Raw genomic sequence first — 57,671 nt, 5'->3', positions numbered from 1 at the left:
GGGCAATGCGGCCTTTGTGGGCGACACCATCTTTTTGCCCGATGTGGGTTCAGGCCGGTGCGACTTCCCTGGCGGCAGCGCCGAGGATTCGTATGATTCCTCCCGCAAGCTCTTTGCCCTGCCCGACGACCTGCGCATCTATGTGGGGCATGACTACCCGCCTGAGGGTGTGCGGGGCCCGCAGTGCATGGCAACCGTTGGCGAGCAGAAAACCGCCAACGTGCGGCTGAACCTGCAAGTGGGCAAGGCCGAATTTGTGGCAAAACGCAAGGCGGACGATAACGGCAAGGCTGTGCCGCCGCTCATATTGCCCTCCCTTCAGGCCAACATGCGCACAGGAAAATTCGGCAAGGCCGTCAATGGCCTGCAATTTGTAAAACTGCCCCTGAACCGCATGTAAGACCAAGGACAAATATCCAGCATACAGACAAAGCCCCTTCCTCCACCGGCATGCCGCAATGGACGAAGGGGCTTTGAGAACATGTGTGACCAAGGCCGGAGCGTAAAAAAGAGGGAAGCTTGCAACAGAACATGGGCCTTGTAATTTTGGCTACTTTTTGCCGTACACGGCCCTTGCAAGGTCAACCGCAAACGGCCCAGCCATACCCGTAGGCGTGGTATTGGTAAGCGCCACAAAGGATATGCCGTTGGCGCGATCCATGAAAAAATGGCTTCCGTATGCGCCGCTCCAGCTCCAGGTGTTCTGGCCCGCGGGGTATTCCGCCTTTTCAGGGCGCAGCAGCACTGCGCCGCCAAAACCAAATCCCCAGCCCGGTGCAACAACTTCGTTGGTTTTACCTGCGGTTACACTCAGCCTTTGCGACAATATGGGGCAGACCTGATCGGCAGTCATGGCCTTCGCGGTATCCGGTTTGAGGATGGAGCCGCCGTTTTCGCGCACGGCCTCGAGAAATTTCAGGTAGTCTACTGCTGTTCCAACCATCCCTGCCCCGGCGGAGGGAAAGGCCTGTTCGTCCAGCGCCCTCCCCGGCTGAAAGCGCGTGGCGGAAACAGCATTGGGTACAATTTCAGTTTCCGCCATGCGATGGGCCTTGCCATTGGCCCACACATAGGGTGCGGCAAGCAGATCAGGATCATCTGCCATAAAGCCCGTGTGCGTCATGCCCAGCGGCCCGGTTACAAGCTCCTGCACCACGTTGGGCAGCTTGTCCCCGCCAGCCCGCGATACGATTTGGCCAAGCACATCAATGGCAAGGGAGTATTTCCAGTCTGTACCCGGCTCATAATAAAGCGGCACCGTGGCAAGCCGCCAGATGTTTTCTTCCAGCGTGATGGGCGGGTCATCCAGTCCATCGGAAACTTCGGCCAGCGCCATGGGGCCATCGGGCGGCTCCGAAAATCCATAAGAAAGCCCGGCAGTGTGCGTGAGCAGGTGCCGCACGGTAATGACCGGATCCGCCTTGCCCGCGAGCGCAGGGGTAAAGGAGGGGATCCAGCGGGTAACGGGATCGTCCAGAGCGATCATGCCCTTATCCGCCAGGGCAAGGGCTGCGGCGCTCGCAATGGGTTTGCTCATGGAGGCCAGCCGAAAGCGCGTATCCGGACTCATGGAGGTGCCTTTTTCCGCATCGGCCATGCCTACAGCCCGCGCATAGACCACCTGCCCTTGACGGGCAACCATGACCACAGCCCCCACTATGCGCCCCTCGGCCACAGCCTTGTTCAACACGGCATCAAGCCGCTGGGCCAAAGCCGCATCGTCTGGCTTTTCGGCGCTGGCGGCGCTGCCGCCAGCCGGAACCAAGGCGCAAAGGGCAACAATCAGCAGGGCAACAAACCGGGACGCCAGTTTGCCCGCGAGCAACCCCATTATTTTTTTCTGTTTCTGCACGCATCCTCCCCGCAGGCAAAACTGCCCTGCCCTATTTCTGCTGATAGAGCCATTTTTGGGCACATATGTAAATACCGGGCGCGCTTTTCACAAGCATTGGGCGCTTAACAAAGAAAAAGCATTCCGCTAGGATTAAAACCAAGCAGGAGGACACCATGAATCCACTCTTTTCTCCCATCAAACTCAAAGGGCTGACACTGCCCAACCGGATAGTCGTCCCCCCCATGGATCAATACTCGGCAGACGAGGGCCGCCCCGTGCAATGGCATGCCATGCACTACGGCACTCTTGCCGTTTCCGGCGCCGGGCTGCTCATCGTGGAAGCTACGGCAGTGGAAGCGCCAGGGCGCATATCCCCGCAGGATCTCGGCCTGTGGAATGAGGAACAGGAAGCCGCCCACAAGGCCATGCTTGATTCCATCCGCTCCTATTCTTCCACGCCCATCGGCATCCAGCTTGGGCATGCCGGACGCAAGGGCGCTACCGGGCGTCCGTGGGAAGGCGGCAAGCCGCTCATGCCCGCTGATGGCGGGTGGGAAATATGCGCCCCCTCCGCCCTGCCCTATGCGCCGGGCCATCAAAAACCGACAGAACTCACGGCGGCAGACATCGCCCGCCTTACAGAATCCTTTGTTACTGCGGCAAAGCGCGCTGTGCGCGCCGGGTATGACGCCATTGAACTGCACACGGCCCACGGCTACCTGATGCACGAATTTCTGTCGCCGCTCAGCAATGCCCGCACCGATGCCTACGGCGGCAGCCTCGAAAACAGGATGCGCTTTCCGCTGGAAGTGCTGGCAGCAGTGCGCGCCGTTGTTCCTGGCAACTATCCGGTGGGTGTGCGCGTTTCAGGTACCGACTTTGCCGAGGGCGGCTGGAATGTGGAAGAATGCGCTGTCTTTGCCAGGGCAGTTGAAAAGGCAGGTGGCGCATACATACACGTTTCCGGCGGCGGGCTTTCGCCCGACCAGAAGATTACCCTTGCGCCCGGCTATCAGGTGGCGCTGGCTGCGGCGGTCAAGGCCGCAGTGAGCGAGCTTCCTGTTATTGCCGTGGGCCTCATCACAGAGCCGGAACTGGCCTCAAGCATCGTGGTCACAGGGCAGGCCGACATGGTGGCCATTGGCCGCGCCATGCTGTACGACCCGCGCTGGCCCTGGCATGCCGCTGCCGCTCTTGGGCAGACCATTGCCGGGCCGTCGCCCTACCTGCGCAGCAAGCCGCATAACGTAAAGGATCTTTTTGTGTAAGGCTGATTCCACAGCCACACGCTTAAATGCAGAAGGCCCCGCTATCCTTATTTGATGCGGGGCCTTCTGCATTGACCAGCCAGATCAATGCCGCGTGGGGATTGCTCCCGGCGCAGGATCTCGGAACATATCCGACTAGGGAGCGTCCACCTTGTGGGCCTGTGCTTGCGGCTGGGCCTGGAGTTCTGCTCCGGCATTGGCCTCGGTGCTGTTTACGGTCTGGGTTTCCAGCGGGGCCGCCCCGCTGCGCAACTGCCAGCGCGTGATGGTCTTGGTGCTGAACATCCGCAGCGGTATATAAAAAAGAATGAACCAGAAGACCATGCTCGGCTGATTGCCAAAGAGCGGCAAAGAAAAAGGCAGCTCCGGGCTGATTGTGCCAAAGCGCAACTGCATCCAGGCAAGCATGATGGGAACAGGCCACAGCGAAGCCACAAACAGGGCGTTGCTAAGCGAAAAATAATAGCCAAAAGCCTCATGCCCCTGGCGGTTCACGGCCTTGAAGGCTTCCTTGCCGGAGTTCTGCAAGGCAGATTCGCTCAGTTCATGGTAGTGCCGCATGTCATCCTGCAATTTTTTCAGGCGCTTGCGGTGCATGCGCTGGGCCATGCGCAGGGTGGCAATGCCTATGAGGCCCGCCACCAGCGCAAGAACTGCTGTTCCCAAAAAGTAGGCCGCCTCGGGCTGCGGCACCATGCGGTACGGCAGCACAAAAAAAGGATCAAGCCAGACCAGAAGTTGTTCCATATCTCAGAGGCTCCGTATTTCGCGCCGGGGCGATTCTACGCCCTTGCGCACGGGCAGATTACCATTCTGTCGTAAAAAGGAAACACTGCATCCCCGCGGGCAGGCCAGGGGGATGCAGTGTTTTTCATGTTTTCAGCATGTTCCGGACATAGCCGGAAATACTAGCCGAACATCTTGATGTTGAAGAAGCCGCGCAGGATGTAGTCGGTACCAACGTACAGGGCCAGCACGATGAACAGGCGCTTCAACCAGATATCGGAGAAGAAACGCGAGGTGTAGGGGCCAACGATGGAACCAACAGCAATACCGGCCAGTTCAAGACCAACCAGATTCCAGTCCACCAGCGCGCCGTGCAGCATGAGGGTGGTGATGCCGGTGATCATGCTGAGCAGCACGGCCAGAGCGGAGGTACCGGCAGCCAGGTACATGGGGAGCTGGGTCACGCTGGTGATGAAAGGCACCAGCAGGAAGCCGCCGCCCACGCCCAGGAAGGCCGCGATGCTGGCGATAACCACGCCGCCGCAGAAGGGCAGCAGGGGATTGAAAGAGAATTCCACGCCGCAGAAGGTGAACTGGCAGGTGGTGAAGGTGAACTTGATGAGCTTCACGCCCGTGGGGGCAGCAACGCCTTCGCCCTTGGCCTTGGCGGCAGCTTCAAAAGCCTTGGCGGCTTCCTTGGCTTTGGCCTTGGAACGCTGACCGGCGGGGGAGGTTTCCCACATCAGGTACAGGCCCAGCAACAGCACGAAAAGACCAAAATAGCCCTGGTAGGACGAGAAGTTCAGCTTGCCGGCAGTCAGCGAAACAGCACTGAAAGCGCCCACGATGGAGCCGAGGCCAAGGGCGAAGCCCAGGGGCAGCACAAGGCGCTTCATGCGGTAGTAGCTGAACGTGCTGATAACAGCGGAAAGACCGGCGAGCATCTGGTTGGAGGCGCGCACGGAGTCGGTGACGGACTTGTTAAGGGGCGTCTTGCCAAAAGATTTGGCATACGCGCCAAGGCCATGCACGGTCATGTGGCCCACGCCAGCCATAACGCCGCCAAAAGCGCCCACGGTGGAGAAAATCCAGCCCACCCACAGGGCCCAGCCAAAGGCCAGAATCATGTTGACCTTGGGGCCGCCGGGGATGCCGAGATAGCCGGGTTCAGCCTGCATATTGATGGTATTGGGGGCCGTTTCCACCTGTTTGGCGATGGCATTGGCAAGCACACTGCCGTCAGCGGCAAGGGCGACACTGGCGGTCAACACCAGAAGTGAAGCCACCACGCCGAAAAGTACCCACTTGTTTCTCATTCCAACTCCTCCCGATCAACGTCGCTCAAGCGAACGGATAATAAAGCCTGAAAGCAGCCCGTTGAGGCGGCTTCCTAAAAAAACACATGCACCCACGAAAGCAGCGTCTGCGGGAACACGCCCCACAACACCACACCTGTCAGACAGCACAGAAGTACAGCCCTCACGCCCGCACCGCCCAAAGCTGCCTGTATGGGTGCGGGGTGATTTGCCGGGGCCTCCTGCATGTACATGCGTCGTGCCACTCCAAGATAATACCAGGCGGAAATGGTGCTGCTGATCACAGCCACAAGCACCGTTACCGTATACCCTGCCGAAAAGGCTTCTTTAAAGAGCATGAATTTGCCCATAAAGCCCGCAGTCGGCGGAATGCCCGTCAGGGAAAAAAGAAAAACCAGCATGGCTGCAGCAAGGGCCGGATGTCGTGCGGCAAGGCCCGAGTAATCATCCAGGTCTTCACCCGCATCAGCCAGAGGATTATTTCCCTGTTTTTTCCCGTACACGGCAAGGTAGCCCATGATGGCAAAGGCTCCCATGTTCATGCACAGGTAAATGGTCAAATACGCCGCCGTGGCGCGCAGGCCGTCGGCTGTGCACGCGGCAAGCCCCAAGAGGGCATAACCCGCGTGAGCTATGGCCGAGTACGCCAGCATGCGTTTAAGGCTTGTCTGCATTACGGCAGCGATATTGCCCAGAAGCATTGTCAATGCGGCCATCAAGGCCAACGCCCCGCTCCACTGAGCGCCCAGTTGCGGCAAGGCCATGACCAGTACGCGCGCAAGCACGGCGAAACTGGCCGTTTTGGCCGCCACAGACATAAAGGCGGTCACGGTTGTGGGCGCGCCTTCATACACATCAGGCACCCACACGTGGAAGGGCGCGGCAGCTACCTTGAACCCCATGCCTGCCAGCATGAGCGCCAAAGCAACTACCAGGGCGGGCAAGGTCTGCCCGGTTGCGGCAACAGGCAGTGCCGCAGCGATCTGCGCAAGCTCGGTATGCCCGGTAAGCCCGTACAACAGGGACATGCCAAAAAGCAAAAGAGCCGAAGCGAAACTGCCCATCAAAAAATATTTGATGGCCGATTCGCTGCTGCGCGGATCGCCAGTGCGCAGGGCCGCCATCGCGTAAATGGGCAGGGCCATGAGCTCAAGCCCCAGATAGAGCACAATGAGATCACCAGCCGAGGCCATTACGCACATGCCCAGTGTTGAACATACTGCAAGGCAGTAATATTCGCCCTGACGCATTTGGGCATGTGAAAAAAAACTTTCGCTCATTAACGCCGTAAAAGCAAGTGCTACTACGCAAATGGCTTTAAAGAGCGCTCCAAAACCGTCAGCGCGGAACATTCCGTCAAAAGAAACACTCCCGCCGCCTGCAGAAACTGCTACAATTGCTGTAAAAGCTGTTATTGCACCAACGACAGTCAGCCATTGCAGAAAAGCCCGCGCTCTTGGAAAAAACATGTCGGCGCACAGCAGGCCAATGGCCGTGACCAAGAGCGTCAGTTCCGGCAGCAGGGCCGGAAGTTCTTTCAGCAATGGCAGGGCCGAAAGAGGCGCTACGGATATGGCTGTCATGATAGCTCCTATGGTGTTGCCCTTGTGCCGCAAGGCACGTTGACCGCCAGCTGTATGGGCAAAGCGCTGGCCTGTGGCGGGGACGCAAACATTTATTCCTGTGAGCGGGCCGGAACTCTTTCTAGTTTGCGGCAAAAAACGCAAAGGCCTGCTGGGTATCTGCCACCAGATGTTCCACCGTTACGTGCATGTATTCCAGCAGCACGTTGGGGAAGATGCCGATGCCCAGTATAAGCAGGCTCATGGTCAGCAAAATGGCTATCTCGCGCCCATCAAGCTTTTCCCCAACCAGACCGCGCACGGTTTCTGACACCTGACGGAAAAACACGCGCTGATACAGCCAGAGCATGTACCACGCGCCCAGTATCAGGCCGGAAGACGCCACCACCGCGGCCCAGGGCGCGCGTTCAAAACCGCCGAGCAGAATCAGGAATTCACCCACAAAACCGTTGGTGCCGGGCAAACCCACCGCCGCGAGGGTAAAGACCATAAAAAAGCCTGCCAGCACGGGCATGACCGAGGCCAGCCCGCCGTAGACCTTGATCTCGCGCGTATGGGTGCGGTCATAGAGCATGCCCACGCCCAGAAAAAGCGCACCCGTCACTATGCCGTGGTTGATCATCTGCAAAATGGAACCTTCCACGCCCTTTTGGGTCAGCGCAAAAAGCCCCAGAGTCACAAAGCCCATGTGGCTGACGGAACTGTAGGCGATCAGCCGCTTGACGTCCGTCTGCGCGAGGCAAACCAGCGCGCCATAGACAATGGCGATGACGGAAAGCACCAGCATGGGCTTGAGCAGCACCCATGCGGCATAGGGAAACAGCGGCAGCGAGAAGCGCAAAAAGCCGTATGCCCCCATTTTGATCAGCACGCCAGCCAGAATGACCGAGGCCGCCGTGGGCGCTTCGGTATGCGCGTCTGGCAGCCACGTGTGCACGGGCCACATGGGCACCTTGACCGCAAAGGCGGCAAAAAAGGCCCAGAACAGCAGCAGTTGCAGCCGGGGATCAAAGTCGTTGCGCGCCAGCGCCATGATGTCGAAGGTATGCCCGCCCTTGAGGTACAGCAGGATGATGCCCAGCAGCATCAGCAAACTGCCCAGCAGGGTGTACAGAAAGAACTTCACCGTGGCGTAAATGCGGCGAGGCCCGCCCCACACGCCGATGAGCAGGAACATGGGAATGAGCATGGCTTCCCAGAAAATGTAAAACAGCATGAGGTCGGTGGCGCAAAACACGCCCACCATGGCGCTTTCAAGCAGCAGCAGGCTGATGAAAAACTCCTTGGCCTTGACCTTGATACTTTTGTACGACACCGCCACGCCCATCAGGGTTATGAGGGCCGTCAGCGGCAGAAACAGCACGCTTATGCCGTCCACGCCCAGAGCGTAATTGATGTTCAGGCTCTCAATCCACGCGCAGTTTTCCACCAGTTGCATCTGCCACAGGCTTTTATCAAAGCGGCCCAGGGCCACAAAGCTCAGGCACAGCTCAAGCAGGCATACGGCAAGCGCGCCCAGCTTGATGGTTTCTTCGTTGCGGCGCGCAACAGCCAGCAGGGAAAGCCCACCCGCCAGAGGCACAAAGATGAGCAAGGAAAGAACAGGTACAGACATGCGATCTCCCCGCCGTTGTTAGGAAAAAAAGCCCAGTTGCAATACCAGCAAAAGCGCTGCCGCGCCCCCGGCCAGCCATGTCAGATAGTGAGCCACCTGCCCGTCCTGAATCCTTCGCAGGCTTGTGGACAGTCTGCCGATGGCGCGTGGCACGCCGTTGACCACGCCTTCAATACCGCGCGTGTCCACCACGCCCAGCAGCAGGTTATCCGCCAGCCACAGCGTGGGCCGCACAAGACAGGCCACGTAGATTTCGTCCACCCAGTACTTGCGCGAAAACAGTTGGTACAGGCCGGGAAAAGCGCCCGCCACCTTGCCCGGCAGTTCCGGGCTGCGGCAATACATGAGCCAGGCCAGGCCAATGCCCGCAAAGCCAGCAGCTACGGAAACAGCCATCAGCCCAAGCTCCACAGCGCCCGAAACATGCACGTGCGGGTGCCCCGTCACCGGAGCGAGAAACTCCGCCCAGTGGTTGGAGCCGCCCAGAACATGCGGAATGCCCAGCCAACCAGAGGCCACGGCCCCCACGGCCAGCACCAGCAAGGGAACAGTGACCACGCGCGGCGATTCGTGCAGATGCTCGCGTTGATGCTCTGTCCCCCGAAACTGGCCCGTGAACACGCTGAAATACAGGCGGAAGGAGTAAAAAGCCGTCATAAAGGCCACCAGCACGCCCACGCCCCAGGCCAGATAACCCGTGAACGTGCCCGCGTTGAAGGCCATGAGCAGAATTTCATCCTTGCTGAAAAAGCCAGCCAACCCCGGCACGCCAGCAATGGAGAGCGAGGCCAGCAAAAAGGTTGCGCTGGTAATGGGCATGTACTTTCCAAGCCCGCCCATGGAGCGCATGTCCTGCTCGTGGTGCATGCCCAGAATCACCGAACCGCAGCCAAGGAAGAGCAATGCCTTGAAAAAGGCATGCGTAAACAGATGGAACACGCCAGCGCCGTAGGCTCCCACGCCGCAGGCAATGAACATGTAGGCCAGTTGGCTGATGGTCGAATAGGCCACCACCCTCTTGATGTCGGTCTGCGTGAGCGCGATGGTGGCGGCAAAGAGCGTTGTGACCGCGCCTACTACCGTAATGACCGCCAGCGCCGTGGGCGACAGGGCAAACAGGGCATTGCAACGCGCCAGCATAAACACGCCCGCCGTCACCATGGTAGCCGCGTGGATAAGCGCGCTCACCGGGGTGGGGCCTTCCATGGCGTCAGGCAGCCACACATGCAAAGGAAGCTGGGCCGACTTGCCCACCGCGCCGCAGAACAGCAGCAGGCAGACAAGCGTTGGCGCGCTGACCGTATAGCCGCACAGGGTAAAGGTCATGCCCTCAAGCATTCCAGCCTGGGGCAACACATCCGCATAATGCAGGCTGCCAAAAATGGTGAAGATGCAGAACAGCCCGAGCAGGAAGCCAAAGTCGCCAAACCTGTTGACGATAAAGGCCTTTTTGCCCGCGTCCGAAGCGGAATCCTTTTCATAATAAAAGCCGATGAGCAGGTAGGACGAAAGCCCCACAGCCTCCCAGCCAAAAAAGAGCTGTAAAAAGTTGTTGCCCATGACCAGCATGAGCATGGAAAAGGAAAACAGGCCAAGATAGGCGAAAAAGCGGTAATAGCCTTTTTCACCCCGCATGTAGCCCACGGAATAAATGTGAACCAGGGTGCTGACGCTGGTAACCACCACCAGCATGACAGCCGTGAGCTGATCCACCAGAAAGCCAAAGGTCACGCGCAGGTTGCCGGAGGCTATCCAGGTATGCACATCGGCATTGACGATATTTCCAGCCAGCACATCCCGCAGGGCAAGCAAGGCGCAGACAAGTGAGACGCCAATGGCCGCAATGGGCAGCCAGTGGGCACGCTCGCCCCATTGGCGGCCGCAGATCAGGGTGAGCACAAAGGCCAGCAACGGACACAGAGGAATAAGCAGCAAATATATTGGCATGTTTACCCCCGCATCGTTGTTATGTCTTCGTTGCGCACGCTTTTGTGGCTACGGAACAGACAGATGACAATGCCAAGCCCCACTGCGGCCTCGCAGGCGGCAACGGTGATGATAAAGATGGTAAAAGCCTGCCCGCGCAGCGCGTCCATGAAATAGCTCATGGCCACCAGATTGAGGTTGACGCCGTTGAGCATCAGTTCAAGCGAGAGCAGCATCACAATGATGTTGCGGCGCGTCAGAAACCCGGCCACGCCTATGCAAAAAAGCACTGCTGCCAGCGCCATATACCAGGAAAGGGGAATCACGCCGCGCCTCCTTGGTCTTTGTTGCCGATCACGCAGGGGCGGGCCTTGTTTTCGGCCTGCGCCGGGGCGGGTGTGCACACCGGCTGCCTGCGCGCAAGGGTCAGGGCAGCTACCAGAGCCACCAGCAGCAGCACGCCCGCGATTTCCAGCGAAAGAAAATGGTTGGTGAACAGCTCGCGGCTCAAGGCCTTGGTGTGCGTGACCTCGCGCAGGGCTTCCAGGGGCCATTGGCCCTTGCCGCCCGGTACAAAGCCAGCCACGCCCCAGAGCATGCCGCCGCACAGGGCAGCGGCCAGCGCGTAGCCCACAATGGGTTTTGGGGTCAGGGCCGGCAGCCGCAACTCGCGTTGCAGGTTCACCAGAAAGAGCACAAAGAGGTACATGACCAAAATGGCCCCGGCATAGACGATGATCTGTATGGCTGCCAGAAATTCCGCCTGCAAGGTCAGGTAGACCGCCGCCATGTGGAAGAACAGCAGCAGCACCAACAGCACGCAGTGAATGGGATTGCGCAGGCTGATAGCCAGCACGCCGCACACGGTTATGACAAAGGCGCAGTATAGAAAAAATATTTCACCAAACACCGTTCCACCTCCGCAGTGGACTTGCGCTCTGTTCAGGGATGCCTCGGTAAGGAGGCCTGTCATCCACGTTCTCCGCCCATCGTGCCGTGCATGCTTTTTCCGCTGCGGGCAAGGTGGCCTGCAAGGCACGGGCATTGCCGCAGATCAGCACAGATTTTTGACAGATCATTGCGCAGCACCGTCCTGATGCGCCTGACCATGGCCGGGCGCGCTCGGATTCGGCTCTGCGCCTTGCGCATGCGTAGCGCGGTGATTCTTGCCCACCCACTGTTCCGCTCCGCTCCATTCCGCATCCACCGCCACCCGTTTGGCATGCGCAAGCGCGCCTTCTGGCATGTTGCGGGGGCGGCACAGGGGGTTCGCATAGCCTTTCATGTCGCCCTTCTGCGCTGCAAATTCGTCCCAGTTGTCCAGCAGGGCCTGCTTGTCAAACTTGAAGGCCGAACGCCCGTTGGCCGCGTAGGCATAGACTTCCGTCAGCACAATGGCGTTCACCGGGCAGACCTCCGCGCAGTAGCCGCAAAAAATGCAGCGCAGGGCGTCGATGTTGTAGGCATCCACCACGCGGCTGTTATCTGCGGCGCGGCTCCAGCGGATGCGTATGCAGTGCGAGGGGCATACCCGCGCACAGCGCATACAGGCAACGCAACGGCTCTCGCCGGTTGCGGCATCGCGCACCAGGGCGTGCCGCCCGCGAAAACCCGCGGCGACCACTGGTTTTTCTTCCGGGTACTGCCGCGTGATGGGGCGGTTGAACATGCGCCGCAAGGTCAGGGCCATGCCCTGGGCTATTTCCGTCTGCAACAGGGTTTGCAGCCAGTTGCGAGGCGCTTTGTACTGAATCTGCATGTCTGCTCTCCTCATCAAGAGGCTAGGGCCTTGCCCAGGGCGGTAATCACAATATTGAAGAGCGCCAGGGGGATAAGCACCTTCCAGCCAAGGGCCATGAGCTGGTCATAGCGGTAACGCGGCAGCGTGGCCCGCACCCAGAAAAAGAAAAACATGACGCCGTACACCTTGAGCACCAACCAGAACGGCGGGAAAAAGCCCACCTCAACCGGGCCGCGCCACCCCCCCAGAAAACAGACCACGCCCACCGTGGCCATCACAAACATGGACGTGTATTCGGCCATGAAAAACAGGGCGTAGCGCATGCCGCTGTATTCCGTGCAGTATCCAGAAACAAGCTCGCTTTCCGCCTCGGGCAGATCAAAGGGCACGCGGTTGGTTTCCGCCAGCATGGCAACGCAAAAGATAAAAAAGCCAATGCACTGGCGGAAGGCGAACATGCCAAAAAACGAATCGCCCTGCGCGGCCACGATGTCGCCCAGATTGAGCGAACCGGAGAGCAGCATCACGCCCACAAGGCTGAGGCCCATGGCGATTTCATAACTGATCACCTGTGCCGAGGCCCGCAGCCCGCCCAGAAAGCTGAACTTGGAGTTTGAGGCCCAACCCGCCAGCACGACCCCGTAGCCGCCAAGGGAGCTCATGGCGAACACAAAAAGCAGGCCGATATTGATGTTGGACAAAGCCCAGCCCTCGGCCCACGGCAGTATTGCCAGCGAGGCAAAGGCGGGCACCAGACAGATGATGGGAGCAAGCATGAAGATGGGCTTGTCTGCCGCGGATGGGATGATGTCTTCCTTGAAAAAGCTCTTGATGCCGTCCGCGATGGGTTGCAGCAAGCCGAGCCAGCCCACGCGGGTGGGGCCCATGCGCATCTGCATATGGCCGATGACCTTGCGCTCAAAGTATGTGGCGTAGGCCACATGCAGCAGCACGACCACCAGAAGCACGAGAAGTTGCAGCACAATTACCAGAACATTCATGGTTTCCCTGCCAGATTGGTTGTAGCCGTAAACCCGGTTTGCCCTGCTCAGCCCACAGGCCTCGCAGTCTGCCCCCAGGTTTACCGGTCAGATTCTCCCAGCACCACGTCCATGCTGCCGATATTGGCGATGAGGTCGGCAATAAGCCCGCCCGGGGCAATGCTTGCCAGCGCGCCGATATGGATAAACGACGGGCCGCGCACATGCATGCGGTAAGGCCTGCTGCTGCCGTCGCTCACAAAGTAGAAGCCAAGCTCGCCCTTGGGAGCCTCCGTGGCTACGTACACATCGCCGGGCATGTAGATATTGTTGTCGTGCATGACCTGCCGCAGGCTGCCGCCAAAAAGCGCTGTTTCAGCCTCGCTGCGCCACGCCCTGTAGGGCATGAGCAGATCGGGGGCGTCTGCCGCGAGGGTCGCGCCGGGGGGGAGCTGATCCACGCACTGTTGCAGAATGCGCACAGACTGGCGCATTTCTTCCATGCGGCAGCGGTAGCGGGCGTAAATATCGCCATCGCTGCCCAGCGGCACTTCAAAATCCACCAGATCATAGGCATCGTAGGGTTCGTGCTTGCGCACATCGTAATCCACGCCCGAGCCGCGCAGGCAGGCCCCGGTGAGGCCCAGGGCCAGGGCTTCCTTGCCGTTCAGCACGCCAACGCCCACCGTGCGCTGCAACCAGATACGGTTGGTATCAAGCAGGGTTTCGTACTCAAGTATGCGCTTGGGGAAGATATTGAGAAAATCCTGCAAGCCGTCCATGAAGCGCCCTGTCACGTCCTGCCGCACACCGCCAATGCGCGGATACGTCAGGGTGAGGCGCGCGCCGCAGAGGTCTTCAAAAAGATCCAGCAGCATTTCGCGCTCGCGGAAGCAGTACAGAAACACGGTCATGGCCCCGATATCCAGCGCGTGGGTGGCAAGCCAGAGCAGATGCGAGCACAGACGCGACATCTCGCAGGCGATGGTGCGGATGTAACGCGCCCGCAGCGGAGCCTGCACGCCCAGCAGCTTTTCCACCGCAAGGCAGTAACCCGTGTTGTTGGACATGGCGGCGATGTAGTCCAGCCGGTCGGTGAGGGTGAGGGCCTGCGCGTAGGTGAAGGTTTCGGCCATTTTTTCAAAGCCGCGGTGCAGATACCCCACCTGCGGGTCGCAGCTCAAAATGGTTTCACCCTCAAGCTCAAGGTCGAGGCGCAACACGCCGTGCGTGGCAGGGTGCTGCGGCCCGAGGCGCAGGCTGGTACGGTCCTCGTCGCTTTCGTCAAAGCAGTCAAAGTTGTCAGCGTCTTCGGGCAGTTCCCTGCCCAGCAATTCCTGCACGTTCTGACGCCCCACAGGCTGACCGTGACGCACGGGGCATTCAATGCTCTGCTTGCGGATTTCACTCATGCTTTTCTCCCCCCTGCCAGCTCAGGGCGTCCGCCGCCCTGGCGTGTTCGCGCAGTTCGGTCAGACCAGACCACTCAGGCACGCCACGCGAGGGGATGCGCACAGGATAGGCCTTGCGCAGGGGGTGCCCCTGCCAGTCATCCGGCAGCAGAATGCGGCGCAGGTCAGGGTGCCCCTTGAAGTGTATGCCCATGAGGTCAAAGACTTCGCGCTCAAGCCAGTTGGCCACAGGCCACAAGGGCACTGCGGAATCAATGCCCGCATCGGGATCGTCCAGTTGGACGCGCAGACGCAGGGCAATGCGCTGATTCACGGAATACAGGTTGTAGACGACCTCAAACGCGCCAAGGCCCTCCTGCTTGCGGCGGCTGTTGTCCACCCCGCAGAGCGAGCGCAGGTGCATCATGTCAAAATGCTCCCTGGCGTAGACCAGCACATCAAGGATGCGACCGTGACGCAGCAGCACTGCCGCCTGCCCGCGAAACTCCTGTATGTCGAGCACTTCCTGCGGAAAAGCCTCACGCAGCAGACGCGCTATCTCCAGGGACTCCATCGAAATTGCTCCTTGTTAATTTTCTCCTGCAACTTGATAAAGCCGTCAAAAAGCGCTTCCGGCCTGGGAGGGCAACCCGGCACATAGACGTCTACCGGGATAATCTGATCCACGCCCTGCGTTACGGCATACGACTGAAAAAGCCCGCCGCTGCAAGCGCAACTGCCCATGGCGAGCACGTAGCGCGGCTCGGGCATCTGGTCATAAACCCTGCGCAACACCGGGGCCATTTTTTTGCTCAGGGTTCCGGCCACCACCATGCAGTCTGCCTGCCGGGGGCTGGCGCGAAAGATGATGCCAAAGCGGTCAAGATCGTGCGTTGACGCGCCTGTGGCCATCATTTCAATGGCGCAGCAGGCAAGGCCAAAGGTCACCGGCCAGATGGAGCCGCAACGGCCCCAGTTGACCAGAGCGTTGAGCGGCCCGAGCACGGCGTTGGCGCCGGGGAAAAACCGCAGGCCGTCCTTGTGCACCACAAGAGGCTGGCCATCGCGCGCAACGGTATGAGTTTCTACTTCACCCATTCAAAGGCCCCCTTTTTCCAGGCATAGGCGTAGGCCAGCACCAGCAGGGTCATGAAGGTCAGCATTTCCGCCAGCCCAAGGCTGCCCAGACGCACAAACTCCACTGCCCAGGTGTAGAGGAAGATGGCTTCCACATCGATGATGACAAAAAGAATGGCAACGTAATAAAATTTGATGGAAAAACGCGTGCGCGGCTCGGCGGTTGGCTCGTTGCCGGATTCATAGGGCATGAGCTTTTCACGGTAGGGCCGACGCATGCGGAAAAACCGCCCGAAAAACAACGTAAGAACGCCAAAAAGCAGCGCAATAATGAGCAGCAGCAGTATGGCAAGATACTCTTCTCCGGCAACCGTAGGCACCATAAAAAGCCACCTTGTTGAATGTCTTCGTCATATTCCGGGCAGGCAGGGCCGAACAATCGCGCGGCCCTGCTCCGCCACCGACGTCTCCTGCCAGAGCCGCCAATCAATCTGAGAACATTCTGCCGCAGGCCCTGTAAGGCACCGCAGAGAACAAAACACGTTCTAGCGGACAACAGGCCTGTTGCGCTGCATCTGCTCGGCAAATTCCTGCCGCTTCTCCTGACTGGCCGCATCCGGCGTGGAGAATTGCAGGCAGCTCATGGCGCAGGTGGTCACGCAGGCAGGCTTGAGGCCCTGATCAATGCGGTCGCGGCACAGGTCGCACTTATCCACCTTGCCGGTCTGGGCGTTCCACTGGGGCGCGGCCCAGGGGCAGGCGGTGATGCAGGCCTTGCAGCCCACGCAGGCCGAGGTCTCCACATAGACAATGCCATCATCCCTGCGGCGCATGGCCCCTGTAGGGCACGCCTTGACGCACCAGGGATTTTCACAGTGAAAGCACGAGGTGTACACAAAACCCAGGGCGGGCTTGGGTTCGGTCTGCTCCACGGAAAGAACGCGGCAGAAAAAAGCCCCCGGCCCGCCGTTGTGCAGGCTGCGGCACTGAACCTCGCAGGCCTTGCAGCCTATGCAATCCGCCGAATTGTGCATGACAATATATTTGCTCATAACCATCCTCCCACGCGGCTCGGTGGGTTGTTCCCGTAAATTTCCTTGCAGTATCAGGCCATACCTTTGACAATATCCGAGGCAGAGTCCGCCTAGGCAGCGCCGGAACCGGCCACTTTCTCCAGCGTGACAAAATGCTCCTGCATGGACAGACCGCCGCCGCCCATATCCTGCAAATCCAGGCCGCCGCGCAGGCACTTGCTGTCAGAAATGCCCTTGTGGAAGGCCCGGCTTTCGCAAGGCAGGTCGTGACCGAAGCCATGCACCACAAAGATGGCCTCAGGATGGATGGCAGAGGTGATCTTGACCCCGGCCTCGCCCATGGATTTGCCTGCGGCATCCAGCACGCGCACCCGGTCGCCGGGGTTGATGCCAGCGGCCTTGGCCTTCTTGCTGTTGATCCACACGGTATTTTCAGGAACCTGCTCAAGCAGCAGCGGATTATTGATGGTATGCCCCTGGGTATGCACGGCCACCCGCCCAAAGGTAATGCGGTAGGCCCCCTCCGGCGGCGCAACGGGCGGCGTGTAGGGGGGCAGCATGTTTTGGCCGCAGCCCTTGCCGTAACCCTCGCTGGTCAGTTCCACCTTGCCCGAGGCAGTGGGGAAGGAATAATCTGCCAGATCCACGTACAGGGGATCGCTGGTGAGCGAGACAAAGCCTTTTTCGGTAAAGTCCGCGCTGGTGAGGCCTGTTCCTTCAAGCTGAAAGCGCCACACGTCCTCCGCACTTTCAAAAACCAGAGGATCAAGCCCGAGACGCTTTGCCAGACCGCCGATGATTTCCCAGTCGGCCTTGGTGTCGTAGCGCGGCGGGATGACGCGGTTGCGCACAAAGAACTGCGGTTTGAGGCCGTTCTTTGTGGCAATGATGCTCTCGCGTGAAAGGTAGGTGGAAAGCGGCAGCACCACGTCTGAATACCATGCAGTGTCTGACCAGGAGAACGTGACGCTCACAAGCAGGTCAAGGCCGTCAAAGCGTTTGCGCAGCGCATCGGGATCGGGATAGCCCTGCAACGGATCGTGCCGCCAGCACATATAAGCCTTGACCGGAGCTGCCCCCTGCGGAGGATTGCTGATGGCTTCAAAAGCCTTGTGCAGCAGGCCCTTGCCTGGGTCGAAAGCCTTGTTGTCAACGCCAAGGCCATCGGCGCGCAAACCCTTGGGCGCGGGGAAGAGATCCGTAAACTTCTTGAGTCCGGCCTTGCCGCATTCCTTGGGGGTGCGTCCCGGCACTATGCCGCCCTTGACGCCCACGCCGCCCAGCAGGGCCGTAATGACCAGAGCCGTGCGCGCAACCTGAAAAGAATCCCCATAACGCGAGGTCATCCAGCCGGGATGCCAGATCACATGAGGGGCCGCAGCGGCAAGCGATTGCGCAAGGCGCACAATGGCCTGCGCATCGACCTGACACTGCTCAGCCGCCCATTCCGCCGTGTAGGGGGCAACAAATTCGGCCAGTTCGGCAAAACCCGTGGTGTGAGCGTCCACATAATCCTTGTTATAGAGCTTGCGGGTAATAAGCGTGTTGATGATGCCCAGATTGAAGGCATAGTCCGTACCGGGGCGGACAAGCAGAAAATCATTGGCCTTGGAGGCCGAAACATTGTGGCGGATATCAATGACCGTGAGCTTGCAGCCTTTGCGCAAGGCCTGCATGACGGTTCGGGCCTCGCCAAGGTTGATGGCTTCAAAAATGTTGCGCGTTTGCAGTACAATGTGCTTGCAGTTGGCAAAGTCGTTCACGGCCATGCCGCGGCCGAGGCCCATGACAGCCTTGCTGGCGTGGTGGGTGTTGAGGTCGCACGAGGTGCTGTGCGTACAGACGTTGGGCGAACCGATGCCGCGCATAAAGGCGCGGTACAGGTCGGTAAAGGGGCCATCGCGGTCAGACCACAGCACTGCTTCCTTGCCGTGTTGCTGCTGGACTGCGGCGATTTTTTGCGCAACATAGTCAAAGGCTTCTTCCCACGAAACCTTTTTCCACTTGCCCTCGCCCCGCTCGCCCACACGAATAAGCGGGCTCTGCGGGCACTCCGACTCGCGCTCAAGGGCTTTGCCAGCCACGCCGCGCGCGCACAAGGCACCCTTGAGGGGACTGTGCGGGTTGCCGTAAATCATACCCACGGAACCATCTTTTACTTCTACAGAAATTGGACACCTTGCGGTGCACATTCCGCATACACTCTGAACCAACTGCATACTGCCCATAGTGCTTCTCTCGTGCGAGTAAGTGATATTGTCATCTGCCGTGTCACGTCGGGCCAACCCCAAAGTCAGCCTGGAGTGAAAAAAAGGCTCTTCAGATGTGCCGCTGCAAACGTTTCCAAGCCACCGTAACTGTACCAATCTTGTCTGGTAATTTAATTAGGAAGCATTGTCGCTAGCATAGTTTTTTTTTAATTTCCAGCCAGGTTCCTGTTTTCACACACTTTCTTTAAACCCTAATTTAATTGTAGTTTTTATAACTTGAGTGCATACTCAATTTTTTTTATTTATAATTTCAGCATATTGGAAATCACATTTTTTATATGAGAGTGATAAGATATTAATTTCACATTAATGCAGAGCTACCAATCAAATTGAGAACTGACGCAAAAAGAAATTTTGAACAATCCAATCAGTTAGTTGCAAAAACGGCGCGTTTTATCCCTTTACTCCTAAAATTTTGAAGTGTTATATTATTGTAGTGAAAATCAACGCAAATGCCTGCCAAAGGATCCACCAGCATGCCTGCGGAACGGATACCTATAGCAAACCTGAAGCCGGGAATGTATGTGCTCAATCCGGGCATTTCCTGGATCAATGCCCCGCTGCTTTACATGCGCGAGGGTCTTGTGGCCGATCAGGCAGAAATTGACGGGATCATCCAGCAGGGCTTTACCGAAGTAATTCACGATCCGGAGCGCGCCGTTCCCACGTATGAACCGGGCGGCGCGCTGCCGCGCGTGTTTTCACGCCACATTGCCCAGGCGCAAAGAGCGCACGCTGCCGCCTACGCCCATGTAAAAGCCGCCATGACTTCCGGCGTGTGCGACAGCGCCGACATTGCAGGGGCGGAACCCTGCGTTAAGTCCATCATCCTTGCCCTCAAGCGTAATGCCAACGCCATGCTGACCCTTGCCAACCTGAAAGGGCGTGACGAATACACATACAGGCACAGCGTCAACGTGGCCATTTTCGCCGTAGCCTTTGCCCGGCATATGGGCCTCACGGATCAGCAGCAGCAACTAGCCGGTATGGCCGGGCTGTTTCATGATTACGGCAAGGCTCTGGTGCCGAGAGAAATCCTCAACGCGCCGCGCACACTTTCCCCTCCTGAATTTGCCGTCATGCGGTCGCATGTGCTGCTCGGCTATGACGCCTTGCGCAAGATACCCAATATCGCACCAGAAATTCTGGAGGGCACAGCCCAGCATCACGAAATGCACGATGGCCTGGGGTATCCTTACGGCCTCAAAGGCTCAGCCATCGGCCTTTTTGGGCGTATCATCTCTATCTGCGATGTGTATGACGCGCTTTCATCCAGGCGCGTATACAAAGCGGCCCTTTGCCCCAGCCATGCGCTGGCAATCATGTACAAAATGAACGGAACGGCATGGCCGCTCGGTTTTGCGGATTCTTTCATAAGAATGGTGGGGGTCTTCCCGCTAGGAACGGCGGTTAAGCTTTCAGACGGGCGCATGGGCCTCATAAGTAGCTGCGATCCCGATTTTCCAACCCGGCCAACGGTGATCATTGTCAGAAAATCCAGAGGGGTAGCCTATATGGAAGACAGGCTTGACCTGTCGGCGGAAAGCAAGATTTGCGTGAGCCGCGCGCTTTCATTCAATGAGACGGAAGACTGGGATATTCCACGCCTTTTGGGCATAACGGAGTGAGCGGAATGAGAGCGGACGGAAGCAGCCAGCTTGCAGGCTGAGCAGGCAGGAAACGGGGAAAAAGAAGAATGGGGAGAAGAAGGAGGCGGAGAAAGAAAAGAACAGAATCAAACTGTGCGCCTGAGCGCGGTGATTTCTTCAATCTGGCTTTGTGTAAGCTCTTGCAGGGCAAATTCCGGCCTTGCCAGATAAAAGCCCTGCGCAAGATCAAAACCCAGAGCAACCACGCTGGCAAGTTCCTCGCGGGTTTCCACTCCCTCCGCCACGGTGAGAATGCCCTTTGAACGGCAATATACAAGAATATTTGAAAGAAATTCCCTCTTGGATGCGGGGGCCTTGTGGATGGCGCGGATAAAAAAACTGTCGATCTTGAGAATTTCGGGCGAAATATTCAAAAGCCGCAGCGCATTTGAATGGGCGCAGCCAAAATCGTCAATGGCGATAAAGGCCGCCAGCTCCGTGCGCAGCTCGCGCACCTTTTGGGCAAGGCCCTCCTCGCTGCTGGCGGTTTCTATGATTTCAAACACCATGTTGCGGCATATGTCTTCATAGCGCGGGTGCATGGTGCGCAGCTCCCGAGCATCCAGATACTGGGCGGAAATGGCGTTGAAAAATATCTTTCTGGCGCCGAGCGAAGGGAAGTTTTTGCCCATCCAGTCAAAAATCATCCTGAACGTCAGATACTCCAGCTGGGGCAGTTTTGACTGCGCCTCTGCCAGTTGCAGCACATCAAGCGGCGAGGCAAAATGCGGCGTTGTGGAGCGCATGAGCGCCTCATAGCCATAAATGGCGCCATCTTTCAGGCTCACGATGGGCTGAAAGGCAAAGCGGATCAACTGGCCTTCAAGCAATTCGTCCAGGCGTTCCTGCCGGCTCAGGATATTGGCCTTGGCCCGGTAAACTTCAGGATTGAACCGCATGAGCGTGCCGCGATTGAAGTTCTGCACTTCAAACATGGCGTGGCTGGCGTAATTCATGAGCACATCGCCGGTCATGGCATCGCTGGGATACACGGCCACCCCGAGCGAGGCGCGTATACGCACTATCTCGTTGGGCAGTTCAATGGTGGTGTTCAGCAGGGTCTTGCGGTTATCCTGCGCAAAGCGCAAGGCGCTTTCTTCATTATCAAAACCGTGGGCAAACACTGCAAATTCGCTGCCTGCCGTGCGAGCCAGCAACACTGCGTCATTTTCGCACATCTGCAAGGCTTCGACCACCTTGCTTATGTACAGATCGCCCCCATCGTATCCATGCGACTCATTTACGTACTTGAGATTATCCAGACCGCACGAAAGCAGCACGCCAAATTTGCCGGGCTGCATCTGCAAGGCTTCGCGCACGCCGCGAACAAAGGCCCGGCGGTTCATGAGGCCGGTTTCCACATCGTGATTCTGGTCGTGCTCGACCTGCTTTTTGCAGGTCTGCGCCTGATTGATAAGAAAGGTCAGTCCGTCAGAGAGGTCACCCATATCGTCAACCGCAGGCATGGGGTACCCCGCGCTGAATATGAGCAGTTGCCGCGCCAGACGCTTGAGCTTGGCGTGCAGGCTTTCAAGGTGCATGGAAAAGTGACGGCAGGATTTGGGCGGGCGGACAGACAGATCCCCCTCTGCCAGTGCTGCTGCGTAGGCAGAAAGATCAGCGCAGGCCCGCGTGAGCTCGCACAGTTTCTCTGCTGTGGGCTGCTGCCCGCAGCCTTCAAATTCAGCCAGCGCAGCGTCGAATTGCCCGCGCAGCAGATTATCAAGGCCGGTTTCAATATCCATGTGCGCGCCTCAAGTGTGAGCCTCAAGAAAAGTTGAAAAAAACAGATGCGGCATCAGGCCCACGCACGGGCTATGCATCAAGCTCAGCAAAACCGGTTTCCTGTATTCTGACCATACTTTCAAGCACAGCCGCGCTCACGGCATCAAGATCACACCCCTCGGGCAGGTGTTCGCCCGCCTTGCTCCTCAGTATGAGCGCATCGTGGCTGCAATGCGCCAGGGCGTTGGCCGCAGCAAGCAGGCGCGCCTCCATTTTGTACGTTGTGGCAAGCTCGGGCGAGTGGTGCAGGTTTATGGGTTCGGTAAGCACCAGAGGCAGCTTCCACTGGTGCATCACTGCCGCCCCAATAAGCCCGTGGTCCATGCCAAGCTGCGCGGTTTCAGCCTCGGAACTGCCGCAATTTTCGGCCTGTTCCATTTCTGCCGTCTTTTCCCAGAGGTCTGGGCGTGCGGCAGCAAAAAAAATCTTGCCCACATCGTGCAGCAAGCCAGCTATATATGCCTCGTCCGGCACCATAACCAGGCGCTCGCCAGCGCAGGCAGAGGCTCCGCATACGCCGTTATCTCCGCCAAGCACATCCGCCAGGGTTCGGGCAATGGTTGCCACAAAAAGCAGGTGTTTCCAGAATGCAGCAGTATCAAAACTCTTGGGAAGCTGGGCCTCGCGTATAAACGACGACATGCCCACCATGAGCACAAGCAGGCGCACTTCGCGCAGGCCCATGATGCTGATGGCTCTTTGCAGGGTAGAAACCTTGAATTCAAGCCCATATGCAGCCGAATTGGCCACTGTGAGCACACGTGTTGCGAGCCGTGGGCTTTTTTCAATCAGTGCAACGACCGAGCGCACCGAGGCATTGGAGCCTTCCTGGGTAACCGCAAACAGCAGGGGAAGCAGCTTGGGTTCAAACGGAAGCGTCGGCGGATTTTGCAAAAGCTTTTGCAAAAACAGCCTGGACTCTTTTTGAGATTGCATGGCAAAATCCTGAGCTAGGGTTTGCACTGCCCCTGCGCACGGTAACACAACTTGCCCAGGCAGATGCCTGAACTCAAAGCCTCTCATATACGAAAACCCGGAACAAAGACAATAGCCTGTAATCTTTAATAACTAATACCAAATGAACCTTAAAATCGGCGCAGCTTAATATAAAAGTAGATATTTATTTATTGGCAACAAGAAGGTATCAATACGAGACCACACTCCTTAATGCCATATCCTGCAATAATCAGACAAAAGAACTGAATAAAAATAAGAGCCTTGATGCAAAATAAAAGGCAAACCCCACAACACACATAAAACGATTATATGAATACTGTTGTGCAAGAATAAACAATTACAATTACGCACCAATATATACAGACACAACTTCAACGCTGCACATGTACCAGCAAAGCAAGTCCCCGATGCGCACTTAGCAAAAGGGGGGCGAAAAAACACATCAGCACAATTCTGCTTGCCTGACAGGCTGTTGCCTTAACAGACATTTTGAGTTCAAGGGGCAACTTCTGCGCGTGGCCGCACGCCATCCATGCCTGGAGGGCGACAAAATAAAAAAAATACCGGAAAAAAACAGCCTTGCAAGCGTAAGGACGACTGTTTCATTCCGGAACATAAAATTCAAGCAAAAACTTTAGGGGAAAATAAAAAAAAACTTTCGCTGAATCAGAAAAAGCATTTCTTGGCACAAATGACGTGCAAAAGCACTTTGTAAAACGGGCGTCACACTTACTCTAAATAGAAACAACTCTCATTTTTAACCAACAACAGTTTTACAACATTGTTAAGAAATTCTCCAGGACGATATCTAGACTTTTTATAGAAAATATTTCAGGCTATTTTTCACATTCAAGATATTCCAGTATGAGCTGGGCCACATTTGCGGCAAGGCCAGCAGAAAGCATGGTTTCATGGGTGCCTTGCGTCCAGCGCAGCGAGATGTTTTCCTTTTTCAAAAAGCGGCCCCAACCCTGATAGTCGTCATTCATTATTATCTGCGGGTTGCTTGCAAAATCCAGCGCGCGCACCAGCAACAGATTGCAGTCGGAAGGGCTTGGCCGCTCATAGCGTGCAGCCGCCAGGGTATTGCCGCGATAGGTCAGCAGCAGGTTGTCCATCTGCACGGCGCTGAACCCGGCAGGCAACAATCCGCTTTTCTCCCCGCACTCCACAAGATAGCCCAGTTGCTGCTCACGCGGCATGGCGCGCAGCTTTACGGGGTCAAAGGCCATACCTTGCTGCAAAATGAGCTGCAAGAGTTCGATGTCATCCTTGGCCGCCATCTGTTTTGCGCGGGTATTGTCGGCCACGGTATCGAGAATGATGACAGGCTCGCTGCGGTTGCCCATCGCCGCATACCGCCGGGAGCATTCATAGGCCAGCAGGCCGCCGAAACTCCAGCCGCCCCAGATGATATCCCGGCTCTCGACCTTGAGCATTTCGTCCAGATAATACTCCGACAGACTTTCAACCGTGTGCAGCTCTGTGGTAAGCGATGTGCGGCGCTGACTGAATCCCGCCGCCTCAACAGCGTAGACCGTATATTTGCCGCCAAGCAGGCGCGCGAGGTCGCTGTAGCAGAACACGCTGCCGCCAACAGGGTGAAACAGCACAAGGTTCTTGCCGCCCTCGCAGTGTTGCAGTTGGATAACAGGGCTTTCGCGCTTTTCGGTCTTTCCGGCCAGCAGGGCCGCAAGCTGCGCGATGCTTGAATGCGTGACCAGCTCGTTCACAGCCACATGCACGCCCATTTCCTTTTCAATCATGGCAATAAGCCTGATGGAAAGAATGCTGTGACCTCCCAGACTGAAGAAACCAGCATCGGCATCGGTAATATCAACGCCCAGCAGGCGCTTCCATATCTCGGCCAGTTTTTCTTCCACAGGCCCGGCAGGCATGCGCCCACGCTGAATTTCCACCCCGCCCAGGGGTGACGGCAGAGCCTTTTTGTCTATCTTGCGGTTGAGCGAAAACGGCAGTTCCATCATGGGGACAAAATAAGCGGGCACGCAGTACGGCGGCAGGTGTTGCTCAAGATACCCGCGCAGCACGGCCATATCGATAGTGCCCACCACATAGGCCGCAAGGGTCTTTTCCTCCCCGGCGCGAAATGTATCCGCCACCACCGCCACCTGACGCACGCCGGGAAAACCCGCAACGGCTTTTTCCACCTCGCCAAGCTCCACCCGGTTGCCGCGTATCTTCACCTGCTGGTCTTCGCGTCCACGGTAAAAAACAAGGCCATTTTGCACATAACCGTTGTCACCCGTGCGATAGCAGGGCTGGCCGTTTTTTTCCACAAACGCACCGGGGCTGGCGTTGTTCAGGTAGCCGCGCGACACGCCATCGCCAAAAATCCACAGTTCGCCAGTGACGGAATCGGGCAACTCCTGACAATTTTTGTCCATCGCGCAGATGCGCACGCCTTCAAGAGGCCTGCCAATGGGATAGGCGGTAAAATCCTGATGGTTGCCCACATCTATGCGAAAGGCGCTGCTGTCCACCGTGCATTCCGTGGGGCCGTACACATTGAACAGCACCACGCCCTCGTTGCCGGGGATGGCGTAAAATTTGCGGATAACATCGGGCCGCAGCACCTCGCCCGCCAGCAGCAACGCCTTGAGCGGCAACGGCTGGCGCTGCCCGGCAAGCCAGTCTGTAAGCACGTTGAAAAACGCGGGTGTCATGTCGCACAGGTCAAGCCCGCGCTCACGCGCGCAGGCGCAAAAAAGCGAGGGGTTCTTGCGTTCTTCGTCTGACAGCACATGCAGGCTTTTGCCGCTGAAGACAGACACGGCCAACTGCTGCACAGAAGCGTCAAACGACAGGGGCGCAACCAGCCCCACCCTCTCGCAGCCCGCCGCATAGGGCCGCAGGGCGCGCAAAATGTGCATGAGGTTGCGGTGCTCTACCACCACCCCCTTGGGAGTGCCCGTTGAACCGCTGGTATAGACGATATAGGCAGCCTGGGCGGGATCGCATGGGGGCAGGGCTTGCCCGCCCGCAGGCGGCAGATGCTGCGCGCCAAAACGCGAGAGCGAAACCGGAACCTGAGGACGGCTGCCGCCGGGGCGGATGACCACATCATAGCGGAAGGCCTGCACTCCATGCTGGCTTTCGCTCTCCGGGCAGGTCTGCCCCGCGCTCTGGCTAGAGTTTTGCCCCAGACCGCAGGGGGAGAACGTCACTTCCACCGGCACAGGGCAGCGCGCCGCCCACTCCATAAAAAACTGCCGGGGAACAAACAGCTCGGCAGAGGCATCAAGCCGCAGCAGGCCGGTTTGATCGCCGGTGGCAAGGGCATGGGCCTGCAAGGCTGCCCGCAGATCATTGCGGCAATCCAGATCGCGCACAGCACCCACAAAAACCAGACCTTCTGGCGTGAGCATCTGTACGGCGTGATTCAGCACCCTGCGCAGATAATTGTAGCCGGGGAAATTTTCCACCACGCCGTTCATGACCACCACGTCAAAGGTCTGGCCTTCAAGAAAATGTATGTCCGCCGCCTCCATACGATACGGCGTCACCCTGGCGGCAGCGTCAAAACCGGCAAGGCGGCTGAGTTCATTGCGGGCCAGATCCACGGCCGCATATTCCTGCGCGGCCCCGGCAAGCGCCTGCGCCACGCAGCCAGACCCGCTGCCCACATCCAGCACCTTGCGGCCTGCCGCAAATGCCTTTGCACTGTAAGCCTCTGCTTTGCGAGCCAGCCCGCATTTTTCAAGCACGGCAGCGGCCAAGGCAGCAAGCTCGCTTTGCGGGCAGGGGGCGGCGTCAAAATCGCTCTTCCAGCCCATGTCGCTGCCCGCCTGCGCCACCTGCTCCCAGTATTCCGTGCTTACAAGGCCTGTGCCTTTTTCGGCGGCATCGTCATACTCCTGCGCATCAAGGCAGAGTACGTGCCGGATGCCGGGATTTCTGTAATGAAAATACTCGGCCTCGCGCAGGCAGGCGCTGTCGGCAATAATCAGGCTTGCGGGCCGCAGCATGGCCTCTTTGCGGCTTTGCGGCTGCTCGCGCTCCACGGGCAGATACACCGCCCCGGCCCGCATGACGCCAAGGGCCGCAGCCAGATACACCGCGCCGCGCGCACACAGCACGCCCACCACAGCCTCGTGCCCATACCCCTGCGTAAGGATAAAACGGGCAATACGCTCCGAAAGAACGTCCAGTTCCCTGAAGGTCAGCCCCAGGCCGCCCCCGGTCAGGGCTTGGACCTCTGGCCTTGCGTCGGCAATGCTGCGGAACAGGTGCTCAAGGCTGACAAAGTCCTGCTCTGCCTGCGTGGTGCCCGCTGTCTGCGGGCCAGAACCTGAAATACCGGCAGATTCAGGCCTTGCAGAATTTTTTGCAGGAGCGGCAAAGGAAAAATCCGATAGCTTCATCATGCCGCCCCTTCAATTATGCCTTCAAGAAAATTCCCGTAATAGGTCAGCCAGTCCTGAGCTGTTTCCGCGCCAACCTGCTGCGGATCATACGCAAAATAAAGGGCCAGACCTTCCTCCTGTTCCCGAACCGAGCAGAACAGGCCGTAACCCTTGCCCTGCGCAGGTGTGGAGATACTCCCCTCTGCCAAAGCAAAGCCCAAACGCAGGCCGCTTTGCATGGCGGGCATGTCAGTATCGGCAGGGCCAGAATCACCGTGGTCAGCCCCCCCCATACCAGCCTTTTCCGTCAGCCTCTTTTGCGTGAAGGCCAGCAGTTCATCAAACTCCATATTGTCGTCAATGCTGAACCTGATGGCGCACTCTGGCGGCACTTCCACCACAAATTGCTCCTGCTGGGTCACCTTGCCCATCAGTACGGCAAACACCGTCAGCAGCACCGCTTCGGCAGATGCTCCCTTGCCCGCAGCCAAGGCTTCAATGCCCTGTTGCAAGGCTGCCGGGGCCAAGGCTTCGCACTGCTCGAGGCTTACCGCGCCGCCAGCGGCGCACGGCAAATCAGTGGGCATAAAGCGCAGCGGCGCGTCCACAGGCGCGGAGGTCATGAGTTCAAGCATGCGCACATAGTCGCGGGCCATGCGCAGCACATCGGCCTCACTGAACAGATCTGCGTAGTATTCAATGGCAATGCTTATGCTCTCGCCAATATCGCTCACAAAGATGGAAAGATCCGTCTTGCTGGAAAATTTGCTGAACCGCAGGGATTCAAACAGGCCCTGCCCTTCGGCGGCAAATTCAAAGTTCATGTATGAGAGAATGATCTCCGACAGGGGCGATCTGTCCGGCCATGCGGTCTGCCGGAGGTCCGCCAGCAGGCTGTTCAGAATGTAGGCACGGTGGCGCATGCCTTCGTTGCTTACCTGCCGCGTGGCGCGCAGCAGGGCGGAAAGAGGCTTGTCGGGATCTACGCTGAAACGCAGCGGCAGCACTGACGCCAGCATGCCCGCGGTGTTGAGATGTTCGCCCCGCGCGTCCATCGAAACAGCGACCACGATATCCTGCGAGCCGGTGTAGGCCTGCGCCAGCAGGCTCCAGGCGCAGAGCGAAACCTGATAGTTGGTCAGCCCTTCCCTGCGGGCCAGGCTCTTGATGGCCTGTACAAGCTCCGGTGCGAGATCAAATTCATACGTGCCGCCCCTGCCGGTATGAACCCGGGGGCGGGGATGCGATGCGGGCAGGTCCAACCGGGGCAATTCGTCCTTGTAAATATTCTGCCAGTAGGCTGCGGCTTCGGCATCGGGATGCATGACCTGCCGCCAGGCAATATCCTTCATCTGCGCGGTCACAGGCGCAAGCTCCAGCCCGTGATACAGGCGGTACAGCTCCACATTGAGCAGCGACATGGTTCTGCCGTCCCCAAGGGCGTGGTGCAGATCAATGAACAACACCTTTTCACCCGCATCGGTCACAAGCAGGCAGGCGCGAAAGCCCGTTTCGTTCCGCAGGTTAAAGGGCCGGATAATGTCATCCTTGTGCGCAAGATCTGGGATGCGCCTTTCTTCAAGGGTAAATCCCGTAAAGGGATGAATAATCATGGCCGGACGCTCGGCCTCAAAATCGCAGAAGCTCGTGCGCAACGCCTCGTGCCGTTCCACAATCTGGGCAAGGGCCTTTTCAAGCCGCGCCGCGTCCGCATCAGGCGGCATCACAAGGAATGCTGGCAGGTTGAAACCCAGATCACCCTCGCTGACCATGTCGGCATACAGGATGGCAAGCTGCTCGTTGCCCACGGGGTACTTATCCAGAACTGGCGTTGTTTCCTCGGTTTGTTGCAGCGGCTGCGTTGGCTTGCACGAGGCAAGGGCGCAGTCAACAATATCGCCGAGGGTGTCGCTTTCCAGCAGATCCGCCACAGCGAGGGCAAGCCCCGCCTCCTTGTCCAGCCTGTTCACAATGCGCGTTGCGGCAATGGAATCACCGCCCAGATCAAAAAAGTCGTCCTCTCTGGTCAGCGGTCTGTCATATCCAAGGCAATCGCGGATAATCTCAAGCAGGGCCGCCCCATCAAGACTGTCGGCATTAACGCCGGGTTGCGCCTGCGTGGCATTGCCCTTCGCCGCACTGCTGCTGATTGACGCGCTGCCCAACATGCTGCCGGGCAACTCGCTCCCGGGCAGGCCGTTAAGGGCAAAATCCTCTACGCTTTCGCCCGTCATGCCCACAGCCACAAGTTCCTCACCGCTGGCAAGTGCGGCTTCAAGCACGGCAAGGGCCTGCTGCGGCGCAAGCATGTTTGCGGCCTCCGGCCCGTTGCCAAGCCCCTCGCGAACGGCCATGCCCACGCCCGACCATGTGTTCCAGTTAATGGAAAGCGCGGGCAGCCCAAGGCGGCGGCGATACCGGGCAAAAGCGTTCAAAAAGGCATTGGCGGCGGTGTAGTCGCTCTGCCCCGGCGCACCCACAAGGGCCGTGCGCGATGAAGCCAGCACAAAGAAGGCCAGATCATCGCCAAGGGTTGCCTTGTGCAGATTCCAGGTGCCAGCCACCTTGGGGGCCAGTACGGATTCATATCCCTGCCTGTCGCTGGTCAGCAGATAGCCCCTGCCAGCCACGCCAGCCGTATGAATGACGCCCTGCACCGGGCCGACCTCGCGCCGGATTTTTGCAAAAACCTCTTCAACCTGCGCGGCGTCCGCGACATCGCAGCGGAAGGCGACAAAGGGCACGCCCTCCAGCGCATGGGGCGGCAACTGGCTGCTTCTGTGCAGCAAAACCACGTGCGCGCCGTGGCGCTCATAAATCTGGCGCGCCAGCGTCTGGCCCATGCCTCCGAGGCCGCCGGTGATCACCACGCAACCGTTCTTTGTTATAACGGGCATAGTGGTTAGCGCAGGCGCAGATGGCAGCTTGACCAGCTCACGCACACGCACCGTGCCATCGTGTGCCGCCACATACGGCCCGTCAACCAGCCCGAGGCTGGCCGCAAAGGCCGCTACGGAAGCTGCGTTCTGCTCCTCAAGCTCCACATAGGCGCAGGAAATTCTGGGTTCTTCCCACGGCAGGCAGAGAAGCGGCCCCATGTACAACGCACCCTGCGGCAAACATTCCTGATGCGGTTCAGGGGTAGAACCGCCTGCCACAAAGGCCCCCCTGCCCACAACGGTGACGCGCAGGGGGCGGCGCAGACCACCGCTGCAAATCTCTTGCAGCAGGGCGCAGAGCGGCCACGTGTCGTTTTGCCCGCCATGCTGTCCAGCAGACTGTGATGCAGGCAGCCAGAGCAGATGATCTGTGGGGCCAGCAAGGATTTCACGCGCCAGAGCGCGGGCTTCATCCGCCAGCAAGGGCAAGGGACGGTGCGCGTGCGCAAGCGGCTCCAGGGTTTCACCCAAAAGGCTCCCCTGCCCGCCAAGCAAGATGATGTTTTGCGGCCCGGCAACAGAGCCTTCCAGATCGGCCTGCTTCCACCCAATGGCGTACAGTTCCGACTGAGGCTGGTCACTATGCAAAGAATGAATCTGCGGCGTATCCGGGCCGGATTTGCCAACGGCCTGTCCCTTGCGAAGGGCCATAAAGGTCATTCCTTCAAGCTCCGCAACAATCTGGCCCGAGGCGTCCGTCACCGCGCAGTCGGCCACAATCATGCCCTGCTGACGGTCAGTGATACGCACCAGCGCAAAGGCCTGCGCGGTCAGGGGGCTGTGGAGCCGCGCCATGCGGCAACCAGCGGGCACAAACCCGTAAGCGTCGCGCAGGGCAAGGCTTGCGGCAATATCCATCATGGCCGGATGCCAGCGGAAGGTATTGAAATCCGCACGATAGGCCTCGGGCAGGCACAGCTCTGCCAGCAGGGTATTGCCGTCCTCCGCCACCCAGAGCGCCTTGCGGCACTGCCAGCGCCCGCTGACCATGAGCGGCGAATCTTCCGGCGTATCTTGCTGCGCAATTTCGCGCAGACTTTCGCGCACTGTAGCCAGATTCAACGCCGCAGGGCGGGCAGTCCCGCCGCGCACAAGGCCGCTGGCGGCCACGCTCCACGTGCCAGTGGCCTGCCACTTAGTAGAAGTCTCGCCAGCCTTGTGGTCGGCAGGCTCAAAATGGTGCAGTTCCACGGCAAGGGCATCGCCCTGCTCCTGCGCCAGCAGCACCACGCGGCGTCCTGGGCCGCAGGTTACTGGCTTGCGCCAGCGCAGGTCGTGCAGGCTCAGGGGGGCGGCTCCGCCGATCCATCCAAGACAATCCAGCAGGCTCATGCCCACCAGCAAGGGGGTGCCCTCAAGCCTGTGCTCCGCCGCAGGCCAGAAATCCGGCCTGTCCACGGCAAGGGCAAAGGCCTTTCCGGCAGGCGTTATGACGGGTTCGGAAAGAAAGTGCGCTGCAAAACGCGGCCACAACGTAGCGGCGGCGAGGGGGGCTGCGGGCAGATGCACCCTGTAGACGGGCTTTTCTGCGGGCCACGCAATCCTTGCCCCGGCAAGGTAGGCGCTGGCGGCTGCCTGCGCCGCTTCCTGCGAGGCAAAGAATGCGCCGGGGAGCGGATTTTCCATACTGCTCCGGCTGTCATGGCGTGCCGCATTGCCCGCGGCAACGCCCGTGAGTCCGGCCTCAAGCTGCTCAAGTAGCTCCTGCCGGGAACGCGCCACAAGAGCCGCACGCACAGGCAGGGCATCCCGCCCGGTCATGAGGGTGGCGGCAATGGCATGCAGGGGCCAGCCCTCGTTGCGCGCCACAGCCGCCGCGACCGCCTTGGCGTAGTCCTGCAACGAGGTTTCGTCCGGGGCGGAAAACACAACGCACTGCCAGTGCCCGTCGTCCTGCGGCAAAGGCTGCGCCTGATGCTCCGCCACAATCACATGGGTATTTACGCCGCTGAGGCCAAAGGAACTGACGCCGCAACGCCAGGGGCGCTCCTGCGGAGGCAACGGCTCAAGCATCTGCGCCACGCGCACGGGCGCGGCCTCAAAATCGATATGGGGATTGGGCCGCTCAAAATGCGGCTGCGGCGGCACAAGGCCGTTTTCAAGGCAGAGCACGGCCTTGGCAAGGCCGGCAGCGCCAGCGGCGGCATCCAGATGCCCCAGATTACCCTTGACCGAACCGATAAGTGCCTTGTGCTCCCGCCGCGCGCCCTGCCGCGCAAAGGCCCTGCGCAGGCCCTCGATTTCCACCGGGTCGCCCAGAACAGTAGCCGTGCCGTGGGCCTCAAAAAACTGGATGTCCGCCAGTGAGACGCCCGCGTTCCGTGCAGCGCGGTCAATGACCTCGGCCTGCGCCTCGGGATTGGGCGCGGCCATGCTGGAGGACTTGCCGTCCTGATTGACGGCGCTGCCGGGGATCACCGCATGTATGGCATCATGATCGCGCAGTGCGGCATCCAGCGGCTTGAGCAGAAATACCGCCGCCCCTTCGCCCGCGCCAACGCCTTCGGCCTCGGCGTCAAAGGTTCTTGTACGGCCAGAGACAGACTCGATGGCAAAGGCCGCATCGGCCTTTACAGGCAGATCAATAACATGCGCGCCGCCCACAAGGGCCACGGCGCACTCGCCCTCGTGCAGGCTGCGGCAGGCCTGATGCAGGGCCGCCAGCACAGACGAACAGGCCGTATCGACGCTGGCCGCAGGGCCGTGCCAGTTTTTCATGTAGCTCAGACGGGCCAGCACGTTGGAAGGCACATTGAGCAGGTAGGTCTGCTCCGCCAGATCGGGAAAGGCCCGCGTCACGGCAGTCTGGAACAGGCGCACCGGGCTTGCGCCCACAAAAACGCCCACATCGGCGTTTTCCAGGGCGCTGCCGCCGTAGCCCGCATCGTCCAGGGCACGCAGGGCTGTTTCAAGAAACACGCGCTGGGCCGGGTCAAGCAGGCTGGCATCGTTGGGCGAAAGACCGAACCGCCGGTAATCAAAGGAGGAAATGTCCGAAAGATAGGCGGCCTCGCGCAGGCGGGCCTTGTCAAAGGCAAGGCCCACGGCATCAAATATCTGCCGCGTTTCGCCGCGCCTTTTTTCGGGCATGGGAATATTCTTGTCCGCGCCTCTGGCAAGATCGCGCCAGAAGCTCTGCACATCGGCATAATCGCCAAGGCGCACGGCCATACCGATAATGGCTATGGGCGCTGTGGTTGCATGGCGGGTTGCAACCGTGCTGCCAACCTGCTGCACACGCGCAATAAAGGTGGCCTGCGCGCGGATGGTGCTTTCTGAAAAAAGCCCGGCCAGCGTGAATACTCCCGGCCACTGCTTGTCCAGCAGGGTGTGCAGCCGCACCAGCAGGAGCGAATTGCCCCCCGCGTCAAAAAATCCCAAATCAGAACCCGCTTCCACTTCTGGCATAACCTGCCGCCACACTTCGCGCACGGCTTCGATCAATGTGGGGGAGAGGCCGGATTCCAGACCAGACTGAGGGCCAGACTGCAATGCATCCGGGGCATGCTCAGGGACGGCGCTCCTTTCTCCACCCGCCAGCAGGGGCTGGCCCTGCAAGCGCTTGCGGTCTGCCTTGCCCGAGGGACTCAGCGGGATGTCTTGCACCACAAAAAAGCGGGACGGACACATGTAGTTGGGCAGCAGGGCCGCAAGCTCCGCGCGGATGCCTGCCAGATCAAGCCGCGCGCCGCCCTGCGGCAGCAAAAAGGCCTCAAGCGCCGCGTATTCGCCAATGCGCCCCATCCTCACCACCGCCTGCGAGACGCCCCGGCAGCGCCCAAGCGCCGCCTCGACCTCGCCAAGCTCAATGCGGTAGCCGCGAATTTTCACCTGATCATCGTTGCGCCCGAGGTATTCAATGCTGCCATCAGTCAGCCATCGCCCCAGATCGCCCGTGCGGTACATACGGCTGCCGTGGGCAAAAGGATCATCCATAAAACGCTGGGCCGTGAGGTCGGGCCTATTCAGATAACCTCTGGCAACCTGTATGCCCGAGATATAAATCTCACCCGTTACGCCCAGCGGCACAGGGTTCTTGCAGGCATCCAGCACGTATAGCCGGGTATTGCTGACCGGGCGGCCAATGGGTACCGCATGGGGCGGCGTGTTCAGGCAGGGCTGCCAAGAGACGTCCACGGTAGCCTCGGTGGGGCCGTAGAGATTGTGCAGTTCCACCTGCAACTGATCCGCATGCGTCAGGGCGTTCCACCGCGCCACAAGCTCGCGGGGCAAGGCCTCGCCGCTGGTGAACACATAGCGTAATGACCGCAGTCTGCGCACATCGCCGGGATGCGCCTCAAGATGATCCAGAAAGGCCCGCAGCATGGACGGCACAAAATGCAGCACCGTGACCCGGCGGCTCTCTATGGCCTGCACAATAAGGGCAGGATTTTTCTCCGCATTCGGTTCCAGCAGGGCAATGCCAGCGCCCTGCCACGACCACCAGAACAGCTCCCATACCGACACGTCAAAGGTGATGGTGGTTTTTTGCAGCACCACGTCGCCCTGCCCGATGGGAAAGCGCGACTGCATCCACAACAGACGGTTGGCAACGCTGGCGTGTCCGATAGGCACGCCCTTGGGCCGCCCGGTGGAACCGGAAGTAAAGATCACGTAGGCCGGGGAATCCGGCGGCAAGGGGTCCGCTTCATAATGAGGAACAGCGCCCGGCACCTGCGCGCCAGCGACCAGCGCCTCAAAATCAGGCGAGAGCACGCGCTGGCCGTACTGCCCATTCTGCCCGTCCTGCAAATTTTTGCGGAAGGCCTCCGCAAAGCGCGCTTCGCACAGCACCACGCACTGCCCGAGGTCTTCAAACACAGACCGCATGCGCTCGGCGGGCAAAGTGGCGGCAAGCGGCACATAGACTGCCCCAAGCCGCAAAACTGCAAAAATGCAGGCCAGCATAGCGGGCGAGCGTTCAAAACACATGCACACATACTGCCCGCGCTCCACGCCCTGCCCTTGCAGCCATGCGCACACGGCATCCACCTGCGCGTTGAACTGCGTATAGGAAACAGCCGTGCCTGCGGCGTCCAGCACTGCCGGAGCATGGGGAGTGCGGGCAGCCTGAGCGCGAAAACGGCTGTCCATGTCGGCGGCGACATCCAGCGGTTCCGCCGTATCATTAAAGCTGGCAAGTTCTGCGCGCTCCCGCGCTGGCAGAATATCCAGTTCGGCCAAGGGTTTTGCATCATCAGCCAGCACGGCGTCCGCAAGGGTCAGCAGGCGCTCCGCCATGCGGCGGACTGTCTGCGGGCTGAACAGCTCGGTGCAGTATTCCACATCCACCGTATAGCCGCCGTCCGCCCGCTCCTTGAAGTAAAAACTCAGGTCAAACTTGCTGCTCTGGTGCGGCAGGGGCAGAGGCTCCATGCACAGGGGCGCACGGCCAAAATTGTTCCAGCTTGCGTCTTCCAGCGCGGCAAACACGTCAAATACGGGATTGCGCGCGGCATTTCTCTCCACCCCCACGGCTTCGATAACTTTTTCAAAGGGGCAGCTTTGCACGGCCAAAGATTTTCTGAATGCGGCATCCACCGTGCCTGCCAACTCGGCAAAGCCGCCCTGCGCGTTCATGCGCGCCCGCACTGCGAGGGTGTTGACAAAGAGGCCCACAACGCCCTGAACCTGCTCATGCTCCCTGTTTGCCGCAGGGCAACCCACAATAATGTCGTCCTGCCCGGTATGGCGGAGCAAAAAGGCATCCACCAGCGCAAGCAGCACGGGAAATACCGTTACCCCGGCCCGCTGGGCCCAGTCCTTGAGGGCGTGGCTGCGCTCAAGCCCCAGATCAAAACTCTGCACGGCCCCTTCAAAACGCTGTACCGCCGGGCGGGGGTAATCCAGCGGCAGGCGCAAACGCTCCGGCAGGGGCGCGAGGTCGCTGCATATCTGCTCAAGCCCTTCCGCCTCCCGCTGCGATTCCCACAGGGCGTAGCTTGCAAAATCCAGATCCAGAGGCCGCCACTGCGGCACACGGCCTTGCAACACCGCGCCGTAGGCTTCGTTGAGTTCGCGGGTGATAACTTCCGCCGACCAGCCGTCAAATATGATGTGATGGAAGCAGAACACCAGCGCATGGCTGCCGTCCTCCTGCCGGAACAGGGCCACGCGCACCAAGGGCCTTTCCGGCCCCAGAGGCAGGCTCATGCCTAGGTAGGCTGCATCAGTCAGGGGCGTATCGTAGCTTTCAAGCCGCAGACCGCCAGCAGGGGCAAGGCTTTGCTCCGGTGCATCCAGCGCCACGCGCAGGCGCAGGGCATCGTGCCTTTCCTCAAGCAATGTCAGGGCCTTTTGCAGGGCCACTGCATCCACGGGGCCGCGCAACCGGGCCGCAAAGGGAATCACATAAACCTGACCGCCCTCATGCAGCTTTTGCAGAAACCAGATGCGCTGCTGGGCTGGCGACAGGGGGTAGGCTGCAAGCTCTTCCACTCGCGGAATAACAGCATCCGGCTTTGCCAGACTGCCAATGCGGGCGGCAAGGGCGCGCGGGCTGGGGTAGCCCATCACATCCTCTATGCCCACTGCCACGGAGAGGCTTTTGCTCAACTGCGAGAGCAGACTCATGGCTATCAGGCTGTGCCCTCCAAGCTGGAAAAAATCCGCATCCACAGAATCCACAGGGCAACCAAGCACGGCGGCATAGGCAGCGCGCACGGTTTCCGCCAGAGCCGCCACATCCGGCCCCTGCGGGACCTGGGCTTGCCCGGTTGCGGCGGCAGCGTCACCGGGCGCATTTTCTGCCCCGCCCAGTTCTGCGCCGCCATGTTCTCCTGCGGGCCTTTCTGCGCCTGCCCCAGCGTTGTTCGCCGCTTCTTCCAGCGCAAGGCAGGTACGCGCGCGCCCTGAGGCTGCTGCCGCAAGCACGGCATGCAGCCCATTGCGCAGGGCAAGCGCCCTCTCTTCGGGCAAGCGCTCGGGATCATATAAAAAGCGGAAACGCAGATTCACGCCAGGAATAACCGAAATGCCCAGGGCGTAAGGCAGCTTTTCAAAACCGCGCATGTCGCGCAGTTCAACACGATTGTGATCAAAACTCGTGTCCACAGGATAATTTTCAAAGACCATCAGGTGGTCGAGCAGGTTTCTGCCCAGTGTCGACAGGGGCACATAGCCATAGCGCATCTGTTGCAGATTCTGCTCTTTCACCTGGGCCAGCAGCGCGCCGAGGGAGTCGCTGGCTGTCCAGCGCGCCCGCAGGGGCAAGGTCTGGATGAACAGCCCCACGGCGGACTCAATGCCCGCCAGCTCCGCCGGACGGCCCGAAGTAACCACGCCAAAGACCACATCGCGGCAGCCATTGTTGGCATTGCCGAGCACAATGGCCCACAGCATCTGAACAAGGGCGGAGAGCGTCACCGCCTCTGTTTTTGCCAGTTCTTGCAGGCTGGCGCTCAGGGCGGCGTCCAGCTCCAGTTCCACTGTCAGCGGTTCGTCAAATTCCCCGGGGGCGGCAGCGCGGGGAGCCGGTTGGGCCAGCTCAACCCCGGTTGGCCCGCTGAAATCCTGCAACAATCCAGCCCAGTAGGCCCGCGCCGCACGCTCATCAAATTGCGCGCGCCAGCGGGAATAGGTCTCCAGCGGGAAAGGCTCCGGCAAACGGCTGTTTTCCGGCCCACCCTTGGCCCCGGCCAGGGCAAAAAGCTCCCGCAGCAGCACGCCCATGCACCAGCCGTCCATAAGCAGGTGGTGGAAGCACCAGCTCATGACCACGCGGTCGGCACCCCGGCGGAAAAAGCGCGCCCGCAGCAGAGGGCCGCGCTGCACGTCAAAGCCGCGCTGCCGCTCCGCGCGCAGCAGGGCCTGTGCTTCCGCCTCGGCCTCGGCCTCCGGCAAATGGGAAAAGTCGTGGAACTCAAGGCTGGTGCGGCCCTTGAGCAACACCACGCGGTAAAACTCGCCCTCCACCGGCATGGGAAAGAGCGAACGCAGGCTTTCGTGCCGCGCGGTGAGCGCTTCCCACGCGCGCATGAGCGCAAAAACATCCACCGGGCCGCGAAAATGAAATTCCACCTGCTGGGTGTAAACCCCAGATTGCGCAAGCAGGGACTGATACAGCAAGGGCGCATGCCCTGCATCCGGCTGTGCGATGCGCTCCACATCCTCCGCATGGCAGCCGCAGGCGGCAAAAATGGCATCCAGGGTCTGCTGCGGCAGATAGGCGGGCAGGGTTTTCAGGGCGGCACGCCAACTCTGGAGCAAGCCGGAAACCCAATCCTGCGGCAGGCACTGCGGGCTGAACCACGCCCCGAGATGCAGGATGCCCTGCTGGTCAAAAAAAACCGAAAGCTCCAGCGGAGCATCCGCCTCCATGTCGGCGTGGACAAGCTCGGGGATAAGCCCCGGAGCCAGAGCCGAGAGCATCAGGGAGGCCTCTTCGTCAGGCTGACCCGTCAAACGCCCCAGATAGTTAAAGGCAATCTGGGCCGCATAGCCAAATTCAGCCGGATTTTCCTGCCGCAGATACCCATAGGCATTGCAGTTTTCCGGGCTGAAATGCTGCGCAAGCCACGGGCCGAGGGCTTCGCGGGCCTGCGCGTAGTTCAGGGAAGGCCCAAGCGGCATGGGGCAGACCGCCGTAAACCAGCCAAGGCTGCGGCTGGCGTCAAAGCCCGACAAAAGTTCATCGCGCCCGTGGCTTTCAAGTGTTACGCGCACCGCCGCCTTCTGCCCCTGGGCGTGCAGGGCGCAGGCAAGCGCGGCCAGCAGATCGGCCTTGGCATCGGTGCTGTATTCCTGCCGGAAGCCCTCAAGCTGCGCGGACAGACGGGCACGGCTGGCGGCGCTGTCCCGGCCCCTGTCCCTGCTCTGGGGCAAAAGAGCCCGCAAGGGTTCGCATGGTTCGGCGCAGGCAGCCCGCCACAAGGCGCGCTGTTCCTCAGACGGGAATACCCCGGCGGCGCGCAGCCGCTCAACCTCGCGGGCGCGCAGGGCAAGGCCGTGCGCTTCGCACTGGGCTTTGCCTGTGCGGCAGTAATGGAGCAAGCCCTGCCGCAGGGTTTCAAGCGAAAGCGCGTCCAGCGCAAGGTGATGCCCCACCAGCAGCAAGAAGCGCCTCTCGCCCTGCCGGGCCAGCATGGCCCCCAGAGTTTTGCCGCATGCCGCATCAAGGCCCTCTGTGATCTCCGCCACCGCCTTGCGCAGCAGGCTTGTCTGCTCCACAGTGTCGGCGAAATCGCGGCAGTGCAGGGTTATTTTTTGCGGTTCGGCCAGCAGCACGGCATGATCCGGCGCAAAGGCCATGCGCAGGGATTCGTGATTTTCCGGCAGGGTTTGCAGCCATGCTTCAATGCTTGCCGTTGGCACATCCGAGCGAATTTCCAGCGGCAGCAGCATGAAGAACTGCCGCCAGTGACTGGGATGCGCACCCAGAAAATAGCGGGCAAATGGCAGCAAGGGAACCTGCTCGCCAGGGGCAACAGGCGTGTAGTCCATCGCCTGCGCGGCAGAAAGCTCGCTGTCGGCGCTTTCCAGCAGGGTGCAGAGGTCGCCAAAGTGGGGCTTGCGCAAAAAATCCGGCGCGCTCAAGGCGGTTATGCCGCTGCGGCGCAGAATGCCCGTTATCTGGATAGCCTTGATGGAATCACCGCCATCGCGGAAAAAGTCGCTTTCTTCCTGCACTGCGCTGGAACTGCCGGGGTGCAGAATCTCGCGCCAGGCATCGGCCAGTACCTGCCGGGGATTGCGGCGGGCAAGGCCTTCGCAGGCACGTCGCATGCTCTGCGCCAGATCATCCAGCAAAGCCGGGGCATCGGCTATGCAACCCGCGTCGTACTCCAGCACAATGCGCGAAGCCGTGCCTGTTACGAGGGTAAAGCTGGCTGTGAGCTTGCTGGCCCGCAATTCCAGCTCCAGCCTGTTCAGTTCAAGCCCCGGAACTCCCACAGGTTCAAAATGCGCATGCGTTGCCAGAAATTCGGGTACAATATCCGCAGCGCAGTAACGGCTGTGTTCAATGGCCTGCCGCATCTGCCGGGCGGCATCGGCCACTGCGGCGCTGTCTTCAAGGCCGTCAAGGCGCACACGCAGGGGGACGGTGTTGACGTAGAATCCGGCAGCGCAAAATTCGTCCTGCGTTTCGCGCAGCCCCATAGGCACGCCCAGCAACAGTTCTTTTCTGTCAAAGCGGCGGCAGAGTGCGCGCCCCGCCAAGGCCACAAAGCAGGCCAGCACGCTCGCGCCAGAATTTCTTGCCAGAATTTCAAATCCCTGCGCGGTTTCCGCATCAAGATCAACGCCGATCATGGCGCCTTTGCGGCTGGCGGCCCCTGTGGCCGGATTCACAGTGGGCACGGGCGGCGTAAGCACCTCCTGCCAGTAGGCCGCATCATCTGCGCAGGCTGGCGATGCCGCATAGGCGGCCTGCCTGCGGCAAAAAGCCTCCTGCACAGCCAGCAGACCGCACGCGGGCGGCTCGCCGCGCAAATAGCGCAAGGCATTTTGCAGCAGGATTTCAAGGGTTTCGCCATCGCCCGCCACATGGTGCACCAGCACAAGCACCTGAACGCACTGCGGCAAAACAGCGGCCACAAGGCGCACAGGCGGCTCCACACGCAGGTCAAAAGGCGTGTGTATCTGCTGGTCAAAAAATACCGCCGCTTCGCGCGCATCGGCAATGGCCACGCTGCACAGGTAGACCTCGCCCTTGCCCCGCGCAAAATGGGGATTGTCTATATCGCCCGCCACCGTGCAGTGAAAAAGCTCCTGCGCGTTGGCAGCCCTGCGCAGGCCTTCCAGAAAATCCGCAGTTTTGTCGCCCCGCAGTTCAAGCAGCAGGGGCATATTGTAGTCAATGGAGCCTTCGTTAACCTGCTGGTAGGCCCAGATGCGGAACTGCCCGGTGCTGAGCGGCGCGCTTTCAATGCCTGCAAGGGCCGACTCCGCACGGACGCCGCCAAGCAGGGATTCCACATCAAACAGCGTTTCACAGCTGACAAAACTGCGGAAGGAAATATCAACGTCAAAGGTTTTTCGGATGGCGTGCAGCAACGACATGGCGTTAAGGCTGTTGCCGCCCTGGGCAAAAAAGCTCTTTTCGGGATCATAGGCCCGGCCAAGCACGCGCTCAAATATCTCCAGAAGGCCAGCATGGGGCTTGCGGACACTGCCGCCCTGAGCATCGCCCCGCCGTGCAAGGCTTTGCAGTGCCTTGCGGTCTATCTTGCCTGTGGGGGCAAGAGGCATAGCTTCCAGCACATGCCAGGCTGAGGGCACCATGTAGGGCGGCAGGCTTGTTCTGCTCCACGAAACCACCGCTTCTATGGATGCGCCGGGCCGCAGCACAAAAAACGCCGCAAGGCTGGCCTGACCGCCCGCATCCTTGACGGCCAGCACCGCCGCCTGACTGACGCTTTCGCAGCTCTCAAGCAGGCAGGCCACCTCGGCCAGCTCCACCCGGTTGCCGCGAATCTTCACCTGATCGTCTGCGCGGCCCAGCAGCAGAATCTCACCCTTGTCCGACCACAAGGCCAGATCGCCGGACGCGTAAAAGCGGGCGTTTCCTTCCTGCGGCAGATGGACAAAACGCTGCTCCGTCATTTCAGGCTTGTTGTGGTAGCCAAGGGCAAGGCTGGCCCCGCCTATCCACAGTTCGCCCGCCATGCCTGCGGGCAGCTCGCGCCCCTCGGCATTGCGGATGGAAAGCGTCACGTTGGGGATGGGGCTGCCCACGCCAATGGGTTGCGGCTCAAAGGGCGAAACTTCCTTCATTGCCGCGCAGACGCAGGTTTCCGTAGGGCCGTAGGCGTTGAAATAACGCAGGCCCTTGGCATAGTGCAGGGCATCGCCCACCACCGGCGGCTCGCCCGCCGTTATGAGCACGCGCAATCCGGGAAAGGGCTCTCCCTCAAAAAGATTGAGGTACGAGGGCGGCAGGGTGACAATGCTGATGTCGTTATCGATCATGTACTGCCGCAACGTCCAGGGGGCGTTGCGGCACTGGTCGCTCACCGGATACAGGGCGGCCCCTGCCAGCAGAGCCATGAACATTTCCGACAGCGAGGCGTCAAAAATGGGCGGCGCAAACTGCAGCACATGGTCATCGGCCTGCACGCCAAAAAGCTCGATCTGCCCCTGGATCATGTTGGCAAAGCCGCCGTGCGGAGCCAGCACGCCCTTGGGCTTGCCTGTGGAGCCGGAGGTGTAGATCAGGTAGGCCCCATCCTCTGCCCGGGGTGCTTGCGGCAAGGGACTTATGGGGGCTTGGCGGTAGGCAAGATCGGCAAGGTCAAGCGTGATGTCTGCCCCGGCGTCTTCCACAATATAGGCCATGCGGTCGGGTGCGGCCTTGGGGTCTATGGGCAGATAGACCGCGCCAAGCCGCTGTATGCCCAGAACAACTTCGGGCAGATTGGCCGTGCGCTGCGCCGCCACAGCCACAATGCCGCCCCGTGCAACGCCCTGCCCTGCCAGCCACGAGGCGCAACGCAGGGAATTTTCGCGCACCTGCGCGTACGAAAGGGAGTTGCCCCATTCGTCCCTGACTGCAACGCGCCCGGCAAAGGCATCCGCCGCCGCGTCAAAAAGTTCGGGCAGGGAACGGATATCATACTTTCTGGCAGGGCCGCTGCGCCATTGCGCGAGTTCCCGCTTTTCTTCTTCCAGCAGATAATCAAGCTGCGGCGGCTCAATGCCAGCGGCAAGCTGGGCCACCACGCTCTCAACGCGGGCGACAAAACGCTCCACATCCCTGTCGCTCAGGTGGTTGCGGCTGTTGCGCACCGTGAGCGAAAAGCAGCCCGAGCGCAGCTCCTGCATGACCAGGGTACCGAAAAGGATCGGCTCCTTGGCGCTGTGCCGCTGCTCCGCCTCGACAATCGGGAATTCTGGCGTGCCGGGAGGTGTATTGGGCAGAAAATTGACAAAGGTATCTGCCAGAAAGGCAAAATTTTTGCCTTCAAGCTGGCGGGCAGCCAGTTGGTAAGGCGTGCGCACATGGCGGTAAAAGGATCCGTTCTGGGCGCTGACGGCCTCCAGCAGCCCTGCAAAGGTATCGTGCGCGGCCACGTTTACCAGCAGTGGCGGCAGCGACATCATGGCCCCCTGCCGCCGGTACAGCACCTTGCGCTCCCCATAGGCCACTGGGGCAAGAGCCACAATGTCCTTTTCTCCGCTCATGAACGACACGATGAGTGCGTAGATGCCTGTAAAAAACACCGCAGGGCTGACCTTGTGGGCGGCAATGAGCGCGGACGTTTCACTCGAGGTTTTTTCTGACAGCACAAACTTCTGGTGGCGGCTCTCGCCAAGCACATCGGGCCGCCCCGGCAGGGCGCGCAGCAGGCGCTTTTCTGGCAGGCGGGCAAGGTGCTCCTGCCAAAAGGTCATGTCTTTCTGAAACCGCGGCGAAGCGCAGTGCGCCTGATCTTCAAGGTAGGCTTCTTCGCAGGAGCACGGCTCGCCAAGTTCTGGCGTTTCACCACGTGCGAGTGCTGTGTAAACGTCCGCAATAACAGCTATGTGAAAAAAGAATGCCAGCCCGTCCAGCACCACGTGCGAGCACTTCATGGCAACGATGCAGCTTGCCTCGCCAGTGATGACAAGGGCATAACGCATAAGGGGATTTTCGACCGGTTCTTCAAAAAACTCGTCGATCATGCGGTCGGCAGCGGCATCGGGGTCCGGCTGCGTAGCGGCGTCCAGGACCCTGAAATCAGGTTCCTGCGGTTCACCCACAAGAAAGTACGGTTCGGCTTCATCCTGACACAGGGAGGCGGCGGGCAGAGGCGTGAAATGCAGGGTGCGCTTGATGGCCTGGCGCAACAAATCGGGATCAAGCAGGGCGTCAATGTGATAACAGCCCCGAATGGAGGTTTCGGCATAGTCGGACAGCGCCGCTTTTGCCGAGAGCCACAGTTCTTTTTGACAACCGGTTAAAGGCACAATCTTTGCCATTCCGTCCCCCACTGCGGCTTTAATGCGCTTAGTGCAATATGGTGGGCAAAATAGCTCACGGCCTGTATATTAGCAAGTTTTACATATACTTTGGGCAGTTTTTGCCGTAAATTCACAAACAGAACGCAAACCGGATATTGAATGCATTTCCTCAACAATAACTCTGTATCCGGTTGTTCTGGAACGTCCAACACACCTGAACAACAGAAAATCCATCCGCAAACAGAGGCCGGAATAATGGACGCTGAACCTTGCTGGAAATGCCTTGACTGGAAAAAGGAACTTGCAAACAACGTCGTCACCATCGACCAGTTGAAGCAATACGCCACCTTCAGTCCACAAGAGGAAGCAACGCTTCGTGAAGTCGCCAAGGTGCACCCGGTCAACATTCCCCGCTATTATCTGAGCCTTATAGATAAAAACGATCCCAATGATCCCATCCGTCGCATGTGCTTTCCTGATGCGGAAGAACTGGTGGTTGCCGGATCCATGGGCGCGACTACTGCCGATCCCTACGGTGATGACAAGCACGACAAGGGCAATGGCGTACTGCATAAATACGACTGCACTGCACTGCTGATCACAACAGAATGCTGCGCCATGCACTGCCGCCACTGCTTTCGCCGCCGTATTGTGGGGCACTCCAGCCAGCAGACCTTGCGCAACTTTGCCGGGGCGCTGCAATACATTGCCGACAATCCCAAGATCAACAACGTCATTCTTTCCGGCGGCGATCCACTGACTCTGGCAACCCCGGTGCTGCAAAAAATGCTGGAGGGGCTGGCCGAGATCGACCATGTGGATTTTGTGCGTATCGGTACGCGCATTCCTGTCACCTACCCGCTGCGCATCTTTGAAGACGCCCTCATGGACGCCCTGCGCGCCTTTGCCGAGCGCAAGGCTCTGTACATTGCCACGCACTACAACCATGCGCGAGAGATCACGCTCACCTCGACCGAGGCCATCAAGAGGCTGCGCCTGTGCGGGGCCACCATCAACAATCAGGCGGTGCTGCTGCGCGGCGTCAACGACAGTGTGGAAGACATTGTCGAACTTATGAACCGCCTGCTTTCCATTGGGGTGAACCCGTATTATCTGTACCAGTGCATGCCTGTTTCGCGGGTACGGCACCATTTTCAACTGCCTCTCAAGCAGGGCATTGCCATTGTGGATAAGGCCAAGGCGCAACTCAGCGGCTATGGAAAACGCTTCAAGTACATAATCGGGCACGACATCGGCAAACTGGAAATCTGCGGCATCAGCGAGGGCAATATTGTTCTCAAACAGATGCATGCCCGCATCGGACACGAAGAACAGGCCTCGCGCATCATCATCCAAAAGCTTGCTGACGATGCCGGATGGGTTGAACTGTAGGCGCAACACATGCAACACTCGGCTACAACACTTTTCTGCATTCCCCACGCCGGAGGCAATACCGCCTTTTATGCGAGGTTCAACGAGCTTTTTCCGGCATGGATCACTACAAGACCTCTGGAACTGCCGGGCAAAGGCCGCCGCTGCCGGGAGCGGCTGCTTACCAACATGGAAAGCATGGGGCGCGACCTGCTTGAGCAGATACACCCCGCCGCCCACACTGGCCCTTACGCCCTTTTTGGCCACAGCATGGGCGGCCTGCTGGCCTTTCTTTGCGCGCGCTTCGCCTGCGATGCGGCACTGCCCTTGCCCAAGGCCCTGTTCATTTCGTCCGCCACCACGCCAGGGCTGATGCGCACCGGGATTTCACGCCCTGTTGATCAGCTTCCCCCAGGCGCGCTGTGGGACTACGTGGCCCGCATGGGCGGCATCCCGCCCGAGATTGCGCAGTCGCAGGATTTCAGAAACTACCTTGAACCTGTGCTCTGCGCTGATTTTATGGCCATCGAGGGCTGGCAGCCCGCCCCCTACAGCCCATTGCCCTTGCCTATCCACACCACCATCGGCAGCCACGACCTCGTTACCGAGGCTGACGCCCTGCAGTGGCAAAACCTGACAGACGCGCAATGCACGGTACGCACCTTCAGCGGCGGCCATTTTTACGTTCAGGACCACTGGCAGGAACTGGCAGACCACATGACCCGCACCCTTCAAACAACGGATTAGGCGGTGCTGGCGCAACGTTTTTGCAACTGGCGCGCGCCGTCCGCCCCGGAAAAATCCATTTTGTGCGTTGGCCTGGAGCTTGAAAATATTGCGGACTGGCCCAGCAAGTGCGCGCCCCACACCTCCCCGCAGGAGCAGCAGGAGGCCGGGCGCTACGTACGCATAGAAGATGCGGCGCGGCATCTGGCAGGCAGAGCTTTGGCGCGGCGTTTGCTGCTCGCCGCCTTTGGGCAGAACAGTGCCGCAGAGTTAGCCCGCTCCCCTTACGGCAAGCCCTTTTGCCCCGGAATATCCGCTGATTTTTCCATCAGCCATTCGGGCAGCATGGTGTGGGTGGCCCTTTGCCGCTGCGCAAGCGTGGGCATTGATGTGGAAAGGATGCGCCCTCTGCCCGATGCGGCGGAGCTGACCAGCCAGCTGCATCCGCAGGAGCAAAAAGACCTGCTGTCCCTGCCCCCTGGGGAACTGCAAGCGGCCTTTTACCGCTGCTGGACGCGCAAGGAGGCCGTAATCAAGGCTGTGGGCATGGGCCTGAGCATGCCCTTGCAAAGCTTCAGCGTGCACACCGGGCCGCAAGAGAGCGGCTGGATAGCATCCTTCACTGCAAATGCTGTTCACGGCATGGCTGCAATGCTTGAGGGTGGCGGGCAGTGGACAAGCCGCGACATCAGAACAACAGATGGTTACCAGTGCAGCGTTGCGGCCCATAGCCCCTGCCTGGACGTCGTGGTCCACCTTGCCTGTTGATCCCTGCAACCCGCCAAAAAACATGCAGAAATGCCGATGCGCGCCCCAAATTCATGTGGACGATACCGCTTTTCCTCTGATATGTTGAAACATGCGCGCATGGTTTTGCGCCCGTGTGAAAATCCGGATGGCCCAACGCCGCCAATAGCGCAGATTACCATAAAAAAACGTTTGTCTGCTCTGCACGGATTTTGGAAGAACTCCACTCCAGTTTTGGGGTAGAACCGCCGAGCGGCGGACACTCTGTGTCACCAAGAACGCATCATAGGGTATTTTGTTCCATGAGCAGCAGCCTCGGATCGTTCTTCCCCGCACTTGCCGCAGCACTTTGCTGCGCAGTATGCCTGTGCGCAAATGTGCAGGCAGCCCCCCCGCGCGCGCCTGTGGAACAGATGGCAGCGCCTGCCCCGGCGTCCTCCCAGCCCAAACCCTCGCGCCCCAAGGTTGCGGCCTATTTTGAAGCCGGGCCGTACTGGGAATTTACCCTGCTGCAAAAAGAAATCATCAAGGCCCTGCGGCAACGCGGGGTTGCCGACCGCATCACCCTGCCGGACGAACTGTACATCAGCCCCGGCTGGGATGCCTCTGAGAGCGTTTACCGCGCAGAGGCACGCAAACTGATGCAAAATCCGGATATCGACGTCATCATAAGCATGGGAACAGAGGCCACCAAGGCCCTGCTGGCTGAAAACAACGGCAAAACGCCCATCATGAGCGTTGACGTGGCCGACCCGGCAGGCGCCGGCATTGTGGATCGCGCCACTGGCAAGGGCGCGGCCAACCTGACAATCCGCTACACCAAGGATAAATGGTTCAAGGTCTTTGCCCTGTTTCATGAGGCGCTGCCCTTTCTTCGCCTTGGCATCATGTATCACGACAGCCCCGAGGGCCTTTCATACTCCAATGTGCGGGAAGCGCGCGAAGTTGCGCGCGAGCGTGGCTTTACCCTTGTGGAATACCCCTTTCTGGACAAAGCGGAGAGCATGGAATCGTGCACCAAGGGCGTGGACAGGCTGCTGACCGCTGGCGTGGATGCCTTTTACATTTCGGCCCTCAACTGCTTTGACTGGACGCAGGCCAACCCCCAGGCCATCTTTGACACGCTCAACGCCCACCACATCAAGACCTTTGCGCGCGACGGCAGCGTTCATGTGCGCAGAGGCGCGCTCATGGGGCTTTCGACCCTTGATTATGTTCCTCTTGGCAAATTTTATGCTGACCATATTGCCACCCAGCTTGGCCTGTTGCCGCCAAATACCCAGCTTGAAACAGCGGCCTACACGCCCAAGATTGCACTGAATCTGGTGACTGCCCAGAAGATGGGCATGGATTTGCCGCTGATTCTGCTCATTTCGGCAGACGAACTCTTTGACGTCACACTGGCGGGCGTTGATAAAACGGCCGTTCCCCAATAGAATTCCCGTAACCCTGAAACCGGCCACAACGAGGTTGCACATGACAAAAGATACGTTGGAAAACAAGGTCGACGGCGTTGAAGATCAGATGGCCTGCCAGGCCGAAACCGCTGCTGAAGCAGAAACGTGCGAACGCGCCTGCCCTTCGGAAGAAGTGGTGGACGCCATCATCCGCAAGCGCGTATACGGCGCTATCGGCATTGGCTTTGTGCCGGTGCCCCTTGTAGATTTTCTGGGTCTCTCCGCCCTCCAGATTGAGCTTATCCACGCACTGGCCGAGGCTCACGGCGTTGAATTCAAAAAAGAACGCGTCAAATCCATCGTTTCTTCGCTCTGCGGCGGTTTTCTGACCACGGCAAGCGTGCCCCTGGCCGCCTCGCTGCTGAAAAGCATTCCGGTCATTGGCTTCACCGCGGGCGCGGCCACCATCAGCATTATGGGCGGCGCCAGTACCTATGCCCTTGGCTGGGTTTTTGACCGCCATTTCAGAAAGGGCGGCAACCTGATTGATTTCAATGCCGAAGAAGCCAAGACCTACTTCAAGGAAAAGGTTGAGGAAGGCAAAACATTGGTCGGCAAGATCAAGAACAAGATGAAAAAAGAAACCAAGGACGAAGCCGCCGCTGAAGCCCCCGCCAAAGAAGCGGACACCAGCGCGGCCTAATATCGGCGACCTCTGGCGGTTTCGGGAATCGGAGCCTTCCGTATGGGCCGGGCAACTGGCCCTTACGGAAGTGTTGGCTATTACGCTCGCCGTACCCAGCCGCGCTTATGCCCAAATTGGCTGACAGAGCATAACTTTCAGGCCTTGGCAAAGGCCGTGGCTGCCGCTGCGGCAGCGTTGACGCTTGATTTACCAGGCCCCCTGCACTGCAAAGGGGCGCATACAAGACCGCCGGGCATGCTGTAATGCGCGGCGCACCTGAACACCGGGGCCACAGAACCACATGCTGCAACTGAAAGAATCTCTTTTTCTGAAACTTCTGTGGGAACAGGCCGGCGAGGAAGGCAAAAAAATTGCCGCCGCGTGCCTCGGCTCAGGCATCATGCAGGGGCTTGCCGTATTTTCGGTGCTTCAGGGCTTGCAGCAGCTTTCTGAAGACGGGCTGGAATTCAGCACCTTTCTTGCTTTTCTGGTGAGCCTCGCCTCCTTTTATTTTCTCTTCCGCTACATCACAGGGCGCTCGGCGCAGATTGCCCTGCGCGGCATCATGGAATGGCGCATGCGCATTGCCGCCAAGCTGCGCGGCGTTTCTCTGCTGGAATATGAAAAGCTGGATAAAAACCGTATTCAGTCCGCCCTGCTGGACGGGCGCGAAATGGTGGTTGAAGCGGCCCGAATGCTGGTTGCGGCCTCGGCCAATACGGTGATGGTTGTGCTCTCGTTTGCCAAGATGGCAACGGTCTCCATTCCCGGTACGCTGGGCGTTTTTCTTTTTCTTGCTATGGGGTTCTGGATTTTTCTGCACCTTATCAACAAGGTGCATGCCCACATGGGGCCAGCCATGCAGGCCGACCAGCGCTTCTGCGCGGGGCTGCGCGACCTTTACGCCGGGCTGCTGCAACTCAAGATGCACAAGCCAAGGACAACGGCGCTGTTTGGCGAGCAGATCATCCCTGACCTTTCTGTGGCATCAGAAGCCCGCGATGCCACAGAGCACAGGCACGCCCTTGGCATATCATTTTTTGCCATGTTCAATCTGCTGATTCTTGGGCTGATACTTTTTATCATGCCCAAGGTTCTGAACCTCGAAACGTCGGAAACTTCCTCGCTGCTGGTACTGTGTATGTTCAGCCTGAGCCCGCTCATCAGCCTTATCACCTCGGTTCCCATGATGGCAAAGGTAGAAATGAGCCTGCAGGAACTTGCAGCCGTGGAATCGCAGATAGACGCCGTGACGGAGCCATTTGAAAACGCGGGGGTCAAGGCGCGCTGGCAGCAGGCCGACCCCACTGTGCCGGATTTTGACTCCATCGCTCTGCGCGATGTGCGTTTTGACTACCATGACCGCAACGGCATGCGGCTTTTTGGCATTGCTGTAGACAGCTTTGAGCTGCGCAAAGGCGAACTGGTGTTCATTCGCGGTGGCAACGGATCGGGAAAGTCCACCTTCATGAAGGTGCTGGCCGGGTTGTATGCGCCCGAGAGCGGAGAAATGTTCCTGAACAACGTCATGCTTTCCGATGTTAACATGGAATCCTACCGCAACCTCTTCACCATTGTGCCCACAGACTACCACCTGTTTTCGCGGCCCCTCGGCCTGAACATCACCCCGGCCCAGCTCACGGACGTGCTGCGCACCCTGCACATGGAAACCAAGGTGAGCCTGCTGGAAGACGGCACGTTCTCCACGCTTGATCTCTCCGCCGGGCAGCGCAAACGCCTTGCCCTGGCCTGTGCGCTGCTTGAAAAGCGCCATATCTACCTGTTTGACGAAGTGGCCGCAGACTTCGACCCTGTTTTCCGCCGTTATTTTTACGAAGAACTGCTGCCTGACATCATCCGTCAGGGCGGCACAATACTGGCCATATCCCATGACGACCGCTATTTCCATGTGGCCGACAGGGTGCTGACCATGCGCGAAGGCGGCTTTGTGGAAGAACCCTCAGGCGAAGGGGCGCAGGCATGACCGATCATTTTCTGCGGCTTGCCCTCCCCCTGACGGCCCTGCTGTGCCTGTGCGCCGCACCCAAGGTAGAAGGCAAGGATCTTACGGGAAATACCAATATCCAGCTTGTGCGCCAACTGTACAACAATGTGCGCGACACCATGCCCTCTGAAGTGAATGCTGCGGAAAACACGCAGACCATTCAGAACAGGCTGAAGTGCTACGAAGAAAACCACGATTACGGGCAGCGCATCCAGATTTGCAATAACAAATATGTCAAGAGCCTCGTGCGCCACGCCCGCAAAGGAATCCATTCGCGCCCCAGTCTTGGCGAATTTGTGCTCAATGTTGATATGTGCCCCATTCTTTACAATATCTGCATGGGCCAGACGGAAGACGACAAAGAACGCTGCATTCTGTTTGAAAGGCAGTGCATAGACTATACGCTTGATATGTTCTGGCGCGGCTCCGCGCAATATACACAGCAAACCTACCGGTTGGATCAATGAAAAGCGTCTGTGCAAATATACGGGAAGTGTTGCGCCGCAACCGTCTGCGGATCATAGTCGCGGGCGTTGTTGCAACGCTGCTGCTCCTGTTTCTCTGGCCGAGTATTGTCATTTCCATCAAGCCCGGCGAGCTGGGCGTGCTGTACGCGCGCTTTCGCGGCGGCACACAGTTGCAGCACACCTACGAGGAAGGCATACATTTCATCCAGCCGTGGAACATCATGTATATCTATGATGTGCGCGTGCAGGAAGAAACCCAGAACATCGATGTGCTGACCGTGGACGGCCTGACCATCAACGTGCAGATTTCGCTGCGTTTTCAGATCATCCGCGACCGCCTGCCCAACCTGCATCAGGAAATCGGGCCGAACTACCGCGACAAGGTCGTGATCCCCATCATGAATTCCGCCGTGCGGCAAACAATCGGCAGCTATCGGCCAGACGACCTCTACTCCACGGCGCGGCAGGAACTGCAAGACCAGATGCTGGTGGACGCAGTGGAAGAAATGGGGCGCATCCCCGTTCTTATTCAGGGTTTTGTGGTCAAGAGCATCACCCTGCCCGAAGTGCTGCGCGAGGCCATTGAACGCAAGCTCATAGCGGAGCAGGACTACCTGCGCTACAAGTACATTCTGCTTGAAGCCCAGCAGGAGGCCCGCCGCAAGACAATTGAAGGCGAAGGCATCAAGGCCTACCAGACGCTTGTCAACGAGAACATGACGCAGAACTTCTTGCGCTATGAAGGTATTCAGGCCACCAAGGAGCTTGCCACGTCGCCCAATGCCAAGGTGGTTGTGATCGGCGGCAAGGACGGCCTGCCTGTTATCCTCAATGCAGATTCGCCCACAGGCGCAGCCGCGCCAGATACCGCAAACGCTGGCAAGGCGGCCAATCAGGGGGCGGCCCCCAAGGCTCCCGTGCAAGGCACCCAGCAGACGCCTGCCAAACCAGATATGTCGGGAACAGATTCGGTCAGCCCAGACCAGAAGCGGCCCGAGGATATGCGGCCTGGCCAAATTCAGCCAGGGCAGATGCGGCCCGAACCCGGCAGAACGCCCCCGTTCCGCCCCAATTCACATTCCGGCCTGCGCCCCCAAATCCAGTACGATTCCCAATCCGGGGCGCAGTATGCGCCGAAGTACGGGCCGCGTAGCGACTCAGCAAAGCAGGATTCTGCCGCGTCTGCCGAAGCCCAAACACCCGCCGGGGCTGGCTGGATCGCCCCCGGAGAAAATGTATCGGATTATATCCAGAGGTTGAATAAAACACTGCTGCAACCGCACCGTGGCGGCGCTGTCAGACAGTAAGGGAGGCCCGCTGTGCTACTGTTCGCTCTCATACTGGGCATGAGCCTGCTGGTCGGGTTTTTGGGCATCAATTCCCGGCTGGGATTCTGGGGCAATTTTTTTGCCAGTGTTCTGCTGACCCCCCTGGTGGGGCTGCTGCTTGTCATAGCCTCGAGCCCCAAAAAGCCCACTCGCTGCTAGGCTGCATAGGGATACGGTTCTGATGAACACACTCTTTCACGCGGCGCAGTAGGCATGCTTTTTCCAATTACAGCCAATGGCCCATGTCTTTTGCTGCGCCCGCAGAAAAACCAGGGGCAACGGCCCCATGCAAGCGCATTTCTGCAGCGCCTGACCACGCTGATTCTTACCATGCTTTTACTGGGCGGCCTGTTTTTCGTCTTCTGCCAGCCCGCCTGCGCCAATCCGCCCGTAAAACGCATTGGCTATCTCGAAGCCGGGCCGTTCTGGCTGTTTGACAACACCTGGAACGCCTTTCGCGATGGTATGGGCAAGTATGACGACATACGCTGCGAATATCCATCTGACGCGCGCTTCAGCCCCGGCTGGGAACCAGCGCAGATGCGCCGCCTGCCTGAAATGGCAAAACAGCTTTTGCAGCGCAAGGATCTCGACCTTGTGGTGGGCATGGGCACGGCGGCGGTCAAGGCGCTGCTGGCAGTCAACGATGGCCGTTTGCCCATTCTGGGCATGGGCATGGCTGACCCTGTGGCTGCCGGGGTTGTCAAAAGCGCGCAGGATTCCGGCGTGGACAACTTCACCTGCCGGGTGGAAGTTGACCGCTGGTCTTCCATGTTCCGCGTTTTTTACGATGTGGTGCGCTTTCACAAAATGGGCATCATGTTCCAGAACAGTCAGGAAGGCCGCGTGTACGCCGCACTTGGCGATGCCCAGGCCATTGCCTCGGAGCTGGGATTTTCCCTTGTACTCTACGATGGCCTTTCCTCCGCCGAAAGTGCTGAGGAATGCCGCAAGGGGCTGGACGACCTGCGCAAACAGGGCATGGACGCCTTTTTTATCGGCCCGCTGAACTGCTTTGATATCGGCGGCGAGGGCATGGCCCCGCTGCTGCAAAAGCTGAATCAGTGGAAAATCCCCACCTTTGCGCGTGATGGGTCGGAATATGTCAAAGCCGGAGCGCTCATGGGCTTTTCCACCTGGAATTTCGGCCCCAGCGGCATAGCTCTTGCCGGGCAGGCCCACGCCATACTGGGCGGCACGCAGCCGCGCACCCTGCCCATGCTTGACCAGTCCGAGCCTTCCATCGCCCTGAACCTTGCCACCGCCAAGGCCATCGGCTTTGATTTTCCCTTTGACGTGCTGGTAACGGCGGACGAACTGCACGAAACCATCAGCCAGCCGCACCCCGGTACACCCTAAGGATTTTCCGTGCTTATCCGCGCCACGCGCAAACTGCGCATCAATGCCCTGCTGCTCGGGCTTGGAGTCCTGCTGGTCACCCTGGGCTTTAACGTGCTGCTCTCGGTTTCCACGCTGAATACGCTGGCAACCGACATGGTGCTTTCCGGCTATCGCAGCGGTGCTGAACGTCTGGCCCGTGATATTGAACGCGGCATGCGCTTTGGCAAACCGCTGGCTTCGTTCGCCGGAATGGACGAGATGCTGGCGGAACTGGGTCAGAGCGCGGCGGGCATCAGGCGTGTGACCATTATTGATGCCAGGGGTTCCACTCTCTATGAACAGCCTGCCCAAGATTCAAAGGCTGATAGCACGTTGCCCCCCGGTGCGGCATCCCAAACCAGAGAGGGCAAAGACGGGCCGCAAGGCGCGATCAAAACCGCTGATGGTTATCGCCTGAGCATCCCCCTGAGGAACAAAACGCCTGTGGGCCAACTGCTGGTGGACATTGACGGCAAGCCCATCAATGCGGCTACAGAAGATTTTCTGCGGCTGTCATCCCTGTTGCTGGCAGCGGCCTGCCTTGTGGCGGGGCTGATTCTGGCCGGGCGTCTTGGCCTCTTGACCGGGCAACGCGCTGTGGGCACAAGCCTTTCGGGCATGACCAGAATGCTGCTCGTCATCATCGGCACATCGCAATTGCTCTACGCCTGCGGCACGCTGGTGCTGTTCGATACCTTCGTCAAGCAGGCCGTACGCACCAAGGCAGACATCCTCGCCGAGGGCACAGGGCGCGATTTTGAATACCTTATCCACAAAGGCGTGGATATCGCCAGCCTGCGCGGCAAGGATCAGGCGCTTGAGCAGCTGCTTGCGGCCAACAGCGAGCTTGCGGGCGCGCAGCTGCTGACGCCTGAAGGCAAGTCTGTGGCCTCTGCCGGGCACGTGCCCGACCCGGCGCTCACAGTTGAAAAATCACTGAGCACCTACTGGCCCAGCCGCTTCCGCCAAAAACAGGAAGTGCTGCGCCTGCAACTGGCCGTGCAGCCCCAGGCCATCACAACCCGCATATCGGCGCTGGCCCTTGACCTTGGGGCCTCACTGCTCATCAGCTTTTTGCTGCTGCTGGAACTCTCAAAACTGCTGGGCCTTATCGCGCAACGCAACCTCCCGCCAGATGCTGCGGCGAACGCCCTTGGAAGCAGCCACCACTCCCTCGCCGTGCAGGCCTTGCGGGCAGCGGGCTTTGTGTTCTTTTTGGGCTACGACATGGGCATATCGTTCATTCCCCTGCTGGCCCGCCAGCTGTACGAGCCGTTCATGGGCCTGAGCCGTGATGTGGCCATTGGCCTGCCCATCTCGGCAGAGATGGTCAGCGCGGGCTTTGCCCTGCTGTTTTCCGGCGGATTTTCATTGCGCTACGGCTGGCGAAAGGTCTTTGCCGCAGGCACTCTGGCTGCGGCCGTGGGGCTGATGATGGGCGGCATGGCCAACAGCCTGCTTCTGCTCATTCTGGGGCGCGTTGCCACAGGCTTCGGCTTTGGCCTTGTGCTCATGGCCGGGCAGATCGGCACACTGGGCAAGGCCAATGCCGGGGCAGGGCTCACCAGCGTATTCGCAGGCATATTTTCCGGCAGCATCTGCGGCTCAGCAGCGGGGGCCATGCTGGCGGATCATGTTTCGTTTCAGGCGGTGCTGGCGACCGGGGCCTGCACCATCTTGCTGGCTCTGTTCACCGTGATGCTTGGCAAGGAACCCGCGGAGGCCGCAGCAGGCAGTGCCGGCAACGCGGCCTGTCAGGGGTCTGGTGCGCAAACAGCCGCACAGGGGCACATGTTTTCAGGCTGCATGCAATTGCTGCAAGACCCGCGCATGCACATGATACTCTGGCTGGTGGGCATACCCGCCGCCATGTGTCTGACCGGATTTTTGCACTATCTGCTGCCGTTGAGGCTGGCAAACGCCCATGTGGATCAGTCGGATATCGGCCGCATATTCATGCTCTACGGCCTGTGTTTTATTACGGCGGGGCCATTGCTTGGCAAATGGATAGATCGCAGAAAAGACAAATCCCTGTTCCTGACGCTCACGGGCCTGCTCTCCGGCATTACGCTGCTCATTGCGGCAACGGCTACAAATATGGCCGGGGCGGCCGCTGCGGTCATCTCCCTGGGGCTGGCCCAGTGTCTGGCTGCCCCGGCATCCATGATCTGCGTTCTCACTCTTGCTTCGGCGCAAACCCTGGGCCGCGAAAAGACAGCCTCGATTTACCGTGGCCTGGAGCGCATGGGGCAGGTAGCGGGGCCTGTGGTGTTTGGCATTGCCGTAACCGTCATGGCTCCAGCCAGCGCGCTGCTGCTCATGGGCGGCATCGTCTGCGCGCTTTCCTTGCTGTTCCACCTGATGTGGCGGCTCAGGACTCCAGCGAACTGACCAGCGCCCGCAGTTCGGGCATGGCGGGATCTGCCAGGCCCCCGGGCAGAAACCATGACAGCACTTCATGATAATCTTCGGGCAGGACGATTTGCCCGCCCTTCCGGATAAACCTGCGGAACTCGTCTTCGGTGGGATAGCTGAAGTATTTTCGCCCTTCGCTGCTCTGCACATGGGTTGTCAGCTCGCGCCCCGCCTCCAGTTCCGGCAGATGGCGCAGCAGGGCGTCTATACCCGCAAAATAGGTATGCACAAAGTTCCACAGCAGGGAGCGGTCATAGTTGATGGGCCACCAGCCGATCTCCACTATGGGGCCGGTATCCAGCCCTGCGTCAAGGTGGAAAAGCGTGCAGCCAGAGCGTTCATTGCCATGCTCCATCGCCCGAAAAGGGCTGCACAAACCTTGCAGATCAGGCAGCGCGCCGGGATGCATGCCGTAGGTGCCAAGCCGGGGCATATCGATAACTTCAGTGGGAATAACATAGTCGTAGCGGCAGGAGATGACAACGTCAGGCGCAAGGTCGCGCATGGCTTGCCGGGAGGCTGGCGACCGCATGGGCCCCCACATCTCCATATCAATGCCGTAACGCTTTTTCAGGCCCGCATAGGTCTGACACTGCGCCTCATTGCCCTCGGGAAAGCGGGCTTCCAGCCAGGGCAGAATGTGCTCAAGCACCATGTTCCGCTCATGGGCCACAAGGCTTGCCGCATAGGCATTGCTGCACTCCGCGTCCAGCACGTAATCTGAAAGAACCACAAAAACATCGTGCCTGGGGGCAATGGCTGCCAGCAGTCTGTTAAGGGCGACACATCCTGCAAGATCCTTCTTCGCGCA

General features: G+C 59.4%; 35 protein-coding genes (2 of these 35 cut by a window edge). 14 read left to right on the top strand and 21 right to left on the bottom strand.

From position 1 onward, the window contains the following. Positions 1-400: the end of an MBL fold metallo-hydrolase gene (locus NE637_RS03175; RefSeq protein ID WP_227117715.1), read on the top strand. Its footprint begins 470 nt before the window's first position; only the last 400 of its 870 coding nucleotides appear in the window; the start codon falls outside the window, past its left edge; its stop codon occupies positions 398-400. A gap of 150 nt (positions 401-550) precedes the next feature. On the opposite strand, the gene NE637_RS03170 is transcribed toward NE637_RS03175, so the two are convergent. Continuing rightward, entirely contained in the window at positions 551-1,852 is a 1,302-nt protein-coding gene (locus NE637_RS03170; protein WP_227117717.1) for a serine hydrolase domain-containing protein, read from the bottom strand. Between the two features lie 155 nt (positions 1,853-2,007). Between NE637_RS03170 and NE637_RS03165 the strand changes: the two genes are divergently transcribed. After that, on the top strand, positions 2,008-3,102 hold the full coding sequence (locus tag NE637_RS03165; protein WP_227117719.1) for an NADH:flavin oxidoreductase/NADH oxidase: 1,095 nt from the start codon (positions 2,008-2,010) through the stop codon (positions 3,100-3,102). 135 nt (positions 3,103-3,237) lie between these two features. Here the strand turns inward: NE637_RS03165 and NE637_RS03160 are convergent, their stop codons facing one another. The 15 genes from NE637_RS03160 to NE637_RS03090 all read right to left on the bottom strand — a co-directional run bounded on the left by NE637_RS03160 (position 3,238) and on the right by NE637_RS03090 (position 18,719). After that, the gene (locus tag NE637_RS03160) at positions 3,238-3,849 is read right to left on the bottom strand and encodes a hypothetical protein (RefSeq protein WP_192111332.1); all 612 of its coding nucleotides are present in this window, start codon (positions 3,847-3,849) and stop codon (positions 3,238-3,240) included. 161 nt (positions 3,850-4,010) lie between these two features. After that, positions 4,011-5,144, bottom strand: coding sequence for a sulfite exporter TauE/SafE family protein (locus NE637_RS03155; RefSeq protein ID WP_192111331.1), 1,134 nt, complete (start codon positions 5,142-5,144; stop codon positions 4,011-4,013). 74 nt (positions 5,145-5,218) lie between these two features. Further along, positions 5,219-6,727: an NADH-quinone oxidoreductase subunit N gene (locus NE637_RS03150; RefSeq protein ID WP_192111330.1), complete on the bottom strand. Its 1,509-nt coding sequence runs from the start codon at positions 6,725-6,727 to the stop codon at positions 5,219-5,221. Between the two features lie 121 nt (positions 6,728-6,848). Next, on the bottom strand, positions 6,849-8,342 hold the full coding sequence (locus NE637_RS03145; protein ID WP_215647053.1) for an NADH-quinone oxidoreductase subunit M: 1,494 nt from the start codon (positions 8,340-8,342) through the stop codon (positions 6,849-6,851). Positions 8,343-8,360: 18 nt separating this feature from the next. After that, positions 8,361-10,289 carry an NADH-quinone oxidoreductase subunit L gene (nuoL, locus tag NE637_RS03140; RefSeq protein ID WP_192111328.1) on the bottom strand — a complete coding sequence of 643 codons (1,929 nt, stop codon included), beginning with the start codon at positions 10,287-10,289 and terminating at the stop codon, positions 8,361-8,363. Positions 10,290-10,291: 2 nt separating this feature from the next. Next, positions 10,292-10,594 carry an NADH-quinone oxidoreductase subunit NuoK gene (gene nuoK, locus NE637_RS03135; RefSeq protein ID WP_022658373.1) on the bottom strand — a complete coding sequence of 101 codons (303 nt, stop codon included), beginning with the start codon at positions 10,592-10,594 and terminating at the stop codon, positions 10,292-10,294. Further along, entirely contained in the window at positions 10,591-11,241 is a 651-nt protein-coding gene (locus NE637_RS03130) for an NADH-quinone oxidoreductase subunit J family protein (protein WP_227117721.1), read from the bottom strand. The genes nuoK and NE637_RS03130 overlap by 4 nt, the downstream gene beginning before the upstream one ends. A gap of 102 nt (positions 11,242-11,343) precedes the next feature. Next, entirely contained in the window at positions 11,344-12,027 is a 684-nt protein-coding gene (gene nuoI / locus NE637_RS03125; protein WP_227117722.1) for an NADH-quinone oxidoreductase subunit NuoI, read from the bottom strand. A 14-nt stretch (positions 12,028-12,041) separates the two neighbouring features. Next, positions 12,042-13,010 carry an NADH-quinone oxidoreductase subunit NuoH gene (gene nuoH, locus NE637_RS03120; RefSeq protein WP_192111325.1) on the bottom strand — a complete coding sequence of 323 codons (969 nt, stop codon included), beginning with the start codon at positions 13,008-13,010 and terminating at the stop codon, positions 12,042-12,044. An 80-nt stretch (positions 13,011-13,090) separates the two neighbouring features. Then, on the bottom strand, positions 13,091-14,401 hold the full coding sequence (gene nuoD / locus NE637_RS03115; protein WP_192111324.1) for an NADH dehydrogenase (quinone) subunit D: 1,311 nt from the start codon (positions 14,399-14,401) through the stop codon (positions 13,091-13,093). After that, a complete protein-coding gene (locus NE637_RS03110) occupies positions 14,394-14,954 on the bottom strand; it encodes an NADH-quinone oxidoreductase subunit C (RefSeq protein ID WP_192111323.1) in 561 nt (186 codons plus the stop codon). The genes nuoD and NE637_RS03110 overlap by 8 nt, the downstream gene beginning before the upstream one ends. Beyond that, on the bottom strand, positions 14,936-15,478 hold the full coding sequence (locus tag NE637_RS03105; protein ID WP_192111322.1) for an NADH-quinone oxidoreductase subunit B: 543 nt from the start codon (positions 15,476-15,478) through the stop codon (positions 14,936-14,938). Before NE637_RS03105 ends, NE637_RS03110 begins: the two co-directional genes overlap by 19 nt. Continuing rightward, positions 15,466-15,840, bottom strand: a complete 375-nt coding sequence (locus NE637_RS03100) for an NADH-quinone oxidoreductase subunit A (protein WP_192111321.1) — start codon at positions 15,838-15,840, stop codon at positions 15,466-15,468. Before NE637_RS03100 ends, NE637_RS03105 begins: the two co-directional genes overlap by 13 nt. A 162-nt stretch (positions 15,841-16,002) precedes the next feature. Next, positions 16,003-16,509 (bottom strand): 4Fe-4S dicluster domain-containing protein, encoded by a 507-nt coding sequence (locus NE637_RS03095; protein WP_192111320.1) that lies wholly within the window; start codon positions 16,507-16,509, stop codon positions 16,003-16,005. Between the two features lie 92 nt (positions 16,510-16,601). Then, positions 16,602-18,719 (bottom strand): molybdopterin-dependent oxidoreductase, encoded by a 2,118-nt coding sequence (locus NE637_RS03090; protein WP_227117725.1) that lies wholly within the window; start codon positions 18,717-18,719, stop codon positions 16,602-16,604. 518 nt (positions 18,720-19,237) lie between these two features. On the opposite strand from NE637_RS03090, the gene NE637_RS03085 reads away from it, so the two are divergent. After that, a complete protein-coding gene (locus tag NE637_RS03085; RefSeq protein WP_227117726.1) occupies positions 19,238-20,389 on the top strand; it encodes a cyclic di-GMP phosphodiesterase in 1,152 nt (383 codons plus the stop codon). Positions 20,390-20,496: 107 nt separating this feature from the next. Here the strand turns inward: NE637_RS03085 and NE637_RS03080 are convergent, their stop codons facing one another. The 4 genes from NE637_RS03080 to NE637_RS03065 form a co-directional block, all read right to left on the bottom strand. After that, positions 20,497-22,155 (bottom strand): EAL domain-containing protein, encoded by a 1,659-nt coding sequence (locus NE637_RS03080; protein ID WP_227117728.1) that lies wholly within the window; start codon positions 22,153-22,155, stop codon positions 20,497-20,499. A 70-nt stretch (positions 22,156-22,225) separates the two neighbouring features. Continuing rightward, positions 22,226-23,131 (bottom strand): HDOD domain-containing protein, encoded by a 906-nt coding sequence (locus tag NE637_RS03075; RefSeq protein WP_192111316.1) that lies wholly within the window; start codon positions 23,129-23,131, stop codon positions 22,226-22,228. A gap of 857 nt (positions 23,132-23,988) precedes the next feature. Further along, on the bottom strand, positions 23,989-27,540 hold the full coding sequence (locus NE637_RS03070) for an alpha/beta fold hydrolase (protein ID WP_227117730.1): 3,552 nt from the start codon (positions 27,538-27,540) through the stop codon (positions 23,989-23,991). Continuing rightward, entirely contained in the window at positions 27,537-44,357 is a 16,821-nt protein-coding gene (locus NE637_RS03065) for a non-ribosomal peptide synthetase (RefSeq protein ID WP_227117732.1), read from the bottom strand. The genes NE637_RS03070 and NE637_RS03065 overlap by 4 nt, the downstream gene beginning before the upstream one ends. A gap of 237 nt (positions 44,358-44,594) precedes the next feature. Between NE637_RS03065 and NE637_RS03060 the strand changes: the two genes are divergently transcribed. The 11 genes from NE637_RS03060 (at position 44,595) to NE637_RS03010 (ending at position 56,836) form a co-directional block, all read left to right on the top strand. After that, entirely contained in the window at positions 44,595-45,731 is a 1,137-nt protein-coding gene (locus NE637_RS03060; protein WP_227117733.1) for a KamA family radical SAM protein, read from the top strand. A 9-nt stretch (positions 45,732-45,740) separates the two neighbouring features. Next, positions 45,741-46,457, top strand: a complete 717-nt coding sequence (locus tag NE637_RS03055; protein ID WP_227117735.1) for a thioesterase II family protein — start codon at positions 45,741-45,743, stop codon at positions 46,455-46,457. A gap of 3 nt (positions 46,458-46,460) precedes the next feature. Further along, entirely contained in the window at positions 46,461-47,204 is a 744-nt protein-coding gene (locus NE637_RS03050) for a 4'-phosphopantetheinyl transferase family protein (RefSeq protein ID WP_227117736.1), read from the top strand. Between the two features lie 281 nt (positions 47,205-47,485). After that, positions 47,486-48,619 (top strand): ABC transporter substrate binding protein, encoded by a 1,134-nt coding sequence (locus NE637_RS03045; protein ID WP_227117738.1) that lies wholly within the window; start codon positions 47,486-47,488, stop codon positions 48,617-48,619. Positions 48,620-48,659: 40 nt separating this feature from the next. Then, the gene (locus NE637_RS03040; RefSeq protein ID WP_227117739.1) at positions 48,660-49,283 is read left to right on the top strand and encodes a YcjF family protein; all 624 of its coding nucleotides are present in this window, start codon (positions 48,660-48,662) and stop codon (positions 49,281-49,283) included. Between the two features lie 283 nt (positions 49,284-49,566). Then, positions 49,567-51,249 (top strand): ATP-binding cassette domain-containing protein, encoded by a 1,683-nt coding sequence (locus tag NE637_RS03035; RefSeq protein ID WP_227117741.1) that lies wholly within the window; start codon positions 49,567-49,569, stop codon positions 51,247-51,249. After that, the gene (locus NE637_RS03030) at positions 51,246-51,737 is read left to right on the top strand and encodes a hypothetical protein (RefSeq protein WP_227117743.1); all 492 of its coding nucleotides are present in this window, start codon (positions 51,246-51,248) and stop codon (positions 51,735-51,737) included. Before NE637_RS03035 ends, NE637_RS03030 begins: the two co-directional genes overlap by 4 nt. Then, entirely contained in the window at positions 51,734-53,044 is a 1,311-nt protein-coding gene (locus NE637_RS03025; RefSeq protein WP_227117745.1) for a prohibitin family protein, read from the top strand. Before NE637_RS03030 ends, NE637_RS03025 begins: the two co-directional genes overlap by 4 nt. A gap of 12 nt (positions 53,045-53,056) precedes the next feature. Beyond that, entirely contained in the window at positions 53,057-53,224 is a 168-nt protein-coding gene (locus NE637_RS03020; RefSeq protein ID WP_192112106.1) for a hypothetical protein, read from the top strand. A gap of 54 nt (positions 53,225-53,278) precedes the next feature. Beyond that, the gene (locus NE637_RS03015) at positions 53,279-54,424 is read left to right on the top strand and encodes an ABC transporter substrate binding protein (RefSeq protein WP_227117747.1); all 1,146 of its coding nucleotides are present in this window, start codon (positions 53,279-53,281) and stop codon (positions 54,422-54,424) included. A gap of 9 nt (positions 54,425-54,433) precedes the next feature. Next, complete coding sequence (locus NE637_RS03010; protein WP_227117749.1) at positions 54,434-56,836, top strand: MFS transporter; 2,403 nt, start codon at positions 54,434-54,436, stop codon at positions 56,834-56,836. On the opposite strand, the gene NE637_RS03005 is transcribed toward NE637_RS03010, so the two are convergent. Then, a protein-coding gene (locus NE637_RS03005) for a formyltransferase family protein (protein ID WP_227117751.1) crosses the window boundary here: on the bottom strand, positions 56,817-57,671 show its 3' portion. The gene runs 15 nt beyond the window's last position; only the last 855 of its 870 coding nucleotides appear in the window; its start codon lies beyond the right edge, outside the window; it ends in the stop codon at positions 56,817-56,819. The two genes, NE637_RS03010 and NE637_RS03005, sit on opposite strands and share 20 nt — an antisense overlap.

The organism is Desulfovibrio desulfuricans (assembly GCF_024460775.1).
Classification (GTDB): Bacteria; Desulfobacterota; Desulfovibrionia; order Desulfovibrionales; family Desulfovibrionaceae; genus Desulfovibrio; species Desulfovibrio desulfuricans_E.
Note: the sequence above shows the minus strand (reverse complement) of the source record. Positions and strands in the feature narration are given on the sequence as shown.

Excerpts from the sequence above, each read along its gene's own strand:
- NE637_RS03165 (WP_227117719.1), top strand. The coding sequence starts at position 2,008 with ATGAATCCACTCTTTTCTCCCATCAAACTCAAAGGGCTGACACTGCCC.
- NE637_RS03160 (WP_192111332.1), bottom strand. The coding sequence starts at position 3,849 with ATGGAACAACTTCTGGTCTGGCTTGATCCTTTTTTTGTGCTGCCGTAC.
- NE637_RS03155 (WP_192111331.1), bottom strand. The coding sequence starts at position 5,144 with ATGAGAAACAAGTGGGTACTTTTCGGCGTGGTGGCTTCACTTCTGGTG.
- NE637_RS03150 (WP_192111330.1), bottom strand. The coding sequence starts at position 6,727 with ATGACAGCCATATCCGTAGCGCCTCTTTCGGCCCTGCCATTGCTGAAA.
- NE637_RS03145 (WP_215647053.1), bottom strand. The coding sequence starts at position 8,342 with ATGTCTGTACCTGTTCTTTCCTTGCTCATCTTTGTGCCTCTGGCGGGT.
- nuoL (WP_192111328.1), bottom strand. The coding sequence starts at position 10,289 with ATGCCAATATATTTGCTGCTTATTCCTCTGTGTCCGTTGCTGGCCTTT.
- NE637_RS03130 (WP_227117721.1), bottom strand. The coding sequence starts at position 11,241 with ATGACAGGCCTCCTTACCGAGGCATCCCTGAACAGAGCGCAAGTCCAC.
- nuoI (WP_227117722.1), bottom strand. The coding sequence starts at position 12,027 with ATGCAGATTCAGTACAAAGCGCCTCGCAACTGGCTGCAAACCCTGTTG.
- nuoH (WP_192111325.1), bottom strand. The coding sequence starts at position 13,010 with ATGAATGTTCTGGTAATTGTGCTGCAACTTCTCGTGCTTCTGGTGGTC.
- nuoD (WP_192111324.1), bottom strand. The coding sequence starts at position 14,401 with ATGAGTGAAATCCGCAAGCAGAGCATTGAATGCCCCGTGCGTCACGGT.
- NE637_RS03110 (WP_192111323.1), bottom strand. The coding sequence starts at position 14,954 with ATGGAGTCCCTGGAGATAGCGCGTCTGCTGCGTGAGGCTTTTCCGCAG.
- NE637_RS03105 (WP_192111322.1), bottom strand. The coding sequence starts at position 15,478 with ATGGGTGAAGTAGAAACTCATACCGTTGCGCGCGATGGCCAGCCTCTT.
- NE637_RS03100 (WP_192111321.1), bottom strand. The coding sequence starts at position 15,840 with ATGGTGCCTACGGTTGCCGGAGAAGAGTATCTTGCCATACTGCTGCTG.
- NE637_RS03095 (WP_192111320.1), bottom strand. The coding sequence starts at position 16,509 with ATGAGCAAATATATTGTCATGCACAATTCGGCGGATTGCATAGGCTGC.
- NE637_RS03090 (WP_227117725.1), bottom strand. The coding sequence starts at position 18,719 with ATGGGCAGTATGCAGTTGGTTCAGAGTGTATGCGGAATGTGCACCGCA.
- NE637_RS03085 (WP_227117726.1), top strand. The coding sequence starts at position 19,238 with ATGCCTGCGGAACGGATACCTATAGCAAACCTGAAGCCGGGAATGTAT.
- NE637_RS03080 (WP_227117728.1), bottom strand. The coding sequence starts at position 22,155 with ATGGATATTGAAACCGGCCTTGATAATCTGCTGCGCGGGCAATTCGAC.
- NE637_RS03075 (WP_192111316.1), bottom strand. The coding sequence starts at position 23,131 with ATGCAATCTCAAAAAGAGTCCAGGCTGTTTTTGCAAAAGCTTTTGCAA.
- NE637_RS03070 (WP_227117730.1), bottom strand. The coding sequence starts at position 27,540 with ATGATGAAGCTATCGGATTTTTCCTTTGCCGCTCCTGCAAAAAATTCT.
- NE637_RS03065 (WP_227117732.1), bottom strand. The coding sequence starts at position 44,357 with ATGGCAAAGATTGTGCCTTTAACCGGTTGTCAAAAAGAACTGTGGCTC.
- NE637_RS03060 (WP_227117733.1), top strand. The coding sequence starts at position 44,595 with ATGGACGCTGAACCTTGCTGGAAATGCCTTGACTGGAAAAAGGAACTT.
- NE637_RS03055 (WP_227117735.1), top strand. The coding sequence starts at position 45,741 with ATGCAACACTCGGCTACAACACTTTTCTGCATTCCCCACGCCGGAGGC.
- NE637_RS03045 (WP_227117738.1), top strand. The coding sequence starts at position 47,486 with ATGAGCAGCAGCCTCGGATCGTTCTTCCCCGCACTTGCCGCAGCACTT.
- NE637_RS03040 (WP_227117739.1), top strand. The coding sequence starts at position 48,660 with ATGACAAAAGATACGTTGGAAAACAAGGTCGACGGCGTTGAAGATCAG.
- NE637_RS03035 (WP_227117741.1), top strand. The coding sequence starts at position 49,567 with ATGCTGCAACTGAAAGAATCTCTTTTTCTGAAACTTCTGTGGGAACAG.
- NE637_RS03030 (WP_227117743.1), top strand. The coding sequence starts at position 51,246 with ATGACCGATCATTTTCTGCGGCTTGCCCTCCCCCTGACGGCCCTGCTG.
- NE637_RS03025 (WP_227117745.1), top strand. The coding sequence starts at position 51,734 with ATGAAAAGCGTCTGTGCAAATATACGGGAAGTGTTGCGCCGCAACCGT.
- NE637_RS03015 (WP_227117747.1), top strand. The coding sequence starts at position 53,279 with ATGCTTTTTCCAATTACAGCCAATGGCCCATGTCTTTTGCTGCGCCCG.